Source organism: Nocardia sp. NPDC004718, assembly GCF_053601535.1.
Genome location: NZ_JBSGCA010000048.1, coordinates 1 through 54480, shown reverse-complemented (window position 1 = coordinate 54480; position 54480 = coordinate 1). Strand labels below are relative to the sequence as shown.

The window sequence follows — 54480 nt, the reverse complement described above, 5'->3', positions numbered from 1 at the left end:
GCGACCGCCGCTTGCTCCTTCGTCGCCTACGCGACGGCCGCGCACACGCGAGCCGGGCCGCGAACGGAACAAGCTCGGTCTCGCTTCGCTCGAAACACGTGGTCGAGGTGCGCTCGGCGCGTCGACATCGAAGCCGACAACCCGGTGCACACAGGTCGTAGTGGCCGACTATCGACTACTTACTCCTCAGTCATCTACGCGGCGGCCGCGCACACGCGAGCCGGTGCGAACGATTCAGCACAATGCACGCGTGTCATCGGGCCAAGAAGTGCCAGCCGAGCCAGGCCCACACGAGTACGGCGGCGATTTTCGTCAATCGTGAGCCGGTCAGGTACCCGATCGTCTCGCCCAACGACGCGACCCGGTCCCGGCGCAGCCGCGTGACCGCCACCGCGACGAGCGCGGCCGCAAGGAGCAGGCCGAACCCGAGGAGGATGACAGCTCGGTCGCTCATCGCGATACCAGCCGCCATCCGGCGGCCAGCCACAACAGCCATCCGGCGAATCGCAGCGGCCATTGTTCGAGCGCCGGGTCCAACAGCGTGGACAGCGTCGGGTGTTCCTGGCTCGGCCGGTTCAGGGCGGGCTGCCGCAGAAGGGCGTATACCTCCCATGCCGACGCCGCGACCAGCAGCGCCGACCACACGGCCACGCCGCGCCTGATCCGGGCAGTCGGCGGGGGCCGCTCGATTCGCACGCGGAACGCCAGCACCATCCCCGCGAGTGCCGCCACCACCACCATCGCGGTCGCCTGCCAGCTGAACGGCCTGGTCGCGGCACCGCACGCCGCCAGCACGAGCCACGCCGCCAGCGGCGTCGCACGCCGTCGGAACCGTTGTGCCGAGCGCGCTGGTTGCTCTGTCACATGCGCAGGATAAGGCCCCGGTTGCCCAGAACGGGGCAGGCGGTTACGACCTCCGCGCGGATTTCGAGAGAGGCGACATCGCTTCCCGCCGGAACCGCGGTACGACGCTGTCCGCCGCGTTCACCCGTCGGCGCGCAGCAGCCCCGAGATCAGCAGCAGCACCGACTGCTGGGTCTGGGCACGGGCGAGGTCGGGGTCTTCGGCGTGCGCGACGATCAGGGACGCCTCGCTGACCACGCTCACGACGAGCTGGGCCAGCACGGGAACGGGGGCGTCGGCGATCAACCCGGCGGCGCGGGCACGCTCGAGTTGCGCGGTGATCAGGCCTAGGCCGTGGGCGGATTCGAATTCGCGCCAGGCCTGCCAGCCGAGCACGGCGGGGGCGTCGGTGAGGGCGATGCGCAGCATCGCCGGACGCTGGCAGATCTCCAGGAACAGCGCGAGACCCGCCGCCATTCCTGCCATCACATCGCCGGAATCTACTGCGGCGATGGCATTTTCGATCTCCTCGGTGATCTCCGCCTCGATCTGCTCCAGCACCGCGAGGAACAGTCCGCGCTTGTCGCCGTAGTGGTGGTGCAGCGCGCCCCGGGTGACGCCGGCCTCGGTGACCAACTCCTCGGCGGAGGTGCCCGCGAAGCCGCGCTCGGTGAACAGGCGGCGTCCCGCCTGTTCGAGCGCGGCTCTGGTCGCTCGGGAGCGGTCTTCCTGGCTACGGCGTGGCATGCAGCCGAGTGAACTCCAGAATCGATTCGGCGAGCAACTCGGGCTGATCTTCCGGCAGGAAGGTGTATGAGTCGTCGATGAGCTTCAGCGTCGCGTCCGGCAGGTCGCGAGCCAGGCGTTCGGCGAACGACACGGGGAACAGCCGATCCTCCCGGGCCCACGCCAGCAGTACCGGAATGTCGACCTCGGCGAAGTGACGGGCGGCCTCCAGGGTGTATCGGCGATGCGCCGATTTCAGGAAGCGCCGCAGATCTTTCCGGATCGCGGCGGAGTCGCGGCTCGGCAGCAGGTAGGAGTCGACGATCTCCGGCGGGACCGGCCGTTTGGTGACCCAGCCGAAGGCCACCGGCAGCCGGTGCAGCGCGCGGATGCGCAGCAACTCGGTCAGCGGGCGCAGCGAGCCGGGGATCCTGGCCAGCAGCGGCAGCGTAGTGAACGGCTGCGGTAGGAAGCCCTCGTAGCTGTCCACCGAGGCGAGCACCACCCGGCCGACGCGGGAGCGGTCGCGGGTCAGCAACACCTGCGTGATCGCTCCGCCGGTGTCGTTGGCGACCAAGGTGACGTCGGTGAGGTCGAGGCGTTCGAGGAACGCGGCGATGAGATCGGCGACACCGGCCGGAGTCAGTTCCGCGTCCGGCACCGGGATCTCGTGCGAGCCGAGCGGCCAGTCCGGCGTCAGGCAGCGGTACCCGGCCGCTGCGACAGCGGGCACCACCTTGCGCCAGAGGTCCGCGTTGACGAGCAAGCCGTGCACGAAGACGACAGGGGCGCCCGCTCCCGTCTCGTGGTAGCGGATACGGCCGCCGGGCAGGTCCACATCGTGGGTGCGGCCGAGTGCTGTGCTGGTTGCCATGGGTTCTCCCAGTGGTCTCGGTTCCCGACCACTGTTACATACATACCGTATGTATGTCTAGACCCGCCGTGTGCGGCGGCAATCTGGACGACTGACCAATATGGCGCTACCGTCTGTAGATCACGACGAGACGGAGCGCACATGACGGTGTCCGATCCTGCCCACGTATCCGGCACGCGGGAACTGGGCCTGGCCGAACTGGCGGCCGCGATCGCGGGCGGCGCGATCACCTCGACCGCGGCGGTCGGCGGCGCACTGGACCGGATCGACGCGGCGCAGGGCACGCTCAATGCCTTCCGGATCGTGCGCCGCGAGCGGGCCCTGGCGGAGGCCGCCGACGCCGACCGGCGGCTGGCCGCGGGAGAACGACTGCCGCTGCTGGGCGTGCCCGTCGCGGTGAAGGACGACACGGATGTCGCGGGCGAGCCGACCGCGTTCGGCTGCGGCGGCGACTTCGCACCGAAGACCGAGGACGCGGAATCGGTCCGGCGCCTGCGTGCCGCGGGCGCGGTGATCGTCGGCAAGACGAATACCTGTGAACTCGGACAGTGGCCGTTCACCAGTGCCGCGTGGTTCGGGCACACCCGCAATCCGTGGGACCGCGGCAGGACGCCGGGCGGGTCCTCCGGCGGAGCTTCGGCCGCCGTCGCCGCCGGATTGGTCCCCGCCGCTCTGGGTTCCGACGGCGCGGGCTCGATCCGCATCCCCGCGGCCTGGACGAACCTGGTCGGCATCAAGCCGCAGCGCGGACGAATCTCCACCTGGCCGGAAGCCGAAGCGTTCTACGGGCTCACCGTGAACGGTCCGCTGGCGCGTACCGTCGCCGACGCGGCGCTTCTGCTGGATGCGGCGGCCGGTCCGCATCAGGGAGATCTGCACACCCCGGAGCCGATCACCGCGTCGGACGCCGTCGGCAGGGATCCGGGAAAGCTGCGAATCGCCCTGTCGCTGCGTATCCCCTTCACCGCGACCAGGACCGCGCTGGATCCCGAGGTCGAGCGATCGGTACGCCGCACCGCCGACACACTGCGCGCCCTCGGACACACCGTGACCGTGGCCGACCTGCACTACGGCATGCTGATCGGCGCTTCCTTCCTCCCGCGTTCACTCGCCGGGGTCCGGCGGGTGTACGACCGCATGCCCGGTCTGGAAGTCGATCCGCGCACCACCGCCAACGCCCGAATCGGACGCGCGCTCGACGGCCCCGCCCTCTACGCGGCGCGGCAGCTGGAACCCTTGCTGCACAAGCGAATCGGCCACTTCTTCCGCGACTACGACGTGGTCCTCGCCCCGACCACCGCCACCCCACCGCCCCGCGCCGAGGAAATCGACGGCCTCGGCGTCAACGCCACCAACAACCTCATCACCGCGGCCTGCCCCTACACCTGGCCGTGGAATGTCCTCGGCTGGCCCAGCATCAACGTCCCCGCAGGCTTCACCGACACCGGCCTTCCCGTAGGCGCCCAACTGATGGGCACAGCAAACTCCGAACCCCTCCTGATCTCCTTGGCCGCGCAACTCGAATCCGAACTCCAGTGGCACCGCCACCGCCCCGCCCCGTGGTGGTGACCAGTTCAGTCCGTCGGCTGGGCCGGATCGGCCCGGCCGCCGCGGAACACCTCGTCGACGAGCCTTTGTGTCGCTTGCTGGAACGGCACGGCCAGGGACAGGGCGGCGTCGTCCACGTAGTTCAGGGTGGCGGTCAGGGTCTTCTTGCCGTCGGGTGTGCTGTACATCAGCGCCGCGTGACCCGCGGCGCCCCCGTTGTGGGTGACGACCGTGCCGCCGAGGCCGGTGTCCTGCACGAACACACCGAGGCCATAGCCCATGTTCGGGATGCCTGTCGGGTGCGGTGCGCACATCTCCGCCAGCAACTCGGCAGGCAGCAGCTTGCCGCTCATCAGCGCGGAGATGAAAGTTCGCAGGTCCTGGGTGGTCGAGATCATGTCACCGCCGCTGGAGATCCAGGAGGGGTTCTGGCTGGTGACGTCGACCGTCTTCTCCTGCCCGGCGTCCTCGTATCGGTAGTAGGCGTGGGCGTGCGGCTCGGGGAGCTCGGTCTGGGTGGTCGGGGCTACGGTGCCCGACAGCCCGAGCGGCCCGAAGATCAGCCGCTGCATCTCCTGGGCGACCGGGCGGCCGGTGACCTTCTCGATCAGCAACCTCGCCAGCACGTAGTTGGTGTTGGAGTAGCTCCAGCCCGTGCCCGGCTCGAACCGCGCGGGCTTGGACAACGCCAGCCGCACCAACTCTTCGGGCTGGTAGGTCTCGAACCGGTTGTCCACCCATTCTTTGCCCGCGGTGGTGGCGGGGATCCCCGGCACGACGGTCCCGTCTTCGTAGTACTCGCCGGTGAAGTTGAACACCCCGCTGGTGTGCTGCAACAGCATCCGCACGGTGATCCGCGAATCGAGTTCGAACTCGGGCAGGTAGCTGGCCGCCGGGTCGTCCAGTCCGATCTTGCCCTCGGCCACCAGTTGCAGGACCAGAGTCTCGGTGAAAGTCTTTGTGTTGCTGCCGATCCGGACGTGCCCATCGGTCGGCGGCTGCGCGGTCTCGCCCAGCCTGCTCACCCCGGCGCTGCCGACCCACTCGCCCCGCTCGTCGTGCACGCGCAGCGTGATTCCGGCGAAACCAGAAGCGACGATCTCATCGAGGACCTTCTGGAGCTCCGGGCGATCCGGCCCGGCGGCAACCGTTCCGTTGCCGGCACCGGCCACCCTGGCGGCATCGAGTGCCGCGATGATCTTGCGGGCCATCGCGGCCGTGGCGCGGCCGGGCTCGCCGTGGCGGGGCTGGACGGCTGCGTCGATGGCGATGCGGACGGTGCTGCGGAAGTTGTCGGCCTCGGCCGGATCGTGCCGCTCGAGCAGGTTCACGGCCGCGGTCAGGGCAGGCAGTACCTGGTCGGCGAGTTCGGCGACGGTCTTGCCCTTCAACTGGATGTCGTTGGACTTCCCGGCGAGCACGTGCCCGACCAGGCCGGTCGCCGACGTCAGGGCGATGGAGCCGTTCGTCGCGGCCGCGTGCGGCATGCCGGTGGCGGCCATCAGCGACAACGCGCCGTACGCGGCAGTCCGCAGCGTGCTCTTGTCCTGGTCGGAGAGGGTGGTGGTGGAAGTCGCGATTGCTGTGCTGTTCATGTGACTACTGTCGCGAGCCCGGCTGATACCGAGCTGACGCCGTTCTGACACGACCACTGACACGGCACTGGCCTCGAGCACAGCCGACACATCGGTGGATTACCCGGAATCATCGGCAGCCGACCGGACGCCCCACGCCGACGAAGACGCCTCCAGGACTTCCACACACGCCCGCCGACGCCCGAACCGGTCAGAAACCCAGTTTGCCCAGCTGTTTCGGGTCGCGCTGCCAGTCCTTGGCCACCTTCACGTGCAAATTCAAGTAGATCCGGGTGCCGAGGATGTGCTCGATCTGCTTGCGGGCGTTGGTGCCGACCTCTTTCAGCCGGGAACCGCCCTTGCCTATGACAATGGCCTTCTGGCTGGGCCGCTCGACGTACAGCAAGGCGTGCACGTCGAGCATGTCCTCGCGCTCCTCGTAGGGCAGGACCTCCTCGATGACGACGGCCAGCGAGTGCGGCAACTCGTCGCGCACACCCTCGAGCGCGGCCTCACGAATGAGTTCGGCCATCAACGTTTCCTCGGGCTCGTCGGTGAGCTCACCGTCGGGGTAGAAAGCCGGGCCCTCCGGCATCTTCGAGGCGATGACGTCGACGAGGACTTCCACCTGCTCACCCTTGACCGCCGACACCGGCACCACGTCGGCCTCGGGGCCGAGCAACTGGGCCACGGCGAGCAATTGCTCGGCGATCTGCTCCCGGCTCACCTTGTCGATCTTGGTGACCACGCCCAGCAGCGTCGTCTTCGGCGCCATCTGCTTGATCTGCTGCACGATCCAGCGGTCACCCGGACCGATCTTCTCGTCGGCCGGGATGCACAGCGCGATCACGTCGACTTCCGAATAAGTATCGCGCACAAGGTCGTTCAGGCGCTGGCCGAGCAAGGTGCGCGGGCGGTGCAAGCCCGGTGTGTCGACCAGGATCAGCTGGGTGTGCTCGCGGTGCACGATGCCGCGAATCGTGTGCCTGGTGGTCTGCGGGCGCGACGAGGTGATCGCGATCTTCGCGCCGACCAGGGCGTTGGTCAAGGTCGACTTGCCGGTGTTCGGCCGACCGACGAAACAGACGAAGCCGGAACGGAATTCGCCCTTCTCCCGCGCGTCAGCCACCGCGGACCTCGCCGGAGTCGGCGCTCACCGCGTCGGCCGCGTCCGCGGAGTCGTCGACGATCTCGAACACCGCGCCGTCACGATCGGTGAAGATGATCCGCGCCTCCGCCGAGACCTCCCGCACCGCCGTCACACCGAAGTCGGACAACCGCCCGCCGACCACCACGGCCGCCTCGAAGCCCTCCGCGCCGCTGGACAACGCCGCGGCCACGGCGGCTTGCAGCGCCGTCAACCGCAGCGCGGTCAGCGTGACCTCGCCCGCGGCGTAGGTGCGACCGTCGGTATCGCGGATCGCGGCTCCACTCGCCCCGCCGGTGCGGCCGAGCGCACCACGGGCCAGCACGACCAGCTTGTTGTCCTCGGCGTCCAGTTCGGTCATTCGGTGTCTCCGTCCTCGTCGCGATCGGCCGCGATATCCCGCTCCGATCCGTTCGCCTTGCGCTTGCCATTGGGATTGTCCCCGTTGGTCTTCCCCGCGGGGACCTTCTCGCGCGCTTTGCGTACCACCACGGTGTTCACCCGCATCCGGCCGCGCGCGTCCGGTCCGCCTTCACCGCGCAGCACCAACCCGTGCGCCTCGATCTTCGAACCGGGCAGCGGCACCCGGCCCAGTTCGTGCGCGAGCAGGCCGCCGACGGTATCGACGTCCTCCTCCTCGATCTCCAATCCGAACAGCTCGCCGAGATCCTCCACCGGCAGCCGGGCCGACACGCGGTAGCGCCCGTCGCCGAGATCCTCGACCGGCGGGGTCTCGTCGACGTCGTACTCGTCGGCGATCTCTCCGACGATCTCCTCCAGCACGTCCTCGATGGTCACCAGACCCGCGATGCCGCCGTACTCGTCCACCAGCAACGCCATGTGGTTGCGCCTGCGTTGCATCTCGTCGAGCAGGCTGTCCAGCGGTTTGGAGTCGGGCATGAACACCGCGGGACGCATCACCTCACTCACCCGTACCTTGCGGCCGCGTTCGGCGAACGGCACGAGGTCTTTCAGATACACCACGCCGCGAATGTCGTCGACGTTCTCGCCGATCACCGGGATCCGCGAATGCCCGGAACGCACCGCCAGCGACATCGCCTGCGCCGCGGTCTTGTCCGCTTCGATCCAGACCATCTCCGTGCGCGGCACCATCACCGCACGCGCCGCTGTGTCGCCGAGTTCGAAGACCGACTGGATCATCCGCCGTTCGTCGTCGGCCACCACTCCGCGCTCACCGGCCATCTCGACCACTTCGCGCAGCTCGATCTCGGAAGCGAAGGGACCGTTGCGAAAACCCTTACCGGGGGTGATCGCGTTACCGATGAGGATCAGCAGCCTGCTGATCGGGCCGAGCAGCGCGCCGATGAACTGCAGGGGCAGGGCCGCGGCCAGGGCGATGGAATACGCGTGCTGCCTGCCCAGCGTGCGCGGGCCGACACCGATCACCACGTAGGACACCAGCACCATCACCAGCGCGGTGACCAGCAGCGCCCAGTTCCTGCCCCAGACCGTCATCAGTCCCGCCGCCAGCAGCACCGTCGCGCCGATCTCGCACAAAATGCGCAGCAGCACCATGAGGTTCACGTAGCGGGCCCGGTCGTCGACGACCCGGCTCAGCCGCACGGCGCCGGGCCGGTCGGCTCGCACCAAGTCCTCGACGCGGGCGGGCGAGATCGTGTTCAGGGCGGAATCGACCCCGGCGAAGACCCCACCCACGGAGATGAGCAGGACCGCGAGCAGGACGAGGGTCAGGGCATTCACGCGGGACCCAGGGACTCACCCGGTGTGGTGAAGCCCGCCTTACCCAGCAACCGCGCGTCGCGTTCGGCCAGTTCGGCGCGCCGCTGCGCCTCCCGCAGGCTCTCGTACCACTCCTCGAGCAGCCGGGCCTGCAACGCGAACATCTCCTTCTCCTCATCCGGCTCGGCGTGGTCGTAGCCGAGCAGGTGCAGCACGCCGTGCACGGTGAGCAGAGCGAGTTCGTGATCGAGGGAGTGCCCCGCCTTACGCGCCTGACCGGCGGCGAACTCCGGGCACAGCACAATGTCACCGAGCATGGAGGGGCCTGGTTCGGGGCTGTCGGGCCGCCCGCCCGGCTCGAGTTCGTCCATGGGAAAGGACATGACGTCGGTCGGGCCGGGTAGGTCCATCCAGCGCATGTGCAGGTCGGCCATGGTGTCGAGATCGACGAGCACCATCGACAGCTCCGCGGCGGGGTGCACGTCCATCCGGGCGATCACGAACCGCGCGACGCTGACCAGCTCTTCTTCGGGCACGTCGATACCCGACTCGTTGGCGATCTCGATGCTCACCCGAACAGCCTACGATCCCGTCGATCGGGTCGGCGGAGCGGAGCCCCGCCCGGCGAGACGAGTTACCGCCGGTCCGCCCGGCTCGCCGCGCGGCGCTGCGCTCGGTTGCCGCCGTAATGCGGGGCGACCTGCGGACGCGACTGGGCCTCGAAGCGGTCGTAAGCGTCGACGATGTCCGAGACCAGCCGGTGGCGAACCACGTCGCTACTGGTCAGCTCCGCGAAGTGGATGTCCTCGATCTCGGTGAGGATCTCGCTGGCGGCGCGCAGACCGGACCGGGCGCCGGTCGGCAGATCGACCTGCGTCACGTCACCGGTCACCACGATCTTCGAGCCGAACCCGAGGCGGGTGAGGAACATCTTCATCTGCTCGGCGGTGGTGTTCTGCGCCTCGTCGAGGATGATGAAGGAGTCGTTCAGCGTGCGTCCGCGCATGTAGGCCAGCGGCGCGACCTCGATGACACCGGCCGCCATCAGCTTGGGAATGGCCTCCGGGTCCATCATGTCGTGCAGCGCGTCGTAGAGCGGACGCAGGTACGGGTCGATCTTCTCGTTCAGCGTGCCGGGCAGGAAGCCGAGCCGCTCGCCCGCCTCGACCGCAGGGCGGGTGAGGATGATCCGGTTGACCTGCTTGGTCTGCAGCGCCTGGACCGCCTTGGCCATCGCCAGATAGGTCTTGCCGGTACCGGCGGGACCGATGCCGAACACGATGGTGTTCGCGTCGATCGCGTCGACGTAGCGCTTCTGGTTCAGCGTCTTGGGCCGGATGGTCTTGCCCCGCCGGGACAGGATGTCCAGGCTGAGCACCTCCGCGGGGGACTCGCTGGAGCCCTCGGTGAGCATCGAAACGGTGTGCCGCACCGCCTCGGGCGTCACCACGCGGTTGCGGCCGGTCAGCGCGACGAGTTGCTCGATGACCCGCTCGGCGAGCGCGACGTCGGCCGCCTTGCCGGTGAGGGTCACGGAATTCCCGCGGACGTGGATGTCCGCGTCGAGCAGCGTTTCCAGTTCGCGAAGATTCTGGTCGGCCGAACCGAGGAAGGGGAACACGGATTCAGGAGCGAGTTCGATGCTCGAGCGCACGGTGCGCGCTGCGGGACCCGAACCGTTGTCGCCGGCGCCGATGCCTGCCGCTGGGGTGGTGGGGTCGCCGATCTCGCCTTGTGTTCTCAAAAGTGGCTATAGCCTGCTTTCCGGTCTCGACTGCTGCTGTATGGAGAAAGTTTAACCCGCCCCACCGACACCGCCCAGTGAATAAGCCGTGGGCAAAACCGGCTCCTCACGGGATTCCCCCACGTCGCCGCGCCCAATCCTCGGTGAAATCACGAAAGCGTCGCACCGCGTCCGGTGGTGTGGTAGCGGCGGGCCAGATCAGCCCGACCGCGCGCGCGGCGCCCGCGTCCGCGAGCGGGACCGTCACCGGGCCGGACAGCGGGCCCGCGGACAGTGGATCTTCGCGCGGCAGGATCGCCACTCCCAACCCCGCCGAGACCAGCCCGGCCACCGTGACGAGATCGCTCGACTCGAACGCGATCCGCGGCCGGATGTCCGCGGCGGCGCACAGTTCGTCGAAGATGCGCCGCATCCCGAATCCGTGGTGCATGGTGACGAACTCCGCGTCGGCCACCTCGGCGAGGCGGACCTGCCGCCGTCCGGCCGATCGGTGTTCCGGCGGCACCGCGAGAACCAGCGGCTGTCGCAGCACGGCGCGCCAGCCCACGCCGGCGACGGCCGGGCGCGGCGAGACGATGCCCAGATCGCTTTCACCCGCGAGCACTCGCTCGGTCACCGCTGCTGCCGCTCCCTGCCACAGCGTGATCGCGATGCGGCCGGAGATGCGGCGGAAGCCGCTGATCAGCTGCGGCACCAGCGAGCCGCCGAAAGAGTGCTGGAACGACAGCCGCACGACGCCCCCGGCCGGGTTGGCTCGATCGGCGAGGGCCTGTTCCGCCGCGTCCAGCTCGGATTGCGCGCGGCGGGCGTGCTCGTAGTAGATGCGACCGTATTCGTTCAGGACGATCCGCTTCCCGTGCCGGTCGAACAGTTCGACTCCCACCCTGCGCTCCAAGCGGGCCAGCATGCGCGACAACGTCGGCTGCGCGAGGTGCAACCGCTCCGCGGCGGCGCCGACCCGTTCGAGTTCGGCGAGTGTCGTGAACCACTCCAGATCCTCGCCCAGCACTGCCCGACCTCTCTATATGCGCTCAGGGAATGACCTTACTTCTCATTATTCATTTCCTTTCGGAAAACCGCCTGGCGATGCTGGACGAAAGGAGGAGCCGATGACCTCGACACGGATCGAAGCGGCGAGCGACGTCGCCCGCGAACGCAGGATCACCATCGCGCTGTTCGCGGCCGGTCTGACGACTTTCGCCTCGATGTACAGCGCCCAGGCACTGCTGCCGAGCCTCTCGGCCGCGTTCGGCGCGACGCCCGCGCGGGCGGCACTGGCGGTGTCGCTCACCACCGGGTTTCTCGCGCTGGCCATCATCCCGGTGAGCGCGCTCTCGTCGCGGATCGGCCGGACCAAGGTGATGATCGGTTCCGCCGTCGCGTCGGCGGTGCTCGGACTGCTGCTGCCGCTGAGCCCTTCGCTGGATCTGCTGCTGGCCGGACGCGCGCTGCAAGGCATCGCGCTGGCCGGTGTGCCCGCGGTGGCGATGGCCTATCTGGCAGAGGAGATCGGCGGGGACGGGCTGGGCGCCGCGATGGGCATCTACGTCGCGGGTACCACCATCGGCGGGCTGGCCGGGCGGTTGATCCCGGCATTCACGTTGGACGTGGCGTCCTGGCGGTGGGCGCAGGCCGTTGCCTCGATCGCCGCCGCGGCCTGCACCGTGTGGTTCGTCCGCCGGCTGCCGCCCTCGCGCGGCTTCGTGCCTCGCCCCGCCGGAATCCGGACGGTCCTGGGCGACCTCGGCAGCCAGTTGCGTCACCGCGGACTGCTCGCTCTGTTCGGACTGGCGTTCGTGCTGATGGGCGGGTTCGTCTCGATGTACAACTATCTCGGCTACCGGCTGACCAGCGCGCCGTTCGGGCTGCCGGAAGCACTGGTGGGGCTGGTGTTCGTGCTCTATCTGGCCGGAACGGCGGCCTCGGCGGCATCCGGCCGGCTGACCGATCGGATCGGCCGATCCTGGGTGCTCGCGATGTCGCTGGCCGTCATGGCGATCGGGCTCGTGGTGACGATTCCCGACCACCTCGGCACCGTGTTGCTCGGCGTATTGCTCTTCACCGCGGGCTTCTTCGGGGCACACACCGCGGCGAGCGCGTGGGTGGGGGCCATGGCCGAAGGCAACCGGGGCGCGGTGTCGTCGCTGTATCTGTTCGCCTACTACCTCGGCAGCGCGCTCGTCGGCGGAACAGCGGGCATCGCCTACGCCCGCTCCGGGTGGCTCGGGCTGGTCTGCGGCATCGGATCGCTGATGGTCGTCGCGGCACTGCTGCTGTGGGTATCGCATCGGGCGCATCGTGGTGCGGCGACGGTTCGCACCGGCACCGCTGACTCACTGGAAACTGCCCCCGTCGAGGTTTGACCGGATACCGCGCCTCGGATGCGAGTGCATCGACCAACTATCGCCCGATCAGCGGGCACCCGCTCGCGATACGAACCAGTGCGGAAGAGAGCCGCGTCGGCGCGAGACCTCACCAACGCGGCGTCAGTGCGCCGAGCGCGCCGAGGGCGACCGCTGCCGCGGTGGATGTACGTAGCACTGTCGGGCCGAGCAAGGTGATGTCCGCGCCCGCTTCGGCCAACGCCGTGAGCTCCGCGTCGGCCAGCCCACCTTCCGGACCCACGACGAGGACTATTTCGGCGGCTTCGGCGAAGGGCAATTCGGTGAAACGGGCGGCGCCGGATTCGTGCAGCGCCGCGACGATCGCGCCGCGGGCCTTCGCCGCGCGAACCAGCTCCAGCAAGTCCTGGGTGCGGTGTAGGTCGGCGACTTGCGGAATGTAGGCCCGGCGGGACTGCCTGGCGGCCGAGCGGGCCGCGGCCCGCCACTTCTCGACTCCCTTGGCCGCCTTGCCCTCCCAGTTCGCGACGCAGCGCGCGGCCTGCCAGGGAACGACGACGTCCGCGCCCGCCTCCGTCATCAGCTCGACCGCCAGTTCCGACCGATCGGATTTCGGCAGTGCCTGCACGACGGTCACCGGCGGCGTCTGAGGTGCCGCAAGCACCCGCTCGCGCACCGCGAGCTCGAGCCGGTCGCGTTGCGCGGCAACGACTTCCGATGCGGCCAGCACCCCGCGCCCGTCGGAGAGGGTGATCGGCTCGCCGACCCGGATGCGGCGCACCGTGGCGGCGTGCCTGCCCTCCGGGCCGTCGAGCACCGCGACCGCGCCCGGCTCGGGCACCTCGTCGAGGTAGAAGACCGTCTCGGCCACCTAGCGCCCGCTGAAGGACGCGCGCAGCCGCGCGAACAGGCCGCTGTTGTGCTCGGATTGCGCCGACATCACTTCGGCGCGCTCCCGCTCGCGCAGTCCCTTGTACTTGCGCAACAGTTCGGTCTGCTTGCTGTCCAGCTTGGCCGGGATCACGATGTCCAGATGCGCCAGCAGGTCGCCACGCGCGCTCGAGCGCAGCCGCGGCATTCCGTGCCCGCGCAGCACCGAGATCTCGCCGGGCTGGGTGCCCGCCGGAATGCTCAGCTCGGTGGGGCCGTCCAGGATGGTGTCGATCACGACGGTGGTGCCGAGCGCCGCGTCCACCATCGGTACCCGGATGGTGCAGTGCAGATCGTCCCCGTCCCGGACGAACACGTCGTGCGGCTGCTCTACGATCTCGACGTACAGGTCGCCCGCGTGACCGCCGCCGGGGCCGACCTCGCCCTGCGCGGCCAGCCGCACCCGCATGCCGTTCGCGACGCCCGCGGGGATCGGGGCCGCGATCTCGCGGCGCGCCCGCACCCGGCCGTCGCCACCGCATTTGTGGCACGGGTCCGGGATGGTCTCGCCCGCGCCGCGGCAGGTGGGGCACGGGCGCGAGGTCAGCACCTGGCCGAGGAAGGACCGCTGCACGGACTGGACCTCACCCGCGCCGCCGCAGGTTTCGCAGCGCACCGGCTTGGACTTGGCGTTGGTACCGGAGCCCTGGCAGATGTCGCACAGGATCGCGGTGTCCACGGTCAGGTGCTTGGTCACGCCGACCGCGCATTCGGCCAGGCTGAGCCGGGTGCGGATCAGCGAGTCGGCGCCGGGCTGGACGCGACCGCGCGGCTTGCGCGCACCGGCCGATCCGCTCATGCCGCCGAAGAACGCCTCGAACACGTCGCCGAGCCCGCCGAAGCCCGCGCCGTTGAATCCGGCCCCGCCGCCGCCGGATTCCAGCGGGTCGCCGCCCATGTCGACGATGCGCCGCTTCTCCGGATCCGACAGCACCTCGTAGGCGGCCGACACTTCCTTGAACTTGGCCTGCGCCGCCTCGTCGGGGTTGACGTCGGGGTGGAGCTCACGCGCCAGCTTGCGGTATGCCCGCTTGATCTCCTGGTCGGTCGCGTTCTTCGCGACGCCGAGCAGTCCGTAGTAGTCCCGTGCCACTTGAGTTCTCTAGTCCTTGGTCGTTCTCGACAGTGCCGCCGGTGCCCGCGCCGCTGTGAAGGGCGCCGACAACAGCATTAGTCTTGTGCACTCAACTTTATCCGGCCGAAAGGTCGAGCGTAGCAGTGGTGTCGTCGCGTCAGCGCTCGGCGAGGACCTCGCCGATGTATCGGGCGACGGCCGCCACCGATGCGATCGTGCCCGGGTAGTCCATCCGGGTGGGCCCGAGCACCCCCATACCGCCGAGCACGGCGCCCGCCGAGCCGTAGCCGGTCGACACCACCGACGTGCCGCGCATCTGCTCGACCTGCGTCTCTTCCCCGATCCGCACCGTCACCGTCCCCGGTTGCTGGGCCGCGGCGAGCAGCTTGAGCACGATCACCTGCTCCTCGAGTGCCTCCAGAACCGAACGCAGCGAGCTGGGGAAACCGAAGTCGGCGGCGTTGCGGGTGAGGTTGGCGGTGCCGCCGAGCACCAATCGCTCCTCTGGGTGCTCCACCAGGGTCTCCACCAGCACCGTGGACACCCGCACCAGCACGTCGCGCAGCCGCAACGGAGCGTGCTCGGGCAGCTCGGCCACCGCCGCGGAGGCCGCGGCCAGGCGTTTGCCGTCCATCGCGCCGCCGAGCATGCCGCGCAGCGCGGCCAGATCCTCGTCATCGATCAGCGCGCCGAGCTCCACCAGGCGCTGGTCGACCCGGCCGGTGTCGGTGATAACCACCAGCAGCAGGCGGGCGGGATTGAGCGCCACCACCTCGATGTGCCGCACCGTGGACGCCGACACCGTCGGGTACTGCACGACGGCGACCTGCCTGGTCAGCTGAGCGAGCAAGCGGACGCCCCGGCGCAGCACGTCGTCGAGGTCGACGCCGGACTCCAAAAACTGGAGGATCGCCCTGCGCTCCGCCGACGACAGCGGCTTAACCTCGGAGATCCGGTCCACGAACTGCCGGTAGCCCTTGTCGGTGGGGATGCGGCCGGAACTCGTGTGCGGCTGGGTGATGTAGCCCTCGGCCTCCAGCACCGCCATGTCGTTGCGCACCGTCGCGCTGGAAACACCCAGGTTGTGCCGCTCGACCAGCGTCTTCGACCCGATCGGCTCCTTGGTCGCGACATAGTCCGCGACGATGGCACGCAGGACCTCGAAGCGCCGATCCTCGGTGCTCGACATCGGCCGCACCTCCTCGCTCTCGTCTCCTGTCACGCCGTACCCGGCGCCGACGTCCCGTGACGGCCGCACCTCGCGGGCCGTCCGCGGTTCGTCCGTCGATCCAGTCTAATTGTCGGTAACCGGATCTCTCGCCTGCAACGGGACGAAGGAGCGGTGCGAAGCTCAGCGCGGAACGGCGGCGTCGATCACCGCGGCCACGGCGTCGGGCCGGGAGACCAGCGAGGCGTGCGAGGCCTCGATCTCACCGGTTCGAGCCGCCATGCGCTGGGCCATGAAGCGCTGGGAGGACGGCGGGATGACCCGGTCGTCGGCGGAGACCAGATACCAACTCGGCGTGCCGGACCACGCGGGCGGCCCGGACGGTTCGAGATTGGCCTTCACGGCGATGGAGCGCTGATGGACGATCATGTCCGCCGCGGTCGCCGGGCCGACGTCCTGGGCGAAGACGTCATGGAAGCTGGCGGGTGCGACATATGCGTCCAGGTTCTTCCCGGCGACACCCGTGACGTCGTCGACGAGCTTCACCTGCAGCGCGGGCGGCAGCAGCTGGCTGCCCGGGAAGCGGATCGGGTCGAGCTCGGCCTGCGCCACCTCGCCTTCCACCGGCGCGAAAGCCGCGATGTACACCAGCGATTCGACCTTGGGATCGTGCACGTTGCTGATCACGAAGCCGCCGTAGGAGTGCCCCGCCAGCACGACGGGACCGCTGATCGTGTCCAGCGTGCGCTGCACGGCGGCCGCGTCGTAGGCGGGCCCGCGCAGCGGGTTCTCCGGCGTCACCACGCGGTAGCCGCGCTCGCGCAGCACGGCAGCGACACCGTCCCAGCTGGTGGTGTCGGCGAAGGCGCCGTGCACGAGCACGACGGTGGGCAGCGATTGCGCTTGCGCCGGCCCTGCCGCTGTGGTGGCGGCGAGCAGGAGGGCCAGCGCGGCCACAGCACGGCGCAGGTAGCGTTTGTTCGGCATCGGGTCTCGGCTCCTCAGCTCCTCAGGAAGTCCAGCAGATCGGCGTCGAACGCCTTCTCGTAGTCGCCGCACAGGCCGTGCGGAGCGCCGGGGTACACCTTCAACTCGGCCCTCGGCAGCAATTTCGCCGTCTTGGCGCCCGCGGCGGCGAGCGGCACGATCTGGTCGTCGTCGCCGTGCGCCACCAGCACCGGGATCTCGATGCTCGGCAGCTCGGCGGTGAAATCGGTCTCGGAGAACGCCTTGACGCAGTCGAACGCGCCCTTGAGTCCCACCTGCATGCCCATCAACCAGAAGTGGTCGCGCAGTCCTTGCGAGACCTTCGATCCGGGGCGGTTGGCGCCGTAGAACGGGATCGCCAGATCCTTCCAGAACTGCGAGCGGTCGGCGGCCACGCCCGCGCGGATGTCGTCGAACGCCTCGATCGGCGTCCCTTCCGGATTGCTCGCGGTCTTCAGCATCAACGGCGGGACCGCGCCGAGCAGCACCGCCTTGACCACCCGCGATGTGCCGTGCCGGGACAGATACCTGGTCACCTCGCCGCCGCCGGTCGAGTGCCCGACCAGTATCGCGTCCTTGATGTCCAGCTCGTTCAGCACCGCGGCGAGGTCGTCGGCGTAGTGGTCCATGTCGTGCCCGCCCCACACGTCGCTCGAGCGTCCGTGCGCGCGCCGATCGTGGGCGATGGCGCGATAGCCGTTGTTCGCCACCAGGTTCATCTGGTTGTCCCAGGCGTCCCCGTTCAGCGGCCAGCCGTGGCTGAACACCACCGGACGTCCGGCACCCCAGTCCTTGTAGTAGATCTCGACGCCATCGGTGGTGGTGATCGTCGGCATGGCAGTTCCCTTCGATCTGGACGGATGTCGGGTGAACCGGGGATCGATCTTGGTCGACCGACAGCGTATGACGGGCGGCCGCCGGAGAAACGACTCTGCGTGCACGATCTTCGGCTCAGAATGCACGGCCCGGTCGGCAGGTTCCATGCGAGGATTGCCGAATCTGTCTCATTTGCGACGGAGGCTGTGATGACGGTCGTGTTCAATTCGGACACCATCGCGCCGCACGAGCGAGCGGACGCGGTGGCCGCGGCAGTACAAGAGGCATCGGTCCCGTCCCATGTGGTGCTGGACGGGCCGGACGAGCGTGTGCACGCCACGTTCGACGTGTGGCGGTTCGGCGAGGCGCGCATCGTGCGCGCCAGCACCTCGGGCATCCACCTGATCCGCACGCCGAAGCAGGTCAGGGCCTCCCCCGCGCCGGTGCTGGCGGTCGCGGTGCAGCAGGCGGGCGACGGACGGTACGAGCAGGGCGGCGTCCGTCGCGTCGTGCGACCGGGCGATCTCCATATCATGGATCTGAACGCGCCCTACGACTTCAGCCGGCACGGCGACGGGGCGTCGACCTGCCTGCACGTGCCCCTCGATCAGCTCGGCCTGCCCGCCGATCTGATCGGTCAGGCCGCCGCCAGAGTGCAGGACAGCCCGCACTACCGGCTGGTGGCCAACCACATCGTCCAACTGACCGCCGACGCGGACGCGCTCAGCGCCGACCCGGCGGCCGCCCTGTCGGGTTGCGCCAGCATCGAGCTGATCCGGGGACTGTTGTTGTCGGCGTGCGCCGACGACGGCTCCGTCGTCCCCTCCGACATCCTGCTGTCCCGGATTCGCGCCTATATCCGGCGCAATCTGGCGGATCCCGGTCTCGGTGCGGAACAGATCGCCAAGGCGCACAACATGTCGGTCCGGCAGCTCTACAAGATCTACGCGAACACGGAGTGCAGTCTCGAGCAGGGAATCATCAGCCAGCGTCTCGAGCGGGTACACGGCGATCTGACTCGTCCGGACCAGAAGCATCGGACGATCGCGATGATCGCGCGCCGCTGGGGCTTCCGCGATCCGTCACATTTCGCCCGGCGCTTCCGCGCCGCCTACGGGCTCACGCCACGGGAATGGCGCAGAACCGCCCTCGCCCCGGACGAGGCGTAATGGTCAGCCGCAGGTTTTCGCCTGCTTGCCCGCGAGCGCATCGAGACCGAGCATCGCCAGCAGCGACTCGCAGTCGGCGGCGTTCTCCGCGTAGCTCGCGACAGTGCGGGCGGCGACGGCGCACTGGCGCGCGTTTTCCGCTTTCTCCGCTGCTCGCGCCTCCGCGAACTCGCCTGGTTCATGGATGAGGGTCATACGTGGTGCCGAGGCCATGAGTCTCCTTGGGGGTTGGTCGCAGACTACGCGGCCGGTGCGCACCGTGTTACCGGAACGAGACATAAAGTGCATCGCGTTGACCCGACCGTGATCCGGCACGGGATCAGTCGAGCAGTTCGCGGACGACACCGTCGGCGAGCAGACGGCCGCGGTCGGTGAGGACGAGCCGGTCGTCCGCGGTGCGCACGGCGAGGCCGTCGGCGACCACGCGATCGACGGCGGTGCGCGCGGAGGACGCCAGCTCGGCCAGCGGCAGGCCGGTGCGCAGCCGGACGGCGAGCATGACCCGCTCGGTGTAGCGCTCGTCCGCGCTCAGCGCCTCCCAGCCCGCGGCGGGCAGCCCGCCCGCGCCGACGCGATCGGCGTATCGAGCGGGGTGCTTCACGTTCCACCACCGCACGCCGCCGACATGACTGTGCGCGCCCGGCCCTGCGCCGAGCCAGTCACCGCCGTCCCAGTAACCGAGGTTGTGCCTACAGACCGCGGCGTCGCCGACGGCCCAGTTCGACACCTCGTACCAACCGAATCCGGCCGAGCGCAGCCGGGCGTCGATGCGCTCGTAACGTGCGGCGAGCACGTCGTCGTCCGGCGCGGGCAACTCGCCGCGGCGCACCCGCCTGGCCAGCGCGGTGCCGTCCTCCACGATCAGCGAATAGGCGGAGACGTGGTCGACGCCCGCGCTGAGCACCGCGTCCAGGCTGGCGTCCAGATCGGCATCGCGCTCACCCGGGGTTCCGTAGATCAGATCGAGGTTGACGTGCTCGAATCCAGCGGTGCGCGCCTCCAGCGCGGCGGCCACCGCGCGGCCGGGGGTGTGCGTGCGATCGAGCACTTTCAACACGTGCGCCGCGGCGGACTGCATGCCCAGCGACACCCTGGTGAACCCGGCCGCCCGGATGCGCTCGAAGAATTCCGGCGAGGTGGATTCCGGATTCGACTCCGTGGTGACCTCGGCCCCGGCGGCGAAGGTGAACTCGGCGCGCACGGCGTCCAGCACCGCGGCGAGCCCGTCGCCGCCCAGCAGGGAGGGCGTCCCTCCGCCGACGAAGACGGTGGACACTTCCGGCGTCGTGGTGGGCAACGCCGCGAACTGTTCGGCGGCGGTCGCCAGCTCGCCGCGCAACGCCGCCAGCCACGACTGCGGCGAGGCCGAGCTGCCGAGCTCGCCCGCGGTGTAGGTGTTGAAGTCGCAGTAGCCGCACCGCGTGGCGCAGAACGGCACGTGCACGTAGATCCCGAACGGCCCGTCGCCGAAGTCGCGTAGCACCGGCGCGGAGGTGTCGGTGCTCGCGGTAGCGGCGGAAGAACTCACCTGTCCAGTGTGAACGTCGCCGCGACCGCGCCGACGGCCGGGACTCCGCTACCGGCCCTTCAGTCCGCCACGACCGGAGTGTTCTGGTTCGCGGTGAGCAACCAGCGGCCGTCCTCCTTGGACATCACGTACATCGGGCTACCTTCGCCGTCCAGAGCACCCGCGTCGGTGAAATAACGCTGGCGCACCTTCACCGCCACCACATCCGGGCGGATGAACAGCACGTGCTCGACCTCGTAGGTCGCCGTGCCGCGTGCGGTGGCCCCGGGCAGCACCTGCGCGGTGAACTCCGCGATGGCCGCCCGTCCGAAGAGGCGTTTGCCGTGTCCGGTGGTCCAGATCGCGTCCTCCCGGAACAGCGCGACGAATTCGTCGACGAGCTCGTAGCGCTGGGCGTGCTGGACGCTCGCGACCACCGCGCGGATGGCTTCGAGCTCGCCGGTGGCGTCGACAGTGGTGGTACTCATGACGCCGAGCGTCCAACCTCCACTTCACTCGAGGTCAAGCGAGGTGCGCAGTGTCACAGACGGTGCGGTCGCCGTATCACGCGCCTGGTTGGGGCGCGGAACTATGACTGCCGTCACAAACTGGGCGGAACGTCCAGGGGATTTCCCGCAGATTCACGGGAAATGCCCGACGCAGGGTCGGAAGGCCATCGCTGACGTGGCACAATAGGCCGCATGCGCGCTTTGGAGATTCGACTGGTGGCCCGTCGCCACGTCGATTACAAGCGCGTCTGTAGCGCCTGCTGTCTGCCCGGTTCCCCCCGGTAGCTCAGCGCGCCCGATCCCCGGGTCCCCGGCGATCCCGACTTCATCGGCCCGCTGACACCGCAGGCGTGAGTCAGCCTCTCGCGCCTCTCAGCAGGATGTACCACCCACCCCGCAGGAGCGACCCCATGACGTCGAGCCCCGACGCCGGTCCGACCGATCAGCCCACGCCCGAATCCAAGCCGGGGCACCGCGCGCGCCCCGAACGCCCGGCATCCGAACGCCGGGTCCGCCCGGATCGGCCGCGTCCCGAGGCGACCACGACCGGACCGCGCGTCCGCACCGGCAAGCCCGTGCGCCGCAAGGCCGAGGGTCAGTGGGCGCTGGGTTACCGCGAGCCGCTGAACCCGAACGAGCAGTCCAAGAAGGACGACAACCCCCTCAACGTCCGCGCCCGCATCGAGAACATCTACGCCAAGACCGGCTTCGACGGTATCGACAAGGGCGACTTGCGCGGCCGGTTCCGCTGGTGGGGTCTGTACACCCAGCGCGAGCAGGGCTACGACGGCACCTGGACCGGTGACGAGAACATCGATCTGCTCGAGGCCAAGTACTTCATGATGCGCATCCGCTGCGACGCCGGTGCGCTGAACGTCGCGCAACTGCGCACGCTGGGCGAGATCTCCACCGAGTTCGCGCGCGACACCGCGGATCTGTCCGACCGGGAGAACGTGCAGTACCACTGGATCGAGGTGGAGAACGTCCCGGAGATCTGGAAGCGGATCGAGGCCGTCGGCCTGAAGACCACCGAGGCGTGCGGCGACTGCCCGCGCGTGGTGCTCGGGTCCCCGCTGGCCGGCGAATCGCTGAACGAGATCATCGACCCGACGCCCGCGATCGAGGAGATCGTGCGCCGCTACATCGGCAAGAAGGAGTACTCCAACCTGCCGCGCAAGTTCAAGACCGCGATCTCCGGCCAGCAGGACGTGGTGCACGAGATCAACGACGTCGCGTTCGTCGGTGTCGTGCATCCCGAACACGGCCCCGGTCTGGATCTGTGGGTCGGCGGCGGACTGTCCACCAACCCGATGCTCGCCAAGCGGGTGGGCGTGTGGGTGCCGCTGGACGAGGTGCCGGACGTATGGGAAGCCGTCGTATCGGTGTTCCGCGACTACGGCTACCGCCGCCTGCGCACCAAGGCGCGCCTGAAGTTCCTGATCAAGGACTGGGGCATCGAGAAGTTCCGCCAGGTGCTGGAGGACGAGTACCTGAAGCGCAAGCTGATCGACGGCCCCGCGCCCGAGCAGCCGACCAAGCCGATCGACCACGTCGGCGTGCAGCGGCTGCGCAACGGACGCAACGCGGTCGGCTTCTCCCCCATCGCGGGCCGGGTGTCGGGCACCGTCCTGACCAAGGTCGCCGACGCGGTCGAGCGGATCGGCTCCGATCGCGTCCGGTTCACCCCGTACCAGAAGCTGATCGTGCTCGACGTTCCCGACGACAAGGTCGACGCGCTGATCGACGAGCTGGAGCCCCTCGGCCTGCAGGCGCGACCCTCGCTGTGGCGACGGAATCTGATGGCCTGCAGCGGTATCGAGTTCTGCAAACTCTCCTTCGCCGAGACGCGCAAGCGCTCCCAGGCGCTGGTGCCGGAGCTGGAGGAACGACTGGCGGATCTGAACGCGCAGCTGGATGTCCCGATCACGATCAACATCAACGGTTGCCCGAACTCCTGCGCCCGCTCGCAGATCGCCGACATCGGGTTCAAGGGCCAGCTGGTCGATGACGGCACCGGGAATCAGGTGGAGGGCTTCCAGGTTCACCTCGGCGGCAGCCTCGGCTTCGACAGCGCGTTCGGGCGCAAGCTGCGCCAGCACAAAGTGACCACTAAGGAACTCGGCGACTACATCGACCGGGTGGTGCGCAACTTCGTCAAGCAACGTTCGGAGGGCGAACGGTTCGCCCAGTGGGCGGTCCGCGCCGACGAAGCCGACCTGAGATAAGTGTCGACGGGAGATCAATTGTGACAACCGAACTCGCGGAAAAGCTGTCCGAGGACGAGCTCCGCGCCATCGCCGCGCGCGGCGCCGCCGAACTCGACGGCGCCTCGGCGACCGAACTCCTGCGGTGGACCGAGGACACCTTCGGCGCGAACTACATCGTGGCCTCCAACATGCAGGACGGCGTGCTGGTGCACCTGGCCGCGGGCGTGCGTGCCGGCGTCGACGTGCTCTTCCTGGACACCGGCTACCACTTCGCCGAGACCATCGGCACCCGGGACGCGGTGGAGGCCGTGTACGGGGTGAACGTGGTCAACGTCCGGCCGGAACACTCCGTCGCCGAACAGGATCGGCTGCTCGGCAAGGATCTGTTCGCCCGCGAGCCCAACGAGTGCTGCCGGTTGCGCAAGGTCGTCCCGTTGCAGAAGTCGCTCGCGGGCTACAACGCCTGGGTCACCGGCATCCGCCGGGTGGAGGCGCCGACCCGGGCGAACGCACCGCTGATCTCGTTCGACGAGGCGTTCGGCCTGGTGAAGATCAACCCGATCGCTCCGTGGTCCGACGACGAGATGCAGGACTACATCGAAAAGCACGGCATCCTCGTCAATCCCCTGGTGGAGGAGGGGTATCCGTCCATCGGCTGCGCTCCGTGCACACGGAAGCCGGAGCCGGGAGCCGATCCGAGAAGCGGCCGTTGGGCCGGCCTCGCCAAGACCGAATGCGGGTTGCACACAGCATGACCGAGTCAGGGCCCGGAGGAGGCAGCCTGCGTAACCACGTAGGACCCCTCGGGCATGCGAAAAAGGACCACAGCATGACCGAGTCAGGGCCCGGAGGAGGCAGCCTGCGTAACCACGTAGGGCCCCTAGGGCATGCAAAAGAGGACACAGCATGACCGAAACCATTCGCAACGAACGTTCGCTCGGTATCACCGACTTCGACACCCTCGCCGCGCTGGAATCCGAGGCGATCCACATCTTCCGCGAGGTGGCGGGCGAGTTCGAGCGGCCGGTGATCCTGTTCTCCGGCGGCAAGGACTCCACCGTGCTGCTGCATCTGGCGCTCAAGGCGTTCTGGCCCGCGCCGCTGCCGTTCGCACTGCTGCACGTGGACACCGGGCACAACCTGCCCGAGGTGCTGGAGTTCCGGGACAAGGTGGTCGAGCGCTACGGCTTGCGCCTGCACGTGGCCAAGGTGGAGGACTACCTGGCCGACGGCAGGCTCACCGAGCGCCCCGACGGCATCCGCAACCCGCTGCAGACCGTCCCGCTGCTGGACGCGATCAGCGAGCATCGGTTCGACGCCGTGTTCGGCGGCGGCCGTCGCGACGAGGAGCGCTCACGCGCCAAGGAGCGAATCTTCTCGCTGCGCAACGCCTTCGGTCAGTGGGACCCGAAGCGGCAGCGTCCCGAGCTGTGGAACCTGTACAACGGGCGCCACGCGCCGGGCGAGCACGTGCGCGTGTTCCCACTGAGCAACTGGACCGAGCTGGACATCTGGCGCTATATCGCCCGGGAGGACATCGACCTGGCGAGCATCTACTACGCGCACGAGCGTCCGGTGTACCTGCGCGACGGCATGTGGATGACGCCCGGCGTGTGGGGCGGCCCGCGTGCGGACGAGGTGCTGGAGACCAGGTCGGTGCGGTACCGCACCGTGGGCGACGGATCCTCCACCGGCGCCGTGCTTTCCGACGCGGCCGACAACGAGGCGATCCTCGCCGAGGTCGCCGCGTCCCGACTGACCGAACGTGGTGCGACCCGCGGCGACGACCGCGTCTCCGAAGCCGCGATGGAAGACCGCAAACGAGAGGGTTATTTCTGACATGTCCGACCTATTGAGGCTGGCCACCGCCGGTTCTGTCGACGACGGCAAGTCCACTCTGGTCGGACGCCTGCTCTACGACACGAAATCCGTTCTGGCCGACCAGATCGACGCCGTCACCCGCGCGTCGGTGGACAAAGGTCTCGCCACCCCGGATCTCTCGCTGCTCGTGGACGGGTTGCGCGCGGAACGCGAACAGGGCATCACCATCGATGTCGCCTACCGCTACTTCGCCACTCCGCGCCGCTCATTCGTGCTCGCGGACACCCCCGGGCACGTGCAGTACACCCGCAACACCGTGTCGGGCGCGTCCACCGCGCAGCTGGTGATCCTGCTCGTCGACGCGCGCAAGGGCGTCATCGAGCAGACCCGCAGGCACGCCGCCGTGCTCGCGCTGCTCGGTGTGCCGAAGCTGGTGCTCGCGGTGAACAAGATCGATCTGGTGGACGACGCCGCCGCCGTGTTCGCCGCCATCTCCGCGGAGTTCAACGAGCTCACCAGCACGCTGGGCTGGTCGAGCGAAGACGTGCTGGAGATCCCGGTCTCGGCGCTGCACGGCGACAACATCGCCACCCGGTCGGACAACACCCCGTACTACGACGGTCCGTCGCTGATCGAGCACCTGGAATCGGTGCCGGTCGATGCCGACAGCACCGGCGATCACGAGCTGGGCCTGCGGTTCCCGGTGCAGTACGTGATCCGGCCGCGCACCGCCGAGCACCCGGACTACCGCGGCTACGCGGGACAGATCGCGGCGGGCGCGGTCGCTCCCGGCGACGAGGTCGTGGTGCTGCCGTCGGGCATCCGCACGACCGTGGAGCGGATCGACACCCCCGACGGCGAACTCGCGGTGGCGCAGGCCGGACGCAGCGTCACGCTGATCCTGGCCGACGAGGTCGACATCTCGCGGGGCGACATCATCGCCGCGGCCGCCGACGCGCCCGAGCCGATCGACACCTTCGACGCCACCGTGTGCTGGCTGGGCGACAAGCCGCTGCGCCCCGGTGCGCGGCTGCTGCTCAAGCACGGCACCCGGACCACCCAGGCGATCGTCGGCGCGCTGCTGGAGCGCTTCGACGAGCAGCGCCTCGCGGCCGCCCCTAACCCGGAGTCGTTGGAGCTCAACGACATCGGGCGCATCGCGGTGCGGGTCGCCGAGCCGATCGCGGCCGACGACTACCGAGCGAACCGGCACACCGGCAGCTTCCTGCTGATCGATCCGGCGGGCGGCAACACGCTGGCGGCCGGTCTGGTCGGTGACGTGCTGACCGCCGTCGAGGTCGGTACCGGAGCCTGACATGGCGGTGTCGCGAGCCCTGTTCGGCGCGCCGCCGGTCCTGGGCGCTGTCGCCCCGGCGGGCGGTCCGGGCTGCGCGGCTTCCCGGATCGCCCCCGGGATCGACGGCAGCCCGGCGCGACCGCCCGCGCTGATCGCGGTGGCCCACGGCAGCCGCGATCCGCGGTCGGCGGCAACCGTCGCGGAGGTGGTCGGCGCCGTCGCCGCCGCTCGTCCGGACCTCGACGTCAGGACGGCGTTCCTCGATCTCACCGCCCCGTCGGTCGAACAGGTGGTGGATGCCGTCGCCGCCGACGGGCACACACACGCGGTGGTGACGCCGCTGCTGCTCGGCAGCGCCTTCCACGCCAGGGTCGATCTGCCCGGCCTGCTCGCCGCGGCCCGCGCCCGCCATCTCGGGTTGCGCCTGACCCAAGCCGACGTGCTCGGCGTGGACGCCGGACTGGTCGGTGCGCTGCGCGACCGTGTCATCGCCGCCTGCGCCGGGCATCGCTTCGCGGATCGGCGCCTGGGCGTCGCGGTGGCGGCGGTCGGATCGTCGTCGGCGGCGGCCAACGCCCGGACCGCCGAGGTGGCCACCCGCCTGGCCGCCCGCACCGGCTGGCGCACCGAGATCTGCTTCGCCACCACCGAACCGTCGGTCACCGAAGCGATTTCGCGACTGCGTGCTCACGGCGCCGAGCACGTGCTGGTCGCTCCCTGGTTCCTCGCACCCGGGTTACTGACCGATCGCCTCGTCGACGCCGCGCCGGAGGCGATCCACGCCGATGTGCTCGGCACGCATCCGGCCCTCACCGAGGTCATCCTGGATCGCTATCACGCGGCGATCGCGGATACTCGCGCGCTCTCGGCCTGACCGGGCGTTCGCGGAGGTTCCCGGGCGGGCGCGCCCGCGTGACGCTGTCGCGTGCTAGGAACGTGGCATGGCCGAGTCGTTCCGCACCACCTCCTGCGCCAGCCACGGACATCCCGAGTTCACCATTCTCTTCACCGAGCCGCAGCTGCCCGGCATGGCGAACTGGCTGCTGTCGTATCTGGAGTCCACCGTCGCGGCGGGCACGCGCTACCACCCCGGCGAGACGATCCGGATCGGCTGGAATCTGGTCCGGGTGCGCGGTCGCGACGACGGCACGTTGGGGCTGACCGAACGCACCGACGCGCAGACCTGGGCCGAGCAGGTCGACCGCACCCTGCGCGATGTGTGGTATCAGCGCGAAGTGGCAGCCGGGGTCGGCCTCACCGATCACCTCGACATTCCCGGCGAGGACCAGCGGGCCACCATCTCGTCGTGCGGACTCGAATCACCGGTCCTGGTGCTGGCGCGCACCGAGCCGGACGACTCCGAGTCCTCCGGTTGGTCGGTGGAATGCTTCGAAGACCACGCGCACCGGTCGTCGTACTACACCACCCTGCTGGAGCTGGCCACCGCCATGCCGTTCGCGGTGCAATTCTTCGCCCTACCGGTAGCGACCACGGTGCTGATCGAAAGCCCCGAGATCACCCTCACCGGCACCATCCGGCCGCACATCGTGGACGCCGAAGGCGTGGAACTGTCCCCGATCCCTGGTTCCTACCTGGACTACCTGGTCAACGGCTCACCGGCCGACTAGTCGCCCGGGCCGAGCAGATCCGCCACGAGGTCGCGCGCGGTAGTGACGCCCCACTCGTCACCCATCTGCCGCGCCGTGTGCGCCGCGGCGATCACCGCGTCCAGTTCGAACGCGACGGCGTCGGCGCTGCGCGCACCGAAATGGCCCTGGTCCTGCGCCCGGCGAATCTCCTCGATCAGGAACGCGAGCCAGTCCCTGCGGTCTTCGGCGATGGCGTCGCGCACCGGTCCCGGCCTGCTGTCGAACTCGGCGAGGGTCGCGACGCGGAAGCACCCGCCGGCGAATGCGGGGTCGGCCACCTGACCCAGCCAGCGCTCGACCAGGGCGCGCAGGCGCGGTAGTCCGGCCGGCTCGCTCAGGCTCGGCGTGATGACTTCGTCGATGAAGACCTGCCGCGCGGACTTCACCGCCGCGATCTGCAGGCTCTCCTTGCTGCCGAAAAGGGTGGCGATGCCGCTCTTGCTGAGTCCCAGGTCAGTGGCCAAGCGGCCGATGCTGAGGCCGTTGAGGCCCTCGACAGACGCCACGTCGGCGGCGCGGCGGGCGATCGACGCGCGCGCCCGCGCACCCTTGGCCAAGCGTTGATCGGTGCCGCGCGGCTGGTCACGTGTGGTGACGGACTCGGTCATGACGTCATTCTTCCACTTAGCTGTTGCACATACGAACGTATGGTCGTATTTTCATTGAACGAACGATCGTGCGTTTTGTATCGCCTACTAAGGACTTCCCATGACCGACGCGTCCGTGCGGCTCGACAGCCCACCGACCGCGACCGCGGCCACGCCCACCTTGCTGATCGCCTGCGGCGCCGCCTTCATCGCCTTTCTCGATCTCTCCGTCGTCAATATCGCCTTCCCGTCGATCGCCCGGGACTACCCTGGCACGGCGACCGCCACGCTGACCTGGGTCGTCAGCGGCTACGCGGTCGCTTTCGCCGCGTTGCTCACCCCGGCGGGACGTCTCGCCGACGCGCTCGGCCGCCGCAGGCTGTTCCTCGGCGCGCTGGCCGGCTTCGCCCTCACCTCCCTGCTGTGCGGGCTCGCCCCGACAGCGGGCTGGCTCATCGCGGGCCGAGTGCTGCAAGGCGGCGCCGCGGCGCTGATGGTGCCGTCCGCCCTCGGATTGGTGCTCGCCGCCACGCCGCGGGAGAAGATCGGCGCGGCCATCGGAGCCTGGTCGGCCGCGGGCGGGTTCGCCGCGGTCGTCGGTCCCGCACTCGGTGGCGCGCTGGTCGAAGGATTCGACTGGAGGGCGGTTTTCGTCATCAACGTTCCGGTGGCCCTGCTGCTCATCGTGGCGGCGGCGCGCGTTCCGGCCCCCGACGACCGACGATCCGGCGGTGCGCTGCCGGATCCGCTCGGCACCCTCGCGGTGGCGCTCGGGCTGGGCGGGCTGGTCGCCGGCGTCACCGAAGGGCAGCGCTGGGGGTGGACCTCGGCCGGGACACTGAGCGCGCTGATCGGCGGCGGACTGCTGGTCGTGGCCGCCCTCATCCGTTCGGCGCGCCATCACGAACCCGCGATCGCCGTGGACCTGTGGCGCAGCAAGTCGTATGCGCTGGCCAACGCAACCTCGTTCGTCTTCGGTGCGGCGATGTTCGCCTGGCTGCTGTCGGGACCGCTGTTCCTGGACGCGATTTGGGACTACTCGGTGCTCGGCTCCGCAGGCGCCATGACCATCGGAGCGGGCGCGTCGATGGTGACGGCGACCGTCGCGGGCCGGATCGGCTCGGTGACGTCCAGGCGGTGGCTCGGCGTGCTCGGTGCGCTGATGTTCGTGGCGTGCACCGTGTGGATGAGCACGGATGCCTTCGGCGTCACTCCGGCCCTGTGGTCGGCGTGGATTCCGGCCGGTGTGCTCGGCGGTGGCGGCATCGGTTTCGTCGTCACGGTACTGGGCACCGCGGCGGCCAGTGCGCTTCCGCCGCAGCAGTTCGCCGCGGGCACCGGCATGAACCTGACGGCGCGGCAAGTCGGTGGAGCGCTCGGCGTGGCCGTGCTCGCCGCCGTGTTCGCGGCACGTCCCGACGATCCACTCGGCGCGTTCCACATCGTCTTCGCCGTGTGCGCGGGCATCGCCGCCGTGGCCGCTTGCCTGGCGGCGCTACCGGCCCGCACTCCGTCCTTCTCCGTCGACAACTAGGAATCAACGTGAGCGACAACGATATTCGTACCGAAGAGAACGATCCGCTGCTGCTGCCGCCCGCGGAACAACGGCGTCTGCTCGCCGGCACCCCGTGGCAGCGCTACGCGGTGCTCGGCGACTCCATCGCGCAGGGCGTCGGCGATCCGAGCCCGGGTTACGAACTCGTGGGCTGGGCCGATCGCGTCGCGGCGGTGCTCACTTCGGTTCGCCCGGATCTGGCTTACCTGAACACCGGCCGGATCGGCGCAACCTCCGCCCAGGTCATCGCCGAGCAGTTGCCCTCCGTACTCGAATTCCGGCCCGATCTCGTGCATCTCAGCTGCGGCGGCAACGACCTGTTCCTGCCGGGCGGCGACCTCGCCGAACTGCGGACCAACCTGGACACGCTATTCGGAACGCTGGCCCGCACCGGAGCGCAGATCGTGACCTTCACCCTCGCCGACGTCTGGGAAATCGAGCGTATGGCGCCGATGCGTCCGATGCGCGACCGGATGGCCGCGCTCAACGACCTGGTCCGCGAACTGGCCGCCCGCTACGACGCGCTCCTGCTGGAACTCTGGGACCACCCGCTGCGCCTGCGGCCCGACCTGATGAGCGCCGACCTCATCCACTTCAGCATGAGCGGCCACGCCGTACTCGCCTCGGATATGGTGCGGGCGCTGGCCGGCCACGTTCCCGTGTCGCGCTGATCGGACACGTGGTGGAGCCATCGGCCGTCGAATGCCTCCACCGGTCTCGAAAGGCGGCGACCGAGCGCGATTCGCAACGGGCCCCGTCCGACCGAGGCGGAGGAGGCCGTTGCTCCGTTACGGACCACGGCGGTATTCGAGGGCCAGGCCCTCGCGGGCAGCGACCGAAGTCCGCCGCAACGGCGGCCTTGGCGACGCCGGAGCAACCCGCATTCGATGCCGGCGATCCGCTCCGGGCAGTGTCATGGTGCCGCGCCGGACCAGCCGTCCGATCCGTATCGGTCGACCAGTTCGGCGCCGAGGCGGGCCAGTTCGGCGCGGACCTCGGTCGGATCGAGAACCTCGATCGAGGCGCCCCAGCCCGCCAGCTGCTGGGCCAGCATCCAGGCGGTGGGAGCGGTGACGCGAACCTGGATGCGGCCGTCGGCAACCGGACCGTCCACAACGCAGTTCCGCCCCTGCTGGTCGTGCAGGATCGGCAACAAGCGCTCGGAGATCAACACGGTGGCGGCGAGGGTCGCCCGCCGCTGCTCCATCTCCTCGACCACCTGTTCCCAGGCGCCGGCGAGATCGAAATCCGCTGGGCGGTGGGCCGGCTCACCGGTGCGAGACGCCTCGGAGATCCGATCGACGCGAAAAGTCCGCTGGCCCCGCTCGGTTCCGGCGATCAGGTACCAGACACCGTCCTTGTCGGCGAGACCCCAGGGATCGACGAGACGCTCGGACCGCTTCCCGGTCCGGTTCGCATAGCGCAGCCGGACTTTTTCCCGCTGCACGACAGCGCGTTGCAGCAGCGACACCAGCGGGGGCAGCTCGCGATCGGTCGCACCCCAGCGCGCGGGATCGATCACCACCGCATCGGCCGCCGCCTCCGCCTCGCCGCGAAAGGTCTGCGGCAGCGCGCGCACCAGCTTGCGCAGCGCCGACTTGGCTTCCGGCACCGCACCCGCGGAGGGACCCGCCAAGAGGAACAGCGCCCGCGCCTCGCCCGCCGTCAGCCCGGTCAGATCCGTGCGCGCACCGCCAACCAGCGACCAGCCGCCGCCACGCCCCGGCTGCGGATACACCGGCACCCCTGCGGCCGACAGCGCCTCGAGATCCCGGCGCGCGGTGGCGACCGAGGTCTCGAGCTCCGCCGCGACCTGCGCGGCCGTCACCCGCCCTCGGGTCTGCATCATCAGCAGGATCGCCACCAATCGGTCCGCTCGCATACGCACGATTCTGCCGACAAAAGTGCTCATTCAGTGCACACTTTTGCCCGGATGATGGATCTACGAGTACGGATGAGAACGATTCGAAGGAGAACCACCATGCTGCGCGGAATGGCGACGAGCACCTTCTACGCCGACGACCTCGAGGCCGCCAAGGACTGGTACGCGCGGTTCTTCGGCGCCGAGCCCTACTACCAGGTGCCCAACGGCTACTACGAGTTCCGCATCGGCGACTACCAGCACGAATTCGGCATCGTGAACCGCGCCTACGCGCCCGCCGGAGCGCGCAACGCCCCCGGCGGCGCGATCGTGAACTGGCACGTCGACGACGTGCGAGCGACGTTCGACCGGCTGCTGGAACTCGGCGCGACCGTCTACGACCCCATCACCCCGCGCGGCAACGGCGAGGGCTTCGTCACCGCCGCCGTCGTGGACCCGTTCGGCAACGTCCTCGGCCTCATGTCCAACCCGCACTACCTCGAGATACTCGCCAAGACCGGTCCCGCGTAATGCAGCAGTAGGGCGGCGTGGTGCCCGTATTCTCTCGACGGACACCACGCCGGGCAGCACTCCGGGCGCGTCCCGCTCGAAGCGGACCCGGTCGGAAGATCAGGGACGGAACCAGCGCTCCAGGACGGTGGCGACGCCGTCGTCGAGGACATGGCCGGTCACTTCGTCCGCGAGATCGCGAACGTCCGTGGGCGCGTTCGCCATCGCGACCGAGTGCGCCGCCCAGCGCAGCATTTCCCGATCGTTGTAGCCGTCGCCGATGGCCAGCGTCGCTTCGTCCGGGACACCGAGGGCGATGCGGAGCTGTTCCAGCGCCCAACCCTTCGACACCCCCTGACGGCAGACGGTGAGCCACGGCCCGAACTCGCCGTGCACCCAACTCGCGCCGGGCACGCGCAAGGAGCGCAGCGCCAGCAACATCTCCTCCAGCGAACCATCCGGCAGCCAGCCGTTCAGTCGCGGGGTCGGTTCGCTGCTCAACGCGTGATGGTCGACGAGCAGGTACTCGCCGAGCGAGAATTCGCCGGGACTCGCTCCGGTGGCCCAGGTGCCGATGCCGACCTTCTCCACGGCGAAGATCATCGCGGGAAACAGCGCGCGCAGCGCGGTGATCGCGGGCGCCGGGTCGAACGCCTGGATCGCCACCGGTTCGCCCCTGGCCACGTCGATCTGCACGGCGCCGTTCGAGCAGAGGGCATGTCCGTCGCGCAAACCGAGTTCGGTGAGCACCGGACGTGTGGTCAGCAGCGTGCGTCCCGTGGTGATCACGACATGCGCACCCGCCGCCACGGCCGCGCGCACCGACGCGACCACCCGCGCACTGATCGGTGTTCCCGTATCCAGCAGCGTCCCGTCTACGTCCAGCGCGATCAGCTGGGGACCCCCGGATGCCATCAACCCATTGTGCCTCGCGGCCGCCGCACCCGCCGTCGAATCGGGCGCGACCAGACCCGCACCGCCACCGGGCAATTCGCCGTCCGGGGCTGGGCCGCTATCGACCGTGCCCCCCGCCGCCGACACCGCCCGCACCTCCGGCGCCTCCTCTGGACGACCCGCCTGCCGACCCACCGATCGAGCCGGATCGGCCCGGCGAACCGCCGAACGACGAAGCGCCCGAGGGGTTCCCACCCGAGTGGCCGCCCGCCGACGACGCGCCGCCCGGACGCCCGCTCGATGAATTACCGGCCGACGCCCCCGAGCCGTGGGCCGACGAAGTGTCGGCCGAGCCGCCGGAGGACGAGCCATGGGTCGACGGATTACCGGCCGACCCGTCCGACGACGAGTTACCAGCCGCCCCAGCCGAAGACGATCCGTGCGTCGTGGAGTGCCCGGGCGACCCTCCCCACGACGATCCACCGGTCGACCCGCCCGGCGAGTCGTCGGAGGATTCGTGCGCGGTGGACTCGTTCGTCGAGCCACCTCTCGACGCGCTCCCGCCGGACGAGGTGGATGTTCCGTCGGTCCCCCCGGACGAGGAACTCCCTGGGCTCGCTGTTCCGGAAGAGGACGAATTCGATGCGGAGGGTTCGCCGTGCTCGCCCGTTGCCGTACTGCCGCCCGGTGAGTCGGACCTTCCGCTCGACGGACTCCCCGCAGAACTCCCCGGTGCCGTCCCACCGGGCTCGGCGGGCTTCGAGCCGTTCTGCGATGCCGGACCTGTGGAGCCCGGCGCGCCCGACCCCGGAGCGGAGACCTGCCCCGGCGCGGGCGGCTGTCCGGGCAGATCGGACCCGGGTGCCTGCCCCGGCAGCGGCAGACCAGGAGCCTGTCCGGGAACGGGCGGCTGCACGATGTCTCCGGGCACGGGACGAACCACCGGAGCGAACGGCAATGGATTCACGAAATAGGCGGGATCGCCATATCCCCGATGGCGCAGGCCCCCAGGGGCGCAGCAGTTTCGCGGATCCCGGTGCGAGCCGATCCTGGACTCGGCGACCGACGGACCGTAGCCGGTGCTGCGCGGAACCGGTGTGATGAATCGGGTGTACGCGGAAGTCGGCTGCGATAGCAGCGAGGGCAGCGCCCGGCCCGAGTTCCATGCGGCGGGCACGGCCATCCGGGACCAGGCGTCGGCGAGGTGCTCGCTTCCGACGTCGACCAGCAGACCATCGGTCGGGAAACTGATTTCGGGAAGATGCTCGAGCATCGGCGCCAGCTCGGGAACCATGGATCCGCCGAAGACGGTCACGGCCGACATGGCCACCGCGGAGACCACCGCGGCACTGGAGAACACCGCCACGCGAGGCGCGGCGGCGCGGCGGTCCGACGCGCCGAGCGCCATGGTGCGCGCCGCCATGAGCGCGGCTCCGGCGGCGATCGTCTGCCCCGGATCGGCCGAAATCAGCACGGGACGACCGAGTTCGGCGAGCGTGCGCGCTACCTCCGCAGGCCGCGACGCCCCTCCCACCAGCAGCACACGACCGATATCGGAGAGCGTTATGCCCGCTTCCCGTACACAGTCGCGGACCAACTGGAGCGAATCCTGCACATGCGCGGTACGCAGTCCGTCGATGTCGACGATCGATGTCATCGACAGTCCGGCGCGCGAGACGTCCGGGGCGTACCGCGCGATCATCGACCCCAGCGGTCTGCCGCCGAAATCGTAAGAGCGCGTGGGCTTCCCGATCATCGGATGGTTGTCCCAGTCGGGCCCGACGCGCACGATGCTCACATCGAGGCTGGTGCCGCCGAGGTCGTAGATCAAGACGAAATCGGTATCCAGCGGGCCGTGCTCGTGCTCCAGCCATTCCGCCGCCGCGACGGGCTCGGGCACCAGCAGCACGTCGCTCGCCCCGGATAGGTCCAGCGCCTGGCGCAACAACCCGACCTGCTTGTCGGAATACACCGCCGGGTAGGTGGTCACGACGCCCGCCTCGGACGCGTCCGGCTCGACCGCCCTGAGCTCGTTGACCACCGCGGCGACGAGATTGGCCGGCGACCAGATGCGGCCGCCGACGATCACGGCCTCCGGATCACGGCTCAGATCGGCGAAATCCGTGACCGCCATGCTGAATTGCGCGATCCCGCCGAGGCGCAGCCCACCCGCGCTGTCGAAGGTCACCGCGGTGCGGCGAGACCGCACCGCCGGTCGTGGCCGATCCGCGCTGACCGAAGCCGTCACGGCATTCACTGCACCGATGCTGAAACCCAGACCTGTAGTCATTCGCTATCCCGTCAACGCACCGTGACCACGTCCATCACATGGCGTTCCCCTGTGGCCGCGGTCGTCTTCCAAACAGCCACCACAGGTTAGCTGTTTCGCGTCGGCGTGGATGCGCAATTGATACGGAATGTTCTACCGATAGCAATAATCGTCCGAATTGCCAGGTAGGTATAAGTCCACACCCACGTCCAGCCCGCTCGACATCACCAATCAAGCTGAGCACACAGCATTTCCGCTACCACACAGCGATCTAGATATGACGAGAAAATCCGACCCTTCGCCGGTTTGCCCCCTCGAAAGCACACCGCTCGACGGACGTTCGCCGGTAGGTAACCAAATCCTTGCCACATCCATGCATCTCGGCACGCCACTGCGGTATGGGCAGTAATTGACACATCAACTAGATGTCCGATTATCGCCAGCACACTCGTTCGCGTCCGGCTTGACTCGACATCGGGTCACACCACACAGGTGCGATCGCGAGAGTGGAGAGGAAATCGAACGATGGCAACACGGTTCGCGGAGCAGGTCGTCTTGGTCACCGGCGCGACCTCGGGCGTGGGCAAGGCGGTCGCGCTGCGGGTCGCGGGCGAAGGCGCCGCGGTCGTGCTCGGCGCACGCGGCAAGGACGCGGGTGAGCAGGTGGCCGCCGACATCCGCGCGGCCGGTGGGCGCGCGCTGTTCGTGCCGACCGATGTCACGGTGGAACAGGACGTGGCCCGGTTGACCGACGCCGCGGTATCCGAATTCGGCCGCTTGGACGCCGCGTTCAACAACGCGGGCGCGGTGCACGCCTTCGGCCCGGTCGCGGAGATCGACGAGGCGGATTGGCGCGCCGATCTCGAGCTCAATCTCACCAGCGTGTTCTACGGCCTGCGGCATCAGGTTCCCGCGCTGGCGGCCTCCGGCGGCGGCGCGATTCTGAACAACGCGTCGAATCTGGGTGTGGTGGGCATGGGCTCGGTGGCGCCGTACGTTGCCGCCAAACACGGAGTGGTCGGCTTGACGCGTGCGGTGGCGCTCGAAGCCGCCGATCAGGGAGTGCGAGTGAACGCACTGGTATCCGGGGCGGTCGACACCCCGGCGTTCCGTAATTCGATGGGCGCGACGCCCGAAGGAGTGGCTGCCATCGCGGCGCTGCACCCGCTGGGCCGCATCGCGGCGCCGGAGGAGATCGCCTCGTTCTGCGCCTATTTGCTCAGCGGTGAAGCCAGTTTCGTCACGGGTGCGGCACTCGCCATCGATGGCGGCTTCACCGCACGGTGACCTCTGGACGTGGGACCGCCTCGGGATACCGGCGCGGCCGGGGTATCCCGAGGCGGGGTTCGTCAGGCGCGCGCCAGCAAGCGGCGGACCCGGCCGGGGCGAGCTTCCACCGCTCCCCCGGCCCGGACCGCGGGCTGCCGCAGCCGCACCAGCCGATCGAGTTCCGCCGCGCCGCCGGTGGGTTCGGGCAGGCGGCCCGCGTTGAAGTCGGCGGCCAGCTGCCGCACCGTCTCCTGCGCGCAGGACTTGTTGGTCCCGATGAAGCCGGTGGGCCCGCGCTTGATCCAGCCGGTCACGTAGGTGCCGGTGACCACAGCGCCGCCCGGGCGCTCCAGCACCCGGCCGTCCTGGTTCGGGATCACCGCGGCCCGCTCGTCGAACGGCAGGCCCGGCACCGCAACGCCGCGGTAGCCGACCGAGGTGAGCACCAGGCCCGCGTCGAGCCGATCGGTCTGCCCGGTCGCGACGGCGCTGATGCGGCCGTCCGGATCGGTGACCAGCTCGGTGCGGCCGATTTCGAGACCGGTCACCCGATCGGTGCCGAGGATCTCGGTGGGCGCGGCCAGATAGCGGAACACGATGCGCTTGCGCTGCCCCACCGGCCGGGTGCGCACGCTGTGCAGCAGCCGCAGCTTCTGTTCGACATGGAACGGCAGTTCCGCGCCGAGCTCGGGCAGCTCACCCTCGATCACGATGTCCACGTCGCATCCGAGCAATCCGACGAATTCCGGCACCGTGAAAGCGGATTCGAGCGGACCGCGCCGACCGAGCACGACCACCTCCTCGACCTTGCTCTCGCGCAACGCCCGCAATGCGTAGGGCGCGATGTCGGTGCCGGTCAGCGTCGCTGGGTCGCTGGTGAGGACGCGCGCGACGTCGAGCGCGACATTGCCGTTGCCGACGATCACGGCACGCCGGCCGGACAGGTCGAAGGCACGCTCGGCGTAGTCGGGATGACCGTTGTACCAGGCGACGAAGTCGGTGGCCGAGACATTGCCCGCCAAGCCCTCACCCGGGATGCCGAGCTTGCGATCCGACGACGCGCCGACGGCGTAGATCACGGCGTGGAAATGCTCGAGCAGCTCGGCATGCGAAACGTGGGCGCCCACATCCACGTTCAAGTACGAACGGAACCCCGGCTGCGCCGCGATGACGTCGAACAACTCGCCGACCTTGCGGGTCTTGTCGTGGTCCGGCGCGACGCCGTGCCTGGCCAGCCCGTACGGCACCGGCAACCGGTCGAACACCGTCACCGACACCTCGGGCTGGGTCAGCAGTTCGTCGGCGGCGTACATCGCCGAAGGACCCGACCCCACGATCGCCACCCGCAGCGGCGTGCGCTCGGTGTGGATCCGTGCCGCGGGCACCGGTCGCGCCAGCAGGGGGCGCGGTCGCGCCTGCCGGTAGAAATCGGCGTTGATCTCGATGAACGGCTTCTGCTCAGCGGTCAGCTTCTTCGATGACACGATGGCGTCGACCGGGCACGCGGTGGCGCAGGCGCCGCAGTCCACGCACGCCTGCGGGTCGACGTACAGCATCTCCGCCGTCCGGAAGTCCGGTTCGTCGGGCGTGGGATGGATGCAGTTGACCGGGCAGGCGTACACGCAGGACGCGTCGCTGCAACAGGATTGGGTGACGACGTACGGCATGCGACTCAGGCGACCTTGTTCGCGGCGCGCAGCGGTTCCGATCGGTACCGGGTGCTGGGACCGTCGATGCCGAGCGCCTTCCAGACCGCCTTGGCGACCGGGTTCATCAACCCGATGTCCTCGGCCAGGGCGCGCACGTCGCAGAAGTAATCGCTGAAGACCTGCTTGGCCTCCGGCGAGCCGTAGAACAGCTCCTTGCGGACCTTCTCCGGGATGTCGAACTCGGCGAAGAACGACCGCGGCGGCGTGACGATCGAGCGGCCGAGGATCCGCATGACGATCGGCATGGCCAGCGAGAGGATGAACTTCTGCACCGGCTTCGCTTCCGGCACATGGTTCTTCAGGAACTCGTGCGCGAAGGAGATGTGCCGCGCCTCTTCGGCGACGTGAATGGCCATCACGCCGCGCATGATCGGGTGCACCTCTTCGCCCGAGCGCAAGATCTGCTTCTGGATGTGGTCGATCGGCTCCTCACCGGCCAGCACCGCCATGAAGAACAGGTTCGGGAACCAGGCCGCCACGGGCGCGCCCAGGTACTTGAACTTGCTGACCAGCGGGCCCATGCCGGGCACGTCCAAGCCGATCCGGTTGACCATCTCCTGGAACATCAGGGTGTGGTTGTGCTCCTCGATCATCTCGTGGGAGCAGTACCGGAATTCCGGCGAGCCGTTGGGCAGGCCGAAGTTGTGGATGACCATGCCGCTGATCAGGATCGACTCGAACTGCAGGCCGACCTTGGCGATGTTCGCCTGCCGGTACTTGCCGACCGCGATCTTCTGCTCGGTCGACAGCGCCTGATACCAGGGGTGGCGCGCCACCGTGTCGGCGGACACGGGCAGAATCCAGCGCTCCTCGCCTGCGTCGGCGGCGAAGTCGGGGTTGTCCCAGTCGATGTCCTCGAAGGGATCGAAGTGCTTGTTGACCGATCCCTCGGAGAGCAGCAGCAGCTTCGCGGCGTACTCCTGCGCCTTCTCAAGATCGGGATCGACGGCTGGTGTCACGGCTGCGGACATCGTCGTCACTGCCTCTCCTCGATGGAACCGTTTAACTGTATCCCATAGTTACACCAACGGAGAGTCACGTCAACCCAGCAGTTGCTAGGGCCGCCCGGCGATGCGCGCCCTCATCACGCGCACCGCCGGACGGCCCCTGTTCATCGCGGCCCGTGCCGGGGCCTAACTCACCAGCACCCCGTCACCGACCGCCAGGATCGAGGTCCCGAGACCGAAGACCGCCGACATACTCGTGACGACGACCACCCGGCCCAGTCGGCGCCTGGTCCGGCGCGACAGCATCAGGGCCCGCGTGGCGGCACGACGACGGACGCGCCTGCGCCTGACCCGGCGCAGTTCGGCCGCCGCCTCGGCCACGGCCGCCGCCCTCCGTCCGAGGATCGCGGCGCCGTCGGCGGTGGTCCGCCCGGGATCGGCGGCGACGATCACCGGCCTGGCCAATTCCGCCGCCAAGACCTCGGCCACCTCCGCCGGTCGCGCCGCCCCACCGACCACCAGCACACGGTCGACGTCGGCCATGGTGACGTCCGCGACCCGCAAGCAGCGGTAGACGAGTTCCAGCGACTCCCGGACATGCTTGGCGCGCAGTTCGCCCGCGATCGTGTCGGCGACCGACTCGGCGACCGAAGACGAGTGCGGACCCGGCCCGGCTTGCTCGGCGATCAAAGCCCCGAACGCGCGTCCGCCGAACTCGGTGGAACGCAGCGAGACCCCGACGATCGGATTGCGCGGACATCCCGCACCCACCCGGACCAGCGTGACGTCGAGCCCGGCACCGCCGAGGTCGTAGACGAGGGTGAGACCCGGCATGAGCGGACCACGGTCGGCCTCCAGCCAGGCCGCCGCCGCGACGGGTTCGGCCACCAGCCCCACCTGCGTGAGTTCCACGCCGTCCAGCGCCGCGCGCAACGCGTCCACCTGCTCGTCGGCATAGCGGGCCGGATAGGCCACCGCGATGCCGAGCCCGCTTGCGCAGCCGGGATGGTCCTGCCGCACCTCGTCGATCAGGCACTTCGCCACCGTGGCGATGAGGTCCGCCGGGGCGAGCGCGCGGTTGCCCACCCGCGCCCACGTGCTGGAACGCTGCGTGAGATCGGCGAATTCGGTGACCGCGCGGCCGTGCCGGGGAATCATGCCCACCCTGGCCACGCCGGTGCTGTCGAAGGTCAGCGTGGTGCGGCGCGTGATGGTCTGCGCCCGCTGCGTTTTGCGTCGCCCCGGCGGAGCCTTGGCCGAACCTTCCTCCGCGAGAACGGAAACCGTGTTCACCGTACCGATGCTCAACCCGAGACCAACCGCCATCGCAATCCACCCGATCGCCGTGCCGATTTGCTTCGAACGCCGTTTAGGCAACCACTCCGCGATCTTCGTGCCAAGTCCGGACAACCGATTGTCCGCAAGCCGCCTGTGCCTCGCCGCATCCGAATCCACTGGCTACGACGCCCTCACCAGGCCAACCAGCGCTACACATGCCGTCCAGTCGGATTTCATTGCGACACGCGGGGATAGATCGTGCCCGGTGGATGTTTGCCGGATTCGGGTGCTCGCCCGCACGGCGCCGAGCGACAGCACTCCACATGGGGAGACTCCCCTTGACGGATACGTGCCGGCAATTAGCCGAACGGGCGGGGCGGCGGACCGGCGACAGTCGTCGATATTCGCATCGCATGCCGGGTCCGGCCCGGCGCCGCTACGACCGCCGCTAGCGCACACCTCGCCGTCTCCTTCGGCAACCATTTCGCAACGCGGCCGGATAGCAGTGGACACGGCAATGTAAGGGAGTGCGGCAACTTTTCAGCGCCACACTCCCTATGTCGACGGGTATGCGACCGGTTCCCGAAATCCCTTAGTGCGCGGGCAGTTCCGGGATCCGGGTGGCGCGGACGTAGACCGTCTCGCCGTCCGACAGTCGCAGCGCCTCGGCGTCACCGCGGGTGACCTGCGCGGCGAACAGGTCGCCGGTCGCGGCATTGCGCAGTTCCACGCGCACCTCGAAGCCGAGGTGCACCACGCGCTCGACCGTCGCTCTGGTGACGCCCGCGGAATCGGCGGTGCCCTCGTGCTCGGCGAGCGCCATGCCGGGATCCCGGCCGACGCGAATGTCGTGTGGCCGCACCAGATGTCCGTTGAGCCGGGCCACCGCGCCGAGGAACGACATGACGAACTCGTTGGCCGGCCGGTCGTACACGTCCTCGGGGGTGCCGATCTGCTCGATGCGGCCCTTGTTCATCACCGCGATCCGGTCGGCGACGTCGAGCGCCTCCTCCTGGTCGTGGGTGACCAGCACGGTGGTCACGTGGACCTCCTCGTGCAGCCTGCGCAGCCAGGTCCGCAGGTCGGCGCGGACCTTGGCGTCCAGCGCGCCGAACGGCTCGTCCAGCAGCAGCACCTGCGGATCGACGGCGAGCGCGCGGGCCAGCGCCATACGCTGGCGCTGGCCACCCGACAGCTGGGCCGGGTAGCGGTGCTGGAAGCCGTCCAGTCCCACGATGCCGAGCAATTCGTCGACGCGCTTGCTGATCTCGTGCTTCGGGCGCTTGCGGATCTTCAGGCCGAACGCCACGTTGTCGCGCACGGTCATGTGCTTGAACGCCGCGTAGTGCTGGAAGACGAAGCCGATGTCGCGCTTCTGCGGCGGCACCCGGGTGACGTCGCGCCCCGCGATGCTGACCACGCCGGTGTCCAGCGACTCCAGTCCGGCGATCGAGCGCAGCAGCGTCGACTTGCCCGAACCCGACGGGCCGAGCAGCGCGGTGAGCTCGCCCGAGGGGATGTCCAGACTGACGTCGTCGAGGGCGGCGAACGTGCCGTAGTTCTTGTTCGCGTTGGTCACGGTGATCACTTTGTGCCCCGCTTACGTTCGAGGAGGGTCATCAGCAGAAGGGTGACGAGGGCGATGCCCATCAGCAAGGTGGCGGCGGAGTACGCGCCGAAGGTGTTGTGGTCGTTGATGTACCGGCCGTGCACGAGCAACGTCAGCGTCTGCGACTTGCCCGGCAGCGCGGAGGACACCATGATCACGGCGCCGAACTCGCCGAGTGCGCGGGCCACGGTGAGCACCACGCCGTAGGTCAGGCCCCACCGGATCGCGGGAAGCGTGATCCGCCAGAAGGTCTGCCACTTGGACGCGCCCAGGGTGGCCGCGGCCTGCTCCTGGTCGTCGCCGATCTCGTGCAGCACCGGCTCGACCTCGCGCACCACGAACGGCAGCGTCACGAAGATGGTGGCGATCACCATGCCCGGTAGGTTGAAGATGACCTTGAAGCCCAGGTCTTCCAGACCGCCGAACCAGCCGCCCGCCCCCCAGAGCAGGATCAGCGAGACGCCGACCACCACGGGCGAGACCGCGAACGGCAAGTCCACGATGCCCTGAACCAGGTTGCGGCCCGGGAACTTTCCACGCACCAGCGCGAGCGCCGTCACGATGCCGAAGACCACGTTCACCGGGACGGTGATCGCGACGATCAGGAGGGATAGCTGGAAAGCCGAGATCGCCGCGGGCGTGGTGATCGAGTCGACGAACGAGCCGATCCCCCGCTCGAACGTGCGCCACAGGATGATGATCAGAGGCAGCACCAGCAGTACGAACAAGTAGCCGAGCGCCACCGTCCGCAACGAGATGCGGGTCAGCGGATGCAGTTTCATCTACCCTGCTCCGTCCCAGGGGAATGCCCGCACCCCGGCGACACGGGGAGCGCTGCGCGATTGTTGGTCATCGGCTCGCCTGCTCCTTGCGCGCGCTGCGTTCGGCGAGCAGCCGCAGAACCAGCAGCGTCGCGAACGAGATGGCCAGCAGCGCGACCGACACGGCCGCCGCGTTCACCGGCCGATCGATCTCGATCTGCTTCTGGATGTACTGGGAGGCCATCTCGGTCTTGCGCGGAATCGCGCCGCCGATCAGCACCACCGAGCCGTACTCGCCGATCGCGCGGGCGAAGGCCAGTCCGCCGCCGCTGATGATGGCGGGAGCCAGCGCGGGCAGCACGATCCTGCGGAAGGTGGTCCAGTTGTTCGCGCCCAGCGAGAGCGCTGCCTGTTCCACCTCGCGGTCGGCCTCGATCAGCACCGGCTGCACCGAACGCACCACGAACGGCAGCGTGACGAACGCCAGCGCGACCACCAGGCCAGGCTGGGTGGCATTCAGGTGGATGTCGATCGGACTCTGCGGACCGTACAGCGAGAGCAGCACGATACTGGCGACGATGGTCGGCAGCGCGAACGGCAGGTCGATCAGCGCGTTGACCACGCCCTTGCCGGGAAACCGGTCGCGGACCAGCACCCAGGCGATCAGCGTGCCCATGACCACGTTGACCACCGCCACCACCACCGAGACCAGCACGGTGATGCGCAGCGAGTCCAGCGCGGCGGGCGCGGTGACGGCCTCCCAGAAACCGGACCACCCGTCCTCGAAGCTGGTCACGGTGAGCGCCGCCAGTGGCAGCAGCACGATGATGCTCAGCCAGAGCACCGCGGTGGCGATGCCGAGCGGACCCACCGAGCCGGTCACGCGCAGCCACGACCAGTTCCGGCGGCGATCGGGACGCACGGGTTCGGAGACGCCGGGACCAGCTGCCTGCGCGGTCCCGGCGTTACTGCTCGTAGTCACGATCGTCCAGTATCCCGTGTAACGGGGGTCACCCGGTCACTTGGTGGCGTTGTCATAGATCACCGCTACCGAACCCGTGTTCGGGGTGAACAATTCCTTGTCCACGGTCTTCCAGCCGCCGAGATCGGCGATCGTCCACAGCTTCTGCGGGGTCGGGAAGTCCTTGGCGTAGTCGGCGGCGACCTTCGGATCGACCGGGCGGAACCCGGCGGCGGCCCAGGCCTTCTGGCCCGCGGTGGTGAACAGGAAGTCGCGGAAGGCGACGGCCTTCTGCTGGTTCTTGCTGTTCTTCAACACCGCGACCGGGTTCTCGATCTTGAACGTGACCGGCGGGACGAAGTGCTCGATCTGATCGCCGTTGCGCTCGGAGAAGATCGCCTCGTTCTCGTAGCTCAGCAGAACGTCACCGGTGCCCTGCAGGAACGTCTCGGTCGCCTCGCGGCCGGACTTCGGCTGCACCTTCACGTGCTCCTTGGAGACCAGCTTGCTCAGGTAGTCCAGGCCCGCCTGGGGGTTCTTGCCGCCGTCGCTCTTGGCCGCGTACGGCGCGAGCAGGTTCCACTTGGCCGAACCGGAGCTGAACGGGTTCGGGGTGACCACCTCGACGCCCGGCTTCAGCAGGTCGTCCCAGTCCTTGATGCCCTTCGGGTTGCCCTTGCGCACGACGATCGCGACCACCGAGCCGAACGGGATGCCCTTGGTGGCGTCGGCGTTCCAGCTCGCGTCCACCAGGCCCGCGTCGACGAGGCGGGTGATGTCCGGCTCGACCGAGAAGTTCACGACGTCGGCCTCGGCGCCGTCCTTCACCTTGCGGGACTGGTCGCCGGAGGCGCCGTAGGACTGCTGGATCTGGACGTTCTTGCCCTGCTCGGTCTTGTTGAACTCGGGGATCACCTTGTCGAAACCGGGCTTCGGCACGGCGTAGGCGTAGAGGTTCAGGGTGCCGCCGCTGCCGTCGGAAGCGCCCGCCCCGACCGTGTCGCTGGCTCCGCCGCCGCACGCGGTCAGCGCGACCGCCGCTAGGGCGGCTAGGGCAACGGCGCTGTAGCGTCGGCGCGGCGAAAGCCAGGATTTGCGAGCCATCGGGGTGGACCTTTCGTGCGGACCGCCAGTTCTCCGGTAACACATCGGTGGCGGCGACAAACTTATCGATTCAGCAGACCCGCCGATCGAGCGATACGGCAGCGGCGCGACTACCGGCCCGCAACGGGCCGTCGGGAAGCGAAAGCACATCTGCAGGAAGCGCGCCGGTCTGCTGACAAACGAGACGCGGATGTGCCCGGTCGCGATCAGCGACAGTAGACGTCCGCGACCGCGAGGTCACCGACAGCAATCAACGCCAATTCATGGCGGACCTGCGGGACTGCGCTCGAAGACACGGGCAGACTGTAGCAGAGCACAAGGCGGAGTTCGAATCGAAGAGCCCAGGAAGAGGGGGGTTTCATCCTATGACCACCAGTCCGGATCGCGTCCGCACGACCTTCCCCGGCATCAGCACCCGCACGTGGGAGCACCCGGCCGACCGCACCGCCCTGGTTACCCTGCGGTCATTGGCAGGGTTCGACGTGGTGCTGCGCACACTGTCAGGGTTGCTGCAGGAACGCCAGCACCGGCTGTTGTATCTGGCCACTGCGGTACGGGTGGACGAGCGACAGTTCCGCACCCTGCACCACCTGCGCGAGGACTGCGTGCGGATCCTGGACGCCCCCACGACGCCGGAGCTGTTCGTGCTGCAGAGCCCACAGGTGAATGCCTTCACCATCGGCATGGACCGCCCGTTCATCGTGCTGACCACCGGGTTGCTCGAACTGATGGACACCGAGGAGCTGCGTTTCGTGGTGGGCCACGAACTCGGGCACGCGCTGTCCGGCCACGCGGTGTACCGCACGATGCTCATGCACCTGCTACGGGTCTCGGCGAGCGTCGGTTGGTTGCCGGTCGGTGGCTGGGTTCTGCGCGGCATTGTCGCGGCCCTGATGGAGTGGAGCCGCAAGTCCGAGCTGTCCGGCGACCGGGCCGGGCTGCTGTGCGGCCAGGACGTCGACGCTTCGGTACGCGTGCACATGAAGACGGCCGGGGGCGCCTTGGTGAAGGAGATGAATCACGGGGCGTTCCTGGCCCAGGCCGACGACTACGAACGGTCCGGCGATCTGCGCGACGGCGTGCTGAAGCTGCTCAACCTGGAGTTGCAGAGCCACCCGTTCTCCGTGCTGCGCGCGGCCGAGCTGCGCCGCTGGATCCAGAGCGGCGACTACGACCGCGTGCTCTCGGGCGACTATCCGCGCCGTGACCAGGATCGCGCCACCCGGATCACCGACGAGATGAAGGCCGCCGCCCGCACCTACCGCACGAACTTCGACCAGTCCGACGATCCGCTCATCCGTACGGTGCGCACGCTGGGCCGGGATGTCGGCGCGGCGGCGAGCACGGTCGCCCACGAAGTCGGCGACACCGTCGCGAAGCTCGGCAAGCGGTTCGGCGACTGGCGCGGCGGCGGGAACTGACCGTCAGCGGGTGATCAACCAGGCGACGACGATCAGCACGAGCAGAGCGATGAGGGCGAGCTGAACCCGCGAACGAGGCATCAGCGCGCCCCGCTCTGCACGGGAGTGCGATCGGCGGCGGCCTGCCCGGGTTCGAGCACCGCCGCCGCACCGGCCGGGGCGGGGCGCGCCGGTGCGGGATGCGCGCCGTAGCGGCGATCCAGGATGCGCAGCACAGCACGCAGCACGCGATCGAGCCCGTAGGCGATGGCGAAGCTGATCGGGACCATGCCCACGAGCACGACGAGGAACTGCGGGATGAACGGCAGTCCCGCCACCCACAGCTCGAAGCCGTCCCACCAACCTGCGATGCGATGCACGGCTCCAGCCTAGTCGGTACGCCGGCCGGTTCCACGAGGCCGTCGGCCACATCGGCGGACGGAGGAATCGAACGGTGGACGACAGGCGTACATCGGCCCGAAGATGGGGTATGGCGTCCTCCGATGACCTCACCCTCAACGACCCCGACGGCCTGCCGACGAACTTGGCCGAAACCCACCGCCGCGGCGCCTACCCGCCGATCGATGACTACGCCTTCCTGTCCGACTGCGAGACGAGTTGCCTGGTCGCCAGCAACGGCGCGGTGGAATGGATGTGTGTGCCGCGGCCGGATTCGCCGAGTATCTTCGGGGCGATCCTCGACCGCAGCGCGGGCCACTTCCGGGTCGGGCCGTACGGCGTCAACGTGCCCGCCGCCCGCCGCTACCTGCCCGGCGGGATGATCCTGGAGACCACCTGGCAGACCGGCACCGGCTGGCTGATCGTGCGCGACGCACTGGTGCTCGGCCGCTGGCACAACAACGATCAGCGCAGCAAGACCCACCGGCGCACCCCGATGGACTGGGATGCCGAGCATCTGCTGCTGCGCACGGTGAAATGCGTGAACGGCACCGTGGAGCTGGAGATGAGCTGCGAACCCGCGTTCGACTACCACCGGGCGAGCGCACGGTGGGAGTACACCGGCAAGGTGTACGAGGAGGCGACCGCGGTGCGCTGCGACGAGCCCAGCGCCGGGCCGAGCCTGGTGCTCACCACCGATCTGCGTCTCGGACTCGAGGGGCGCGAGGCGCGCGCCCGCACCAGGATGAAAGAGGGCGACGAGGTCTTCGTCGCGCTCACCTGGTCGGAACTGCCCGCGCCGCGCACCTTCGACGAGGCCGCCGACAAGATGTGGCAGACCAGCGAATGCTGGCGCCAGTGGATCACGCTCGGCAAGTTCCCTGATCACCCGTGGCGCAACTACTTGCAGCGCAGTGCGCTCACCCTCAAGGGCCTCACCTACGCGCCGACCGGCGCCCTGATCGCCGCCGCCACCACATCACTGCCGGAAACTCCTGGCGGAGAACGCAATTGGGATTACCGCTACACCTGGGTGCGGGACGCCAGCTTCGCGCTGTGGGGTCTGTACACGCTCGGCCTGGACCGGGAGGCCAACGATTTCTTCGCATTCCTCAACGACGCGACGACCGGCGAGGACGGCGAGCCCGTTCCGCTGCAGGTGCTCTACGGGATCGGGGGCGAGCGGCAGCTCGACGAGGTCATCCTCGACCATTTGGGCGGCTACGACCAGTCCCGTCCGGTTCGCATCGGCAACAATGCCTACAGGCAGGACCAGCACGACATCTGGGGCACCATGCTCGACGCCGTGTACCTGCACGTGAAGTCACGCCAGCAGGTGCCGGAGACGCTGTGGCCACTGCTGGTCCGCCAAGTGCACGCCGCCATCGAGCACTGGAAGGAGCCCGACCGGGGCATCTGGGAGGTGCGCGGCGAGCCGCAGCACTTCACCTCGTCCAAGGTGATGTGCTGGGTGGCGCTGGATCGCGGCGCGAAACTCGCCGAACTGCACGGTCAGTACGAGCACGCCGAAGAGTGGTACGCGATCGCGGAGGAGATCAAGGCCGACGTCCTGGCCAACGGCGTCACCTCAGAAGGCGTGTTCACCCAGGTCTACGGCGGGGACACGCTGGACGCCTCGCTGCTGCTGGTGGTGCTCACCCGCTTTCTGCCGCCCGAGGACGACCGCGTGCGCGCGACCGTGCTTGCCATCGCCGACCGGCTCACCGAGAACGGCTTGGTACTGCGGTACCGGACCGAGACGACTGACGACGGCCTGAGCGGCACGGAAGGAGCGTTCACCATCTGCTCGTTCTGGCTGGTCTCCGCGCTGGTCGAGATCGGGGAGACCGAGCGGGCGCGGCACCTGTGCGAACGACTGCTCGGCTTCGCCAGCCCCCTGCGGTTGTACGCCGAGGAGATCGATCCGCGCAGTGGCCGCCACCTCGGTAACTTCCCTCAGGCGTTCACCCACCTCGCGCTGATCAACGCCGTGACCCACGTCATCCGTGCCGAGAGCTCCCGGCACGCGGGCCGCTTCCAGCCCGCGCACACCCCGCAGGGCCATCCGGTCTGACCCACGCCGGGAAACGGTCTACGCGGGAACCAGTCCGTCGGCCTCCTCGCGCAGCGCGTGCAGTTTGCCGAGCCGCGCCTCGAGGTCGGCGATCCGCTCCGGCCTGCGGTCGCCGTACTTCCCGTAGTTCTCCTCGGCCGAGCGCAGCGCGTCGTCCGCGGCGCGCGAAACCTCGGTCGCGATGTCGGTGAAGTGGTCGCGCAGCACTCGCTGCACGGCGCGCAAGCGGTTACGCGACTCCTTGCCGACCTGGAAGATCACGTCGTCCATCAGGCGGGCCACCGCTACCTTGGCCTCGGCCCGGCGGCGCACCTTGCGGCTCTTGCGGTCGTCCCAGAGCGCGTTCACGCCCAGCAGCACGCCCGCACCCGCCGAGTACCAGTTCACCAGCGACATGCCCAGGAGGCTGGTGGCCAGACCGACCATCAGGATGCCGCCGTAGGAACCGCGCAGACCGGTCAGGAATTGCTGGGTGACCCCGGCTTTCGCGCTCTCGAGGGGCTCCAGCGGCTGCACCGCCTCGAGCACCTCACCGGGGTTGTCCAAGCGCAGGTCCGGCAGCGGAGGGGTCCGGTTGTCGGCCGGGAACTTGGCGGCCACCTGCTCGGACAGCTCCATCGAGCGGTAGTGCGCCACGGCGAAGTTCTCCTCGACCGCCTCGCAGATGCGCGCGTCCAGATCGGCGGCGAAATCCTTCCAGCGGCGCGCCGGGTCGGTCTGCGCGATCTCGGCCTCGGCGTCGCGGATCAGGCTGCGCAGCCGGTGGCGCAGGTCGTGCTCGATGTCGGCCATCAGCTCGGTCGCGCCGTCGACCAGCGTGACCTGCCAGTTCGCGGTGCGCTGGCGCAGCTGATCGGCCTCGTCGCGCGCGCGGGCGAGCTGGTCGGTGATCTCGGCGCGGCGTCGCGGGTCGCGCAGCGCCTCGGCTTCGGTGCGCAGGGTCAGCGCGAGGTGATCGCAGACCAGGCGGATGTCCCCGACCGCGGCTTCCAGCGCCACCGCGTCCGCACGGGCGACCACGTAGTCGCGCAGATGATCGATCAGCTGCGGCACGCCGGATTCGATGTCGCGCTGGTAGTCACCGGTCAACCCGGCCTGCCGGTGCAGTTCCGCGGAGACCGGAGCCACCGCGAAGCCGAGTCCCGCCGAGTCCAGCAGTTCCCGGTTGCGCTGCTGGGTGCGCGACCAGTGCGGGAACACGTCGATCTTGTTCAGCACGCAGATCACGGTCGGGCAGATCTGCTGGATGCGCTGCAACTCGGCGATCTGCTCCACGGTCAGCTCGGTGCCCGCGTCGCCGACGTAGAGCACGGCGTCGGCCGCGGCGATCATCGACCAGGTGGTGCGGTTGTCGCCCAGCGCGCCCGGCGCGTCCATCACCACGACACCGTCGGCGAGCAGCGGGCTGGGCTGGGTGAACTCGGCACGGACGACGCCCTGGGTGGCCAGCGCGGGACCGGGATCGAGCGGGTCGACCGACTGACGTTCGGTACGGCCGTGCTCGGCCTGCCGCACCAGCGTCGCGGTCGGCTCCGGCCCGTACTCGACGATCACCGGGACGCTCAGATCGCTGTTCGTCGCGCTGACCGAGGCACCGACCAGGCTGTTGACCAGCGTACTCATGCCGTTCTTCGGACGACCGACGACCACGAGCCGTACCCGGGGATCGCTCACCCTGGCACGAACCATGCTCAGCCGGCTGCCGAGGTCGTCGCGTCCCGCGGATCGGGCCGTCTCCCGCAGCTCGTCGAGTATCCGAATGAGCGGGGCCATCGCGTCCGGATGTTTCACGGTCGCAGCCTTCAGCCCGGCAGCGGCAGACAACCCTCCTCCTTACTTCTCGATGACTTCGTTCCGGCGCCCCCTGCGACCACTCCGCAGTCGTCGGAATCCGCTACGGCCCTGCTAGATCAGGGAGATGTCCGACACATCGGACACGTAGTGGTGCGTTTCCACTATGCCCGACTCCGGCAGCAGCGCACCCGAGAGGCTGCCACCCGAGGACAGCGCCAGTGCGGAGTGGTCGTAGGTGTAGTCGGCGACCGGGTAGGCGGTGTCGGCCGGGTGGTCGAGCGCCAGCGGCGCCGAGATGCCGTGCGGCTTCGGGTCGATCACCTGCGGCTTGATCGGCGCCTGGGTGGGTACGGGGGCGGTGTAGGTCGGCGCGGACGGGGCGTGCGGCTCGACGGTGGGCGCCTGTGCGGGGGCGCTGTAGGTCTGCTGATCCGGCGCCTCGTACGTCGGCTGCGAAGGCCTGCTCACCGTCGGTACGTCGCGGGTGGGCAGTTCGTGGGTCGGCACGTCGTTGGTCGGGTAGGTGCTATTGGAGGTGCCACCGGTGCTCGGGCGACCCGTGACGCCACCCGGCGAGGTCGCGTCGTCACCCGGGGTGCTCGGCGCATGCGTGGGCGCCGGAGTCTGGGTGACCGTCGCGCCAGGGACCTTGGTGGTCGGCACGTCCGGAGCGGTGGTGACGCCTCCGTGCGGCACCGTGGTGGCGCCCGGGAGCTTCGTGACGTCGTGATCCGACGTCTTCGGCGCGGACGGGACGGTCACGTCGCCGGGAACGCTCGGCGTCGGCGTGGTCTTGACGATCGTCGTCGGCGCGGTGACGGTCGATGCGGGCGACTGGGTCGGGTGGGACGGATGCGGATCGGTCCCGGGGGCCGGTTTCACCACGGGCGCCGGTCGTATCGCGTCGAACAGCGCGGGAACGGTCGCCGCGGGAGCGGTCAGCACGGACGGGCCGTCCGGGGCGGCGAACACATTCGCGATCGGGGTCGACGCGGCGTCGGGCTGGATCGTGGTCTGCAGCGGGGTGGCCGCGACGACCGGTGCGGCGGCGACCGCCGCGGGTGCGGGCGCCGTGGCGGCAGGGGCCACCGAGGCGACCGGCGCGACCGCGCTCACGGGTGCGACCGACGCCGAAGCCGCCAGCGGCTGCGCGACGCTCGATGCCGTCGGCGCACCAGCCGCCGACGCGGACTGCGCGACGCCGGAGGCCGCCGACGACTGCGTGGCGGACGCGCCCGATGAGGTGAGCCCACCGAGCAGTCCGGAAGGGCCTTGGCTCAACGCGTTCGGCTGGGCGGCCGCGCTGTCGGTGCCGTCCGGCAAATGGATGCCGTCGGCCAGATAGTCGGTGAATTCGTCGAGCTGATCGCCGACGTGCCCGACCGCGGCGTCGACCTTCATCTCGGAGGTGAAGTAGATCCCGTTCGGGCCGATCCCGAAGTCGACCGACCACTGGGTGCCGACGAACATCCCGAGATCGCCGCCCTGACCGACGCCGTCGAACGGATCGCCCGCCGCGTGCGCCGCACCGGCGCCGCTGTTGCCGGGCAGGTCGAAGACGGTGGAGCCGGGCGCGGTGAAGCCGTTCGCGCCGGGCAGGCCGAAGCCGTGCCCGGCTTGGCCGAGTCCGTGGCCGGGCAGGCCGAACCCGTGCCCGCCGGGCGCGTCGAGATCGTTCGCCGCGTCGGACCGGACGCCGGGCAGCGAGAAACCGTTGGACACGTGACCGTCGGTCCCCGGGATGGACAGTCCGCTCCCGGCATCCCCGTCCATGCCGGGGATCCCGCCGAGCCCGGGTACGCCGCCTCCGGAGTGTCCGGGCAGCTGCATCCCATGGCCGCCCGACTCGCCGGACAGCGTCGGCAGCTGCATCCCCTGCGCGCCGGACTCGCCGGGCAACGTCGGCAGCGGCATGCCCGCGTCGGTGCCGCTGTACTCGCCGGGGAGCGTTGGCAGCGATCCGGCGGGGCCGGCGCCGGGCACGGTGAACCCGGGCGCGGGATTCCCTGGTCCTGGCGCGGGGTTTCCATGCGTCACCGGGACATTCGAGCCATGCGAGAACGGCGCGGGCTCGACGACCGGATCCGGGAAGGTGATCACCGGGCTCGGCTGGTCGGGATCGGGATCGGTGCTGTGCGCCCAGCCGGTGTGCCAGCTGTCGAGACGGGATTCGCCGGGCTGTGCGGGGACGCCGCCGCCGTTGGCGGCCACCAGCGCGCCGCCGGTGACATAGGCGCCCGCCCGCGCGACCCTCGCGACGCCGGTGGCCACACGGTAGGCGGTGTCGCCCGCGCGGTCGGCCTCTTCGGTGTCGCCGTCGAAGGGCAGATCACGCGTCATAAAAGCTCCACTCTCGGTTGTTCAGCATCCTCACCACGCCGGTCCGACCGAGAGTGAAGATCACCCAACAGTATTTCGGGAATACTCCCCTGTCACATTCTCCAGGCCTGGTGCGAATGCGACTGTGGCGGGCAACACAACCCTGCCATCCGAATTGCCGGATCGGAAGCCCCATTTCCGGCGGCCTCCCCGCCCGCGCACAGTCTCGAATAGACACCGTCACCAGGCCTGATCGAAACGTGGCGAGTGCGCGGCGGGAAGAACGAAAGGAACTCTCAGAGTTGCCGGCGGAATGCCGAGGATTTGCTCTCCATCGAGGAATTCGACGAATCAGCCGTTCGGCGGCGTGGACGCCGAGGTGGCCGGGACGCGAACGCATCGACCGGACGACTGTCGGCCCATATCCACTTCCACTCGGCCGCATCGCGACGATCCGCGTCCGCGCACCGTCCGACACGTCCGTTACAAGTTTCCGCCGTGGCCAATGCCTCACTTTCCAGTCCCGCGCATCGCGCACCGCGAGCGCGGCCGACACCACGATCTCAGACTGTGGGATTAGATTGACCTCATGGCCGGACATCGAATCTTGGTCGTGGACGACGAGGTTCGCGTCCTCGCGTCGCTGCGGCGGGGACTGGAGCTCTCCGATTTCGAGGTCGTCACCGCGACCGACGGCGCCGAGGCCCTGAGCATGGTCCGCGCCACGACGCCCGACGCGATGGTGCTCGACGTCAACATGCCCGAACTCGACGGTGTCGGCGTGGTCACCGCGTTGCGGGCGATGGGCGACGACATCCCGATCTGTGTGCTCAGCGCGCGCACCGCGGTCAGCGACCGGATCGCCTGCCTGGAACGCGGGGCCGACGACTACCTCACCAAGCCGTTCGATCTCGGCGAGCTGGTCGCGCGGTTGAACGCGCTGCTGCGACGCAGGCGTAAACCGGTGGACCGCCCGGACCGGGCGCGCACGGTCGGGCAGGTGCGGATCGACCCCGCCGGACGCCGCGTGCTGGCCGGGGGCAGGCCGGTGGAGTTGACGAAACGTGAATTCGAGGTGCTCGCCCTGCTCGCCGAGCACATCGGGATCGTGCTCGCTCGCGAGCAGATCCTGTCCGCGGTGTGGGGTTACGACTTCCCCACCGACACCAATGTCGTCGACGTGTTCGTCTCCTACCTGCGACGCAAGCTGGAGGCGGACGGCGTGCCCCGGGTACTCCACACCGTGCGCGGCGTCGGCTTCGTCCTCCGGGAGGAACCATGAGCGGATCGCCGTCGCTGCGCACCCGGGTAGCGGTCGTGTCGGGGGTGGTCGCGGCACTGGTCGCGCTCACCTTGACCATCACCTTCGCCACCCTGCTCGGCGCCACCGGTGAACGTCAGCTGGACGAGACCGTCTCGTCGATGGCGGTGCGGGTCGCCGCGTCGCGTGAAGCCGCGCCCGCGCAACCTGTTCCGCCGTCCGCGGCCACGCTGTCTCCCGAGCAGGGGCCCGCGGACGCGCGCGGACCCGTGGCCCCCGTCGACC

51 protein-coding genes and 1 pseudogene are annotated in these 54480 nt (G+C 69.2%); 18 read left to right on the top strand and 34 right to left on the bottom strand.

Annotated elements, in window-relative coordinates; all coding sequences use genetic code 11:
* Window positions 1-253: 253 nt before the first annotated feature.
* The 4 genes from ACWEH3_RS28625 to ACWEH3_RS28610 all read right to left on the bottom strand — a co-directional run bounded on the left by ACWEH3_RS28625 (window position 254) and on the right by ACWEH3_RS28610 (window position 2443).
* Window positions 254-454: a DUF6186 family protein gene (locus tag ACWEH3_RS28625; RefSeq protein ID WP_450018590.1), complete on the bottom strand. Its 201-nt coding sequence runs from the start codon at window positions 452-454 to the stop codon at window positions 254-256.
* A complete protein-coding gene (locus ACWEH3_RS28620; RefSeq protein ID WP_450018592.1) occupies window positions 451-864 on the bottom strand; it encodes a hypothetical protein in 414 nt (137 codons plus the stop codon). The genes ACWEH3_RS28625 and ACWEH3_RS28620 overlap by 4 nt, the downstream gene beginning before the upstream one ends.
* 120 nt (window positions 865-984) lie before the next feature.
* Window positions 985-1590 (bottom strand): TetR/AcrR family transcriptional regulator, encoded by a 606-nt coding sequence (locus ACWEH3_RS28615; protein WP_450018594.1) that lies wholly within the window; start codon window positions 1588-1590, stop codon window positions 985-987.
* Complete coding sequence (locus ACWEH3_RS28610) at window positions 1577-2443, bottom strand: alpha/beta fold hydrolase (protein WP_355072466.1); 867 nt, start codon at window positions 2441-2443, stop codon at window positions 1577-1579. The genes ACWEH3_RS28615 and ACWEH3_RS28610 overlap by 14 nt, the downstream gene beginning before the upstream one ends.
* A gap of 141 nt (window positions 2444-2584) precedes the next feature.
* Between ACWEH3_RS28610 and ACWEH3_RS28605 the strand changes: the two genes are divergently transcribed.
* Window positions 2585-4012: an amidase gene (locus ACWEH3_RS28605; protein ID WP_450018597.1), complete on the top strand. Its 1428-nt coding sequence runs from the start codon at window positions 2585-2587 to the stop codon at window positions 4010-4012.
* 5 nt (window positions 4013-4017) lie between these two features.
* Here the strand turns inward: ACWEH3_RS28605 and ACWEH3_RS28600 are convergent, their stop codons facing one another.
* The 7 genes from ACWEH3_RS28600 to ACWEH3_RS28570 all read right to left on the bottom strand — a co-directional run bounded on the left by ACWEH3_RS28600 (window position 4018) and on the right by ACWEH3_RS28570 (window position 11166).
* Window positions 4018-5586, bottom strand: a complete 1569-nt coding sequence (locus ACWEH3_RS28600; protein ID WP_450018599.1) for a serine hydrolase domain-containing protein — start codon at window positions 5584-5586, stop codon at window positions 4018-4020.
* 190 nt (window positions 5587-5776) lie between these two features.
* Window positions 5777-6694: a GTPase Era gene (gene era, locus ACWEH3_RS28595; protein WP_450018601.1), complete on the bottom strand. Its 918-nt coding sequence runs from the start codon at window positions 6692-6694 to the stop codon at window positions 5777-5779.
* Window positions 6687-7073: a cytidine deaminase gene (locus ACWEH3_RS28590; RefSeq protein WP_379254736.1), complete on the bottom strand. Its 387-nt coding sequence runs from the start codon at window positions 7071-7073 to the stop codon at window positions 6687-6689. The genes era and ACWEH3_RS28590 overlap by 8 nt, the downstream gene beginning before the upstream one ends.
* A complete protein-coding gene (locus ACWEH3_RS28585; RefSeq protein ID WP_450018603.1) occupies window positions 7070-8434 on the bottom strand; it encodes a hemolysin family protein in 1365 nt (454 codons plus the stop codon). Before ACWEH3_RS28585 ends, ACWEH3_RS28590 begins: the two co-directional genes overlap by 4 nt.
* Complete coding sequence (ybeY, locus tag ACWEH3_RS28580) at window positions 8431-8985, bottom strand: rRNA maturation RNase YbeY (RefSeq protein ID WP_195077616.1); 555 nt, start codon at window positions 8983-8985, stop codon at window positions 8431-8433. The genes ACWEH3_RS28585 and ybeY overlap by 4 nt, the downstream gene beginning before the upstream one ends.
* 62 nt (window positions 8986-9047) lie before the next feature.
* Window positions 9048-10109, bottom strand: coding sequence for a PhoH family protein (locus tag ACWEH3_RS28575; RefSeq protein ID WP_195077925.1), 1062 nt, complete (start codon window positions 10107-10109; stop codon window positions 9048-9050).
* Between the two features lie 154 nt (window positions 10110-10263).
* Entirely contained in the window at window positions 10264-11166 is a 903-nt protein-coding gene (locus tag ACWEH3_RS28570; protein WP_450018605.1) for a LysR family transcriptional regulator, read from the bottom strand.
* A 100-nt stretch (window positions 11167-11266) separates the two neighbouring features.
* On the opposite strand from ACWEH3_RS28570, the gene ACWEH3_RS28565 reads away from it, so the two are divergent.
* Window positions 11267-12520, top strand: a complete 1254-nt coding sequence (locus ACWEH3_RS28565) for an MFS transporter (protein WP_450018607.1) — start codon at window positions 11267-11269, stop codon at window positions 12518-12520.
* 109 nt (window positions 12521-12629) lie between these two features.
* Here the strand turns inward: ACWEH3_RS28565 and ACWEH3_RS28560 are convergent, their stop codons facing one another.
* From ACWEH3_RS28560 to ACWEH3_RS28540, 5 genes are all read right to left on the bottom strand, one after another.
* Window positions 12630-13370, bottom strand: a complete 741-nt coding sequence (locus ACWEH3_RS28560) for a 16S rRNA (uracil(1498)-N(3))-methyltransferase (RefSeq protein ID WP_450018609.1) — start codon at window positions 13368-13370, stop codon at window positions 12630-12632.
* Window positions 13371-14522 carry a molecular chaperone DnaJ gene (gene dnaJ / locus ACWEH3_RS28555; RefSeq protein ID WP_450018611.1) on the bottom strand — a complete coding sequence of 384 codons (1152 nt, stop codon included), beginning with the start codon at window positions 14520-14522 and terminating at the stop codon, window positions 13371-13373.
* A gap of 139 nt (window positions 14523-14661) precedes the next feature.
* Complete coding sequence (hrcA, locus tag ACWEH3_RS28550) at window positions 14662-15693, bottom strand: heat-inducible transcriptional repressor HrcA (protein ID WP_450018613.1); 1032 nt, start codon at window positions 15691-15693, stop codon at window positions 14662-14664.
* 162 nt (window positions 15694-15855) lie between these two features.
* Entirely contained in the window at window positions 15856-16659 is an 804-nt protein-coding gene (locus tag ACWEH3_RS28545) for an alpha/beta fold hydrolase (RefSeq protein ID WP_450018615.1), read from the bottom strand.
* A 14-nt stretch (window positions 16660-16673) separates the two neighbouring features.
* Window positions 16674-17495, bottom strand: coding sequence for an alpha/beta fold hydrolase (locus tag ACWEH3_RS28540; RefSeq protein ID WP_450018617.1), 822 nt, complete (start codon window positions 17493-17495; stop codon window positions 16674-16676).
* Between the two features lie 189 nt (window positions 17496-17684).
* Between ACWEH3_RS28540 and ACWEH3_RS28535 the strand changes: the two genes are divergently transcribed.
* Window positions 17685-18644, top strand: a complete 960-nt coding sequence (locus ACWEH3_RS28535; protein ID WP_450018619.1) for an AraC-like ligand-binding domain-containing protein — start codon at window positions 17685-17687, stop codon at window positions 18642-18644.
* A gap of 3 nt (window positions 18645-18647) precedes the next feature.
* On the opposite strand, the gene ACWEH3_RS28530 is transcribed toward ACWEH3_RS28535, so the two are convergent.
* The 3 genes from ACWEH3_RS28530 to ACWEH3_RS28520 all read right to left on the bottom strand — a co-directional run bounded on the left by ACWEH3_RS28530 (window position 18648) and on the right by ACWEH3_RS28520 (window position 20639).
* On the bottom strand, window positions 18648-18857 hold the full coding sequence (locus ACWEH3_RS28530; RefSeq protein ID WP_355072425.1) for a hypothetical protein: 210 nt from the start codon (window positions 18855-18857) through the stop codon (window positions 18648-18650).
* Between the two features lie 106 nt (window positions 18858-18963).
* Window positions 18964-20172, bottom strand: coding sequence for a radical SAM family heme chaperone HemW (hemW, locus tag ACWEH3_RS28525; RefSeq protein WP_450018621.1), 1209 nt, complete (start codon window positions 20170-20172; stop codon window positions 18964-18966).
* Window positions 20173-20231: 59 nt separating this feature from the next.
* Window positions 20232-20639, bottom strand: coding sequence for an SgcJ/EcaC family oxidoreductase (locus tag ACWEH3_RS28520; RefSeq protein ID WP_450018623.1), 408 nt, complete (start codon window positions 20637-20639; stop codon window positions 20232-20234).
* 213 nt (window positions 20640-20852) lie between these two features.
* Between ACWEH3_RS28520 and ACWEH3_RS28515 the strand changes: the two genes are divergently transcribed.
* The 7 genes from ACWEH3_RS28515 to ACWEH3_RS28485 all read left to right on the top strand — a co-directional run bounded on the left by ACWEH3_RS28515 (window position 20853) and on the right by ACWEH3_RS28485 (window position 27613).
* Complete coding sequence (locus tag ACWEH3_RS28515) at window positions 20853-20945, top strand: Ms4527A family Cys-rich leader peptide (RefSeq protein ID WP_350909175.1); 93 nt, start codon at window positions 20853-20855, stop codon at window positions 20943-20945.
* A gap of 125 nt (window positions 20946-21070) precedes the next feature.
* Window positions 21071-22885 (top strand): nitrite/sulfite reductase, encoded by a 1815-nt coding sequence (locus ACWEH3_RS28510; RefSeq protein ID WP_450018626.1) that lies wholly within the window; start codon window positions 21071-21073, stop codon window positions 22883-22885.
* A 20-nt stretch (window positions 22886-22905) separates the two neighbouring features.
* The gene (locus tag ACWEH3_RS28505; protein ID WP_450018628.1) at window positions 22906-23622 is read left to right on the top strand and encodes a phosphoadenylyl-sulfate reductase; all 717 of its coding nucleotides are present in this window, start codon (window positions 22906-22908) and stop codon (window positions 23620-23622) included.
* Between the two features lie 151 nt (window positions 23623-23773).
* Window positions 23774-24706 carry a sulfate adenylyltransferase subunit CysD gene (cysD, locus tag ACWEH3_RS28500; RefSeq protein ID WP_450018630.1) on the top strand — a complete coding sequence of 311 codons (933 nt, stop codon included), beginning with the start codon at window positions 23774-23776 and terminating at the stop codon, window positions 24704-24706.
* Window position 24707: 1 nt separating this feature from the next.
* A complete protein-coding gene (locus ACWEH3_RS28495; RefSeq protein ID WP_450018632.1) occupies window positions 24708-26003 on the top strand; it encodes a sulfate adenylyltransferase subunit 1 in 1296 nt (431 codons plus the stop codon).
* A gap of 1 nt (window position 26004) precedes the next feature.
* Window positions 26005-26859: a sirohydrochlorin chelatase gene (locus tag ACWEH3_RS28490; protein ID WP_450018634.1), complete on the top strand. Its 855-nt coding sequence runs from the start codon at window positions 26005-26007 to the stop codon at window positions 26857-26859.
* 67 nt (window positions 26860-26926) lie between these two features.
* Window positions 26927-27613 (top strand): hypothetical protein, encoded by a 687-nt coding sequence (locus ACWEH3_RS28485; protein WP_450018636.1) that lies wholly within the window; start codon window positions 26927-26929, stop codon window positions 27611-27613.
* Here ACWEH3_RS28485 and ACWEH3_RS28480 read toward each other — a convergent pair.
* Window positions 27610-28242, bottom strand: coding sequence for a TetR/AcrR family transcriptional regulator (locus tag ACWEH3_RS28480; RefSeq protein WP_450018638.1), 633 nt, complete (start codon window positions 28240-28242; stop codon window positions 27610-27612). The genes ACWEH3_RS28485 and ACWEH3_RS28480 overlap by 4 nt on opposite strands.
* 100 nt (window positions 28243-28342) lie before the next feature.
* On the opposite strand from ACWEH3_RS28480, the gene ACWEH3_RS28475 reads away from it, so the two are divergent.
* Window positions 28343-29755, top strand: coding sequence for an MFS transporter (locus ACWEH3_RS28475; protein ID WP_450018640.1), 1413 nt, complete (start codon window positions 28343-28345; stop codon window positions 29753-29755).
* Window positions 29756-29763: 8 nt separating this feature from the next.
* Window positions 29764-30447: an SGNH/GDSL hydrolase family protein gene (locus ACWEH3_RS28470; RefSeq protein WP_450018642.1), complete on the top strand. Its 684-nt coding sequence runs from the start codon at window positions 29764-29766 to the stop codon at window positions 30445-30447.
* A gap of 242 nt (window positions 30448-30689) precedes the next feature.
* Here ACWEH3_RS28470 and ACWEH3_RS28465 read toward each other — a convergent pair whose 3' ends face one another.
* Entirely contained in the window at window positions 30690-31658 is a 969-nt protein-coding gene (locus ACWEH3_RS28465; RefSeq protein WP_450018717.1) for a helix-turn-helix transcriptional regulator, read from the bottom strand.
* A gap of 99 nt (window positions 31659-31757) precedes the next feature.
* Here ACWEH3_RS28465 and ACWEH3_RS28460 point away from each other — a divergent pair, with 99 nt between their 5' ends.
* Window positions 31758-32168 carry a VOC family protein gene (locus ACWEH3_RS28460; RefSeq protein WP_450018644.1) on the top strand — a complete coding sequence of 137 codons (411 nt, stop codon included), beginning with the start codon at window positions 31758-31760 and terminating at the stop codon, window positions 32166-32168.
* Between the two features lie 99 nt (window positions 32169-32267).
* Here ACWEH3_RS28460 and ACWEH3_RS28455 read toward each other — a convergent pair whose 3' ends face one another.
* Together ACWEH3_RS28455 and ACWEH3_RS28450 are read right to left on the bottom strand one after the other, a co-directional pair.
* Window positions 32268-33062 (bottom strand): HAD hydrolase family protein, encoded by a 795-nt coding sequence (locus ACWEH3_RS28455; protein ID WP_450018646.1) that lies wholly within the window; start codon window positions 33060-33062, stop codon window positions 32268-32270.
* Window positions 33063-33159: 97 nt separating this feature from the next.
* Complete coding sequence (locus tag ACWEH3_RS28450; protein WP_450018648.1) at window positions 33160-35331, bottom strand: Hsp70 family protein; 2172 nt, start codon at window positions 35329-35331, stop codon at window positions 33160-33162.
* A gap of 504 nt (window positions 35332-35835) precedes the next feature.
* Between ACWEH3_RS28450 and ACWEH3_RS28445 the strand changes: the two genes are divergently transcribed.
* Window positions 35836-36597 (top strand): SDR family NAD(P)-dependent oxidoreductase, encoded by a 762-nt coding sequence (locus tag ACWEH3_RS28445; RefSeq protein ID WP_450018650.1) that lies wholly within the window; start codon window positions 35836-35838, stop codon window positions 36595-36597.
* Between the two features lie 62 nt (window positions 36598-36659).
* Here the strand turns inward: ACWEH3_RS28445 and ACWEH3_RS28440 are convergent, their stop codons facing one another.
* The 8 genes from ACWEH3_RS28440 to ACWEH3_RS28405 form a co-directional block, all read right to left on the bottom strand.
* Window positions 36660-38246 (bottom strand): FAD-dependent oxidoreductase, encoded by a 1587-nt coding sequence (locus ACWEH3_RS28440; protein ID WP_450018652.1) that lies wholly within the window; start codon window positions 38244-38246, stop codon window positions 36660-36662.
* Window positions 38247-38251: 5 nt separating this feature from the next.
* The gene (locus ACWEH3_RS28435; RefSeq protein WP_450018654.1) at window positions 38252-39268 is read right to left on the bottom strand and encodes an AurF N-oxygenase family protein; all 1017 of its coding nucleotides are present in this window, start codon (window positions 39266-39268) and stop codon (window positions 38252-38254) included.
* A gap of 153 nt (window positions 39269-39421) precedes the next feature.
* Window positions 39422-40561 carry an Hsp70 family protein gene (locus ACWEH3_RS28430; RefSeq protein ID WP_452358416.1) on the bottom strand — a complete coding sequence of 380 codons (1140 nt, stop codon included), beginning with the start codon at window positions 40559-40561 and terminating at the stop codon, window positions 39422-39424.
* 544 nt (window positions 40562-41105) lie between these two features.
* The gene (locus tag ACWEH3_RS28425) at window positions 41106-42101 is read right to left on the bottom strand and encodes a sulfate/molybdate ABC transporter ATP-binding protein (RefSeq protein WP_355072390.1); all 996 of its coding nucleotides are present in this window, start codon (window positions 42099-42101) and stop codon (window positions 41106-41108) included.
* A complete protein-coding gene (cysW, locus tag ACWEH3_RS28420) occupies window positions 42098-42904 on the bottom strand; it encodes a sulfate ABC transporter permease subunit CysW (RefSeq protein WP_450018658.1) in 807 nt (268 codons plus the stop codon). The genes ACWEH3_RS28425 and cysW overlap by 4 nt, the downstream gene beginning before the upstream one ends.
* 67 nt (window positions 42905-42971) lie before the next feature.
* Window positions 42972-43805, bottom strand: coding sequence for a sulfate ABC transporter permease subunit CysT (cysT, locus tag ACWEH3_RS28415; RefSeq protein WP_450018719.1), 834 nt, complete (start codon window positions 43803-43805; stop codon window positions 42972-42974).
* Between the two features lie 96 nt (window positions 43806-43901).
* The gene (locus ACWEH3_RS28410; RefSeq protein WP_355072386.1) at window positions 43902-44948 is read right to left on the bottom strand and encodes a sulfate ABC transporter substrate-binding protein; all 1047 of its coding nucleotides are present in this window, start codon (window positions 44946-44948) and stop codon (window positions 43902-43904) included.
* A gap of 206 nt (window positions 44949-45154) precedes the next feature.
* Window positions 45155-45310 (bottom strand): Ms4533A family Cys-rich leader peptide, encoded by a 156-nt coding sequence (locus ACWEH3_RS28405; protein WP_353963123.1) that lies wholly within the window; start codon window positions 45308-45310, stop codon window positions 45155-45157.
* A 3-nt stretch (window positions 45311-45313) separates the two neighbouring features.
* Here ACWEH3_RS28405 and ACWEH3_RS28400 point away from each other — a divergent pair, with 3 nt between their 5' ends.
* Window positions 45314-46369: a M48 family metallopeptidase gene (locus ACWEH3_RS28400; RefSeq protein ID WP_450018660.1), complete on the top strand. Its 1056-nt coding sequence runs from the start codon at window positions 45314-45316 to the stop codon at window positions 46367-46369.
* An 80-nt stretch (window positions 46370-46449) separates the two neighbouring features.
* Here the strand turns inward: ACWEH3_RS28400 and ACWEH3_RS28395 are convergent, their stop codons facing one another.
* Window positions 46450-46728: a hypothetical protein gene (locus tag ACWEH3_RS28395; RefSeq protein WP_450018662.1), complete on the bottom strand. Its 279-nt coding sequence runs from the start codon at window positions 46726-46728 to the stop codon at window positions 46450-46452.
* A gap of 110 nt (window positions 46729-46838) precedes the next feature.
* Between ACWEH3_RS28395 and ACWEH3_RS28390 the strand changes: the two genes are divergently transcribed.
* Window positions 46839-48821 carry a glycoside hydrolase family 15 protein gene (locus ACWEH3_RS28390; RefSeq protein ID WP_450018664.1) on the top strand — a complete coding sequence of 661 codons (1983 nt, stop codon included), beginning with the start codon at window positions 46839-46841 and terminating at the stop codon, window positions 48819-48821.
* A gap of 18 nt (window positions 48822-48839) precedes the next feature.
* On the opposite strand, the gene ACWEH3_RS28385 is transcribed toward ACWEH3_RS28390, so the two are convergent.
* Together ACWEH3_RS28385 and ACWEH3_RS28380 are read right to left on the bottom strand one after the other, a co-directional pair.
* Window positions 48840-50645: a dynamin family protein gene (locus tag ACWEH3_RS28385; RefSeq protein WP_450018666.1), complete on the bottom strand. Its 1806-nt coding sequence runs from the start codon at window positions 50643-50645 to the stop codon at window positions 48840-48842.
* Between the two features lie 81 nt (window positions 50646-50726).
* The gene (locus ACWEH3_RS28380) at window positions 50727-52955 is read right to left on the bottom strand and encodes a hypothetical protein (protein WP_450018668.1); all 2229 of its coding nucleotides are present in this window, start codon (window positions 52953-52955) and stop codon (window positions 50727-50729) included.
* Between the two features lie 568 nt (window positions 52956-53523).
* Between ACWEH3_RS28380 and ACWEH3_RS28375 the strand changes: the two genes are divergently transcribed.
* Both ACWEH3_RS28375 and ACWEH3_RS28370 read left to right on the top strand, forming a co-directional pair.
* Window positions 53524-54216, top strand: coding sequence for a response regulator transcription factor (locus ACWEH3_RS28375; protein WP_450018670.1), 693 nt, complete (start codon window positions 53524-53526; stop codon window positions 54214-54216).
* Window positions 54213-54480: pseudogene (locus tag ACWEH3_RS28370) on the top strand (sensor histidine kinase); the annotation flags it as partial. The gene ACWEH3_RS28375 and the pseudogene ACWEH3_RS28370, both read left to right, overlap by 4 nt.

Bases quoted from the DNA above. Each gene is read 5' to 3' on its own strand.
- ACWEH3_RS28445 (WP_450018650.1), top strand. From the start codon at position 35,836: ATGGCAACACGGTTCGCGGAGCAGGTCGTCTTGGTCACCGGCGCGACC.
- cysW (WP_450018658.1), bottom strand. From the start codon at position 42,904: ATGAAACTGCATCCGCTGACCCGCATCTCGTTGCGGACGGTGGCGCTC.
- ACWEH3_RS28605 (WP_450018597.1), top strand. From the start codon at position 2,585: ATGACGGTGTCCGATCCTGCCCACGTATCCGGCACGCGGGAACTGGGC.
- ACWEH3_RS28485 (WP_450018636.1), top strand. From the start codon at position 26,927: ATGGCCGAGTCGTTCCGCACCACCTCCTGCGCCAGCCACGGACATCCC.
- ACWEH3_RS28515 (WP_350909175.1), top strand. From the start codon at position 20,853: ATGCGCGCTTTGGAGATTCGACTGGTGGCCCGTCGCCACGTCGATTAC.
- ACWEH3_RS28390 (WP_450018664.1), top strand. From the start codon at position 46,839: ATGGCGTCCTCCGATGACCTCACCCTCAACGACCCCGACGGCCTGCCG.
- ACWEH3_RS28410 (WP_355072386.1), bottom strand. From the start codon at position 44,948: ATGGCTCGCAAATCCTGGCTTTCGCCGCGCCGACGCTACAGCGCCGTT.
- ACWEH3_RS28615 (WP_450018594.1), bottom strand. From the start codon at position 1,590: ATGCCACGCCGTAGCCAGGAAGACCGCTCCCGAGCGACCAGAGCCGCG.
- ACWEH3_RS28475 (WP_450018640.1), top strand. From the start codon at position 28,343: ATGACCGACGCGTCCGTGCGGCTCGACAGCCCACCGACCGCGACCGCG.
- ACWEH3_RS28375 (WP_450018670.1), top strand. From the start codon at position 53,524: ATGGCCGGACATCGAATCTTGGTCGTGGACGACGAGGTTCGCGTCCTC.
- ACWEH3_RS28530 (WP_355072425.1), bottom strand. From the start codon at position 18,857: ATGGCCTCGGCACCACGTATGACCCTCATCCATGAACCAGGCGAGTTC.
- ACWEH3_RS28535 (WP_450018619.1), top strand. From the start codon at position 17,685: ATGACGGTCGTGTTCAATTCGGACACCATCGCGCCGCACGAGCGAGCG.
- ACWEH3_RS28430 (WP_452358416.1), bottom strand. From the start codon at position 40,561: ATGGCGGTTGGTCTCGGGTTGAGCATCGGTACGGTGAACACGGTTTCC.
- ACWEH3_RS28465 (WP_450018717.1), bottom strand. From the start codon at position 31,658: ATGCGAGCGGACCGATTGGTGGCGATCCTGCTGATGATGCAGACCCGA.
- ACWEH3_RS28625 (WP_450018590.1), bottom strand. From the start codon at position 454: ATGAGCGACCGAGCTGTCATCCTCCTCGGGTTCGGCCTGCTCCTTGCG.
- ACWEH3_RS28590 (WP_379254736.1), bottom strand. From the start codon at position 7,073: ATGACCGAACTGGACGCCGAGGACAACAAGCTGGTCGTGCTGGCCCGT.
- ACWEH3_RS28545 (WP_450018615.1), bottom strand. From the start codon at position 16,659: ATGCCGAACAAACGCTACCTGCGCCGTGCTGTGGCCGCGCTGGCCCTC.
- ACWEH3_RS28610 (WP_355072466.1), bottom strand. From the start codon at position 2,443: ATGGCAACCAGCACAGCACTCGGCCGCACCCACGATGTGGACCTGCCC.
- ACWEH3_RS28380 (WP_450018668.1), bottom strand. From the start codon at position 52,955: ATGACGCGTGATCTGCCCTTCGACGGCGACACCGAAGAGGCCGACCGC.
- ACWEH3_RS28510 (WP_450018626.1), top strand. From the start codon at position 21,071: ATGACGTCGAGCCCCGACGCCGGTCCGACCGATCAGCCCACGCCCGAA.
- ACWEH3_RS28480 (WP_450018638.1), bottom strand. From the start codon at position 28,242: ATGACCGAGTCCGTCACCACACGTGACCAGCCGCGCGGCACCGATCAA.
- ACWEH3_RS28455 (WP_450018646.1), bottom strand. From the start codon at position 33,062: ATGGCATCCGGGGGTCCCCAGCTGATCGCGCTGGACGTAGACGGGACG.
- ACWEH3_RS28440 (WP_450018652.1), bottom strand. From the start codon at position 38,246: ATGCCGTACGTCGTCACCCAATCCTGTTGCAGCGACGCGTCCTGCGTG.
- hrcA (WP_450018613.1), bottom strand. From the start codon at position 15,693: ATGTCGAGCACCGAGGATCGGCGCTTCGAGGTCCTGCGTGCCATCGTC.
- ACWEH3_RS28460 (WP_450018644.1), top strand. From the start codon at position 31,758: ATGCTGCGCGGAATGGCGACGAGCACCTTCTACGCCGACGACCTCGAG.
- ACWEH3_RS28490 (WP_450018634.1), top strand. From the start codon at position 26,005: ATGGCGGTGTCGCGAGCCCTGTTCGGCGCGCCGCCGGTCCTGGGCGCT.
- cysD (WP_450018630.1), top strand. From the start codon at position 23,774: ATGACCGAAACCATTCGCAACGAACGTTCGCTCGGTATCACCGACTTC.
- ACWEH3_RS28450 (WP_450018648.1), bottom strand. From the start codon at position 35,331: ATGACTACAGGTCTGGGTTTCAGCATCGGTGCAGTGAATGCCGTGACG.
- ACWEH3_RS28520 (WP_450018623.1), bottom strand. From the start codon at position 20,639: ATGAGTACCACCACTGTCGACGCCACCGGCGAGCTCGAAGCCATCCGC.
- ACWEH3_RS28540 (WP_450018617.1), bottom strand. From the start codon at position 17,495: ATGCCGACGATCACCACCACCGATGGCGTCGAGATCTACTACAAGGAC.
- ACWEH3_RS28495 (WP_450018632.1), top strand. From the start codon at position 24,708: ATGTCCGACCTATTGAGGCTGGCCACCGCCGGTTCTGTCGACGACGGC.
- ACWEH3_RS28600 (WP_450018599.1), bottom strand. From the start codon at position 5,586: ATGAACAGCACAGCAATCGCGACTTCCACCACCACCCTCTCCGACCAG.
- ACWEH3_RS28565 (WP_450018607.1), top strand. From the start codon at position 11,267: ATGACCTCGACACGGATCGAAGCGGCGAGCGACGTCGCCCGCGAACGC.
- ACWEH3_RS28400 (WP_450018660.1), top strand. From the start codon at position 45,314: ATGACCACCAGTCCGGATCGCGTCCGCACGACCTTCCCCGGCATCAGC.
- ACWEH3_RS28405 (WP_353963123.1), bottom strand. From the start codon at position 45,310: ATGAAACCCCCCTCTTCCTGGGCTCTTCGATTCGAACTCCGCCTTGTG.